Source organism: Streptomyces sp. NBC_01224 (assembly GCF_036002945.1).
GTDB lineage: Bacteria > Actinomycetota > Actinomycetes > Streptomycetales > Streptomycetaceae > Streptomyces.
Genome location: NZ_CP108529.1, coordinates 9,588,811 through 9,645,862, shown reverse-complemented (window position 1 = coordinate 9,645,862; position 57,052 = coordinate 9,588,811). Strand labels below are relative to the sequence as shown.

Genomic DNA, 57,052 nt, shown 5'->3' with positions numbered 1-57,052 from the left:
GGCGCTGCTGCACTTCTCCTCCCCCCGCGACGCGGCCACCATCGCGGCGTTCCTACGCATCCGGGTGTACCGGCCCGAATCACTGGTATGGCTCGAGGGCTACCAAGCCCTCATCCGCTGGCGGACCGACAACGGCATCGAGGGCCTGTATGCCGTGCCCTACGACGTCGAGACGACGGTGGGCGCCACGAAGGCATTCCCACTGGGGCGCTGGGTGCACCAGCAGCGCAAAGCGCTGCGGGCCGGAGAGCTAGACGACCACCGCAAGAAGCTGCTGGACGCGGACGACGCCGGCATGGTGTGGGAACCCGGAGAGGAAGCCTGGGAGGCCAAACTCGCGATGCTGCGCTCCTACCGGCACGCACACGGGCACCTCGCCCCCCGCCAGGACACGGTCTGGGGCGAAGGCGGGCAGGTAGCCATCGGACAACTGCTCGCCAACCTCCGCCGCACCGACGGCCTCGGCAAAATCCCCAAACGCGCCACCGCGCGGGCCGCGCAGCTCGCCGAAATCGACCCCGACTGGAACTGCCCCTGGCCACTGGACTGGCAACGCCACCACCGGGTGCTCGCCCACCTGGCCCAAGACGAACCCCACGGCCTCCTGCCCGACATCCAGCCCGGCGTTCTCTTCGAGGGCGACGACCTCGGACGATGGCTCACGCGGCAAAGGGAAGCGAGCACCTGGGCGCAGCTCTCCACCGAGCAGCGGGAACGGCTGTCCGCACTGGGCATCAAACCCTCTGAGCGCCCCACTGCAGCCCCAGCCTCCAAGGCTGCGGCGAAGGGCCAGAGCAAGGCGTCAGCGGCCTTCCAGCGCGGCGTCGCGGCCCTCGCCCAGTACATCGCCCGCGAGGGCACCACTGCGGTCAAACGGCCCCACCGCGAGACGATCGTCCTCGACGGCCAGGAGCACGAGCTGGCGCTCGGAATCTGGTACGCCAACCAGAAACAACGCCGCGACAAACTCACCGCCGAACAGCGCACCGCCCTCACCGAACTCGGAGTGGAATGGGCGGCATGAGTTTTCGGGATGAGGGACACGAAGCGCAGCTCGCGGCACCTGAGGTCAATGTCGAGCCCGACGGGCGCCTGACCGTTCCCGCGGAACACGTCACCGCGCTCCTGCGGTCCATCGCCCGCTCCTGGCAAGTCGGCGCGCACGACGGCATCCCCGTACTGGCCACGGAAAACGGACCAGGAATCAGCCTTGAGCCCGTGACCGTCCGCTCCCTCGCCGACGTCCTCGACAACATCGCCAACCAACTCGACGTCCAGTACATCCACATCACCACCCACACGTCACATACCGAATAACAGCACCGGCAGGACAATCAACCGGCGGGCGCGGGCCGCAGCCGACGAGTAAGAACTCTCGCTTCCGTGCCAGCGCCCGACCCGCACATCCACCGCCCGGTGACAGCAGGCACGCACACCATCTCTCCCTTCCAAAACAGCGAACCCCATCCCGAAACCGCCGCCGCCCAGAGACAACACACCACTGCCGACTGCCTCTCACCACCACTGCCCCAAAACCGAGAGATCGCAACATCGTCCCCCGAGCCGGGCACTGAAAACCGTACGAAGACACGCTGCCGAGCGCACCCTCAACAGCGCGCAGGAGCGGCCTTCGATACCGCGTATGCCAGTGCGAAGCCAGCGACCGCCGGAACGGTTCTGGTCGCAACCGCGTTGAAGTCGGCGGGCGACCGTGATCGTGGTGGCCCGGGTCGGAGGGGGAGGGCCTGTGCACACCAGCACGGTGCTGGACAACCCGGCGCAGCGGCGCGTCGAGGAAGTCCTGGCGGAGCTGACGGGATTGGGCGTGGAGGCCGGGGTGCAGGTGGCGGCCTGGTGCGAAGGCGAGTTGGTGGTCGACGCGTGGGCGGGGACGGCCGACGTCTCCGAGGGGCGGCCGATGGGGCCGGAAACCTTGGTGCCTGCCTGATCGACCGGCAAGGGCGTGGCGGCGACCCTGGTCGCGGTGCTGGTGGACCAGGGGGTGCTGGCGTACGACGCGCCGGTGGCGCGGTACTGGCCGCGGTTCGGCGCGGCGGGGAAGGAGCGGATCACCCTGGGGCAGGTGCTCGGTCATATGGCCGGGTTGCCCGGGCTGTCGGCGGACGTGACCCCGGAGCGGCCGCTCGACCTGCCCGCCATGGCCGACTGGATCGCCGGGCAGCAGCCGCGGTGGGAGCCCGGTAGCGCGTTCGGTTACCACGCCTGGACCTACGGGGTGCTGCTGGCCGAGATCCTGCGCCGCGCTACCGGCCGGACCTGCGACCAGCTGCTGCGCGAAGAGCTGGCCGGTCCGCTCGGGATCGGTGACGAGCTGCTCTTCCACGTCCCTGAGCACCTGGCGTCGCGGGTGGCCACCTGTTACGACGGCGGCTGGGCAGCGCGGCTGGAGCGGATACCACCCGAGGCGCCGTTCTTCGACTGCGTCCCCCACGGGGTGCTGCCGGTGGCGGAGTTGGGTAACCGCGACGATTTCCGGCGTACGGCACTGCCTGCAAACGGAATTCATGACCGCGCGCGCAGCCGCCCGTCTGTACGCGGTGCTGGCCTGCGGCGGTGAGCTGGAGGGTGTACGGCTGCTGTCGGCGGCGACCTGAAGGAGGCGACCACGGGGTGGGCGAGCGGGGTGGACAGTGGGCGCTGGGAGGTTCAGCTCTCATGGCACCCCCAGGCGGCCCAGAGCGGGCCGGACGGAGTACGGGAGCTGGTCGTGCGCTGGACCGGCGAGGAGTTCTCCGTCACCGAGCCCGGGACACGACCCTGAGCGCGCAGGAGGCCTGCCTGGAGAGCCGGCGGTCCCTGTCGGCGCGAGCGGATCGCGCGGGATGAGTACGCCGTGTCCGCCAGGACCACGTCCGGCCTGGCGCGCAACGGCGATCTCCCGGTTCTTCTCCCTATTGCCGAAGCAGGCCATGGCCTGGAGCCGGACCAGCTCCCCCGCAGCCCTCTCGGCGTCCGTCCATCCCCCACCCTGCGAATATCTCACCGCACCAGGACTACCGAAGCCATCTGCACGCTGTCCGAGGTATAGCCCGACATCGCCCGATGAGGTTCAGTAGTCGGCCAGTGGCCTCGTGGTGGTGAGGGCCGCCTCGACCACTGACTCAACTCGGGCACGTTGCTGCGCGGGAGTGGCCAGGGCGTCGGGCCGCAGGGTGTAGACCGTCCGGAGGCGGTGTTCGGTGCTCACGAAGACGCCGCTGGTCCAGCCGCCGCTGGAACCGGTCTTGCCCCAGACCTTGGTGCCGTTCAGTTCGATTCTCATCAGGCCGCCGGCACTGAAGCATGCCGCGGACGTGAGGCAGCTGGTGTTCTCGCCGGCGCTGGATACCGCAGGTACCTCGAAGAGGTGCTTCTGCTGTGCCGGCGGGAGGATCCGTCCGTCCAGCAGGGCCTTCAGGAACGCGTCGAGATCGGCCGCGGTGGACGACAGCCCGCCCTCCGCCCAGGCCCAGGCGATCGTCGGGTCCTCGGAGAGCCCGGTGTGGCGGAGGGCCAGTGGCCACAGGATCCGCCGGTCGAGCTCATGGACGAAGGGCCGGCCGGTCACCTCTTCCACGAGCAGCCCGGCAACGAAGCTGTTCAGCCCGTTGTACTGCTGGGCGTCTCCGGGGGCCGGGATATGGCCCGGGCGGGCCGAGGCGTCCGCTTCGAAGGAGGCGGCCACCACTCCGTGCGGATCGAGCGGAACCTGGACCGGTCGGGGCAGGTCGCTGGTGTGGTCCAGGAGTTGGCGTACGGTCACGTCGCCGTAGGCGGCGGGGATCAGTCCGGGCAGGTGGGGGCGGACGTGCTCATCGATGCCGATCCTGTGCTCGGCGACCAGCTGCAGCACCACGGCGTCGGTGAAGATCTTGGTCACGCTGCCCACTGGGAACCGGGCGTCCGTCGCCACTGGTCCGGCCGTCCCCGTGAACGGGGTGCGCATGCCCCGGCCGGCAACGCGTACGAGAGCCGCGTCCGTCACTCCGTCGGGGAGAGTGGCCAGCAGCATTCTCACGGCAGCAGGGTCGCGGGTGCCGGTCGAGTTGGGGGAGGAATTGTGGGCCGTGACCGCGCGAGGCATGGCCGTGGCCGCAGGCGCAGCCGCCAGACCGGACGTGAGTGCGGCCAGAGCCACGGTGGTGACGGCGCGACGACGGAGGGCGCGGGGACGTGTGGTCATCGACAGCTCCAGGGGCGGCGAAGGCGACTCGGATCGGCGCGGTGTTCGCGCTGGACCAACTCTCCACCCGACAGCCCCCGGTGATCATCGGTGACCACCCTGAGCCACCCCGGAGCCACCCCCGATCTGCCCTAGGGGTTACGCCCGCGTAGGCCCGGTCAGTCGAACGCGCGCAGCGCCAGCCGCACAACTCCCATGGTCCCTCGCCCGACCCACCCGAGCAGCCCTGTCTCCACGGCCAGCTCGGCGACATCCCCGGCCGCTTCCGCCCGGTCCGGCCCGGAACGGCACTGGGAACAGGAACGAGGCCAACGACGCTTCCGCACGCCACACTTCTTGCACACCGCCATTACCCCATTCTCCCTCCCCGCCTCACCCCGAACCGCCCGATCCGCACAGCCAGATGACTCCAAACCACGCACCCAGAGCCGGAACGGCGTCAAGCCAGTCCGGCAGCCGTTCGCCCTGGCGGCCGGTGAGCAGGGCAGCGAAGGACCGGACATGGCCGGTCAGAGCGTCGAGCTAGGGGCAGTGACTCCGGACGGCCTTGAGCTGGAGTTGCTCGGCTTCGGTAAAGGTGTCCGGGTGCCGGAGAATCCACCCCGCGACGGCCCGGGGCGAGGGCGGCCGGGCGATCACCGGCCGCGGTTAAGGTGCGCTTGTCTGCAAGTAGGCGCGAACGCGCTGTTAGCTGCCCTTGTAACCGAGCGGCACAACCGCGTACTCGCCGTCCTGCTCCTCGACATCCCCGCCGTCCGCGCACTCGCCACCACCCACGCCCTCAAACACATCGCAGGACACGCCGCCTACGAACAATTCCACACAGCCTGGGACCACAGCCGGAATGCACTGACCATCACCGCGCCCCGCCCGGCCGCCAACAACGGTCCACGTAGGAGGCTGGATGCCGGGACGTCTGGGCGCGGGCCCGAGTCACGGACGATGCGGCCCGTGACTGCGCGGCCGCGAAGTCGAGCCGGCCGTTCCGCCAGATCACGGCCTCGCCGTCCAGGGCCGTGATCTGGCCTGCAGGCCCACGCCACTGCAGAGGCGTGGTGGGCGCTGTTATCTCGCCCGCAGGTTGAGGAGCTGTTCAGAGCTGTTGTCAACGCAGCGTGGAGGCGCGAACAGGTTCGGGTTCGGATTCCCGAGGGCGGCGGCGCGGCGAACTTCGCCTACGGAATTCCGGTGCATGCCTTCAACCGACTGTACGGAATCGTGCGTCCCTGCCCGGAGTTGCTTCCCTCTCCCCCCAGCTGATCTATCAGCAGGTCTTCGCCCGTGACGCGGAGGAGGCCCGGGCTTTGAAGGCGGGCGGCCTGCGTGTCACGCACATCGCCCACTTCGACCTTGGCAGCCACGAGCCATGCCTGTCCTCCCGCGCCCAGTAAGAAGTCATCTCATTTGGCGAATCTGCGGTAGCAGATGAGGGTGCAGGCGATGCTGGTGAACGCCAGGAAGTGCTCGGCCTTGCGTTCGTAGCGGCGGTGGAGTCGGCGGCAGCCTGCGAGCCAGGCCATGGTGCGTTCGATGGTCCACCGGTGCCGTCCGAGCCGCTGGGAAGTCTCGATGCCCCTGCGGGCAATCCGGTGCCGGATTCCGCGTCGCGAGAGCCATTACCGAAGGTGGCGGTAGTCGTAGCCCTTGTCGGCGTGGAGCTTGCAGGGTCGGCGCTGGCGAGGGCCTCGGCGGGAGCGGATCGGAGGTATGCCCTTCACGAGTGGGATCAGGGCCTGGCTGTCGTGGACGTTGGCGCCGGAGATTGCGACAGACAGGGGCAGACCAGTCCGCTCGGTGATCAGATGGATCTTCGACCCGTACTTGCCCCGGTCGACAGGATTCGGACCCGACAGGTCCCCCTTTCAGAGCCCGCATGTTCACCGAGTCGATCGCGCACCTCAACCAGTCCAGCTCACCGCGGGAGCCGAGTTCGTCGAGGACCAGACGATGTAGCTTCGCCCATACTCTGGCCTTCGACCACTCAGTGAACCGGCGGTGCGCCGTAGCCCCGGACGGCCCGATCGATGCGGCGGGCAGCTGCTGCCACGTGCACCCAGAGGTTGCTACGAACACGATCGCCGCCAGCACCTCACGGTCGCCATGCCGACGCCGACCGCCACCCTGAGGCCGCGAAGGTGCCTCCGGCACCACACGCTGGAACAACTCCCACAACTCATCCGGTACCAGCCGCTGAACAATCCCCACGCCGGCAGGCTACCGACCCCAAGGAGGAGGCCCGCAGTCAGTGACCTCTACGGCGCTGTGCGTCGAACCGACGCAGCGCCCGCACCAGACGCCATACTCCGGCCGCCGCTCCGAGCAGCGCACCCCCCACCAACGCGCCCTTCCCCGCTGGACTAGAGACGCCAAAAGCTAGTAGACCGTCGCAGCTAATTTTTGGGATAGAGGTGGCGCAGTTTGATGCGTGCGTCGTGGGTGGTGAACTGCCAGTCCACGTGGCGTTGTTCGGTGTTGGTGGCGTTCTGCCAGGCCGAGAGTTCAGTGTTGAGGATGTCGAGGTCGCCGATCCGGCGGTCGAGACATTGCCGGGTCAGCGCGGAGAGTTCGATCTCGGCGATGTTGAGCCATGACCCGTGTTTGGGCGTGTGGTGGATCTCGAGGCGTTGGGCCAGGGCGAAGGCCTCTTCTGGTTCGAATGCCTCGTACAGTGAGGCGATGCCGTGGGTGTTGAGGTTGTCCATCACCAGCACCACGGCCTCGGCGTCGGGGTAATCCACGCTCAGCAGCTGCTTGACCTGGCCGGCCCAGTCGATCCGGGTCCGCTGGGACAGTGCCTGAACTCGACGCCACCCGCGCAGGGGTTCGACCCACACGAAGATCGAGCACGTGCCGCAGCGGATGTACTCGCTGTCCTGGCACGCGTCGTGACCAGGGCGGGCCGGGAGCGGGTCGCGGGCATGGTCGAGGAGCTGGTAGGGCTTCTCGTCCATGCACACCACCGGACGTGCCGGGTCATAGGGCCGGGCGTAGACGGCCAGCACGTCTTCCATCCGGGCCGCGAACTCCGCGTTCGCTCGTGGTGGGATGGTCCAGCACTTCTTCAGGTGAGGACGCAGTTCCGTTTTTTAAGACCCGCCCGATGGTGGAGTGGTCCAGATCGGGGATGTCCTCGACCAGCGCGACGTGCTTCTCCAGCAGCCGCAGTGACCACCGGGCATGGCCTTGGGGTGGCTGTGAGCACGCCATCGCAATCAGCCGGGCTTCGACCTCACCAGTCACTGGCGAGGGCACCGGTGGGAGGTCGCGCTTCTTCCGCGCGATCGTGGCGTGAACATCGCCACCGGTCTCGGCGAAACGCTTGGCGACCAGCCGCAACGTCTCACCGGAGACGCCGAGCCGGGCCGCGATCACCTCCTTGGGATCCGCCTCACCCGCCGAGGTATCCAGCGCAAGCAGCACCCGCGCACGCATGATCATCGAGGCCCCACGAACACCTGTCGTGGTCACCCGGACCAACTCCTCGCGATCCTGCGCGGTCAACCTGACCGGCCGCTTCTTCTGCGAACCCACAACAACAGTCCTATCTGGCAAAGGGGAAGGAATCTGCCAGACACCAACCTCCCAGTCAGGTGCACCATAACTAAGCGGCGACACGCTACTAGTTCCCTTCCTTCAGTCCGCTGTCGCGGTGCGGCCCGGGGTCGCCGGTTGGCGTGCCGGGGTACGAGGCCGCTGTGTGATCATGACACCCGATAACTACGCGAGCACCGTGCCGTCAAATCTCGTGGACATTCGCACACGCGTCAGGGCCCAGCCACTGCTGAAACCGGCTGACAAACGCTGTCACTTGAAGTGAACAGAGCCAGTCCGTGAGTCGCGGACAACCGGCCTGCCGGGGTGATCACGTCGGATAAGCCCTCTCTCGATATCCGGGGCGATGCGCCGGGGCGACGAAAACTCGGACAGGGCCCGCCGTGGTCATTCAGACTCCGTCCATGGATGCAGGACTGGCTGGCCTTCTCGGCGGCGTCATCGGTGCAGCGGTGGGAGCTCTCGGTGCGGTCGGCTCCGCCTACATCACGGGTCGAAAGGTTCAGCAACAGGCACGACTGCACGTTCAAGCCCAACTGCCGCAGGCTCAGTGGCAGCTGCGCCTGGAGCATCTGAACCAGCGTCGCGAGCCCCGAGCCCAGGCGTACGCGGCGGTTCTGGCTCTGGCTAACGCGGTTCACCAACTCGCGGAGCAAGCCCTTGAGCGCCAGGAGGCCCTGGACGAGGACGGGTTCCGTGTCCTTGCCCAGCGGATCCAGGAGACGGAGGAGGGGTTCGATCCGCTGTACACGCGCGTGCTTCTGGAGGGGCCGGAGGCGATGGTCGAGCCGACCCGGGGAATGGAGATCGCCCTCCACCACATCCCTGGGGACCTTGGTGCCTTTCCTGATTACGAGGACTTCGACGGGGTCTGCGAGTACCGGAACCGAGTCACGGTGGCAGTAAGGCAGTTCGTCGAGGCCGCGCGCACCGTACTCAACGATGACGACCTCGACGTCCCTTCGCCCGCGTAGTGATGCTCAGCTGTGGTGTCCCACGCGCGCGCAAGGTGGGCAGGCCGGGGGTGGCGGGGCACTTTCTCGGTCAGCCGCTCGCGTGCCGCCCAGGGACGGCGTGTGCGCGCTTCGGCGACGACCGTGACGGTTGGGGGCTCACCTGCGGGCGGCCCGCCGCCGGGTCATCCGCCCCTTCGCCGAGTGGTCCGTGAGGCACGTCGGGAGGCCGCGCAAGGCCGATACAGCGCCAACTCGGCTTCCGCCAACCGCAACGACGTCCGACCGGGCGCAGTGACCGCTCCTGTCAGCCTCCGTTTCCGGTGCTGACTGTACCCACGGCATGGCTCAGCACGAAGTCGCGCGCCAGGCGTGCGGCCTGCTCACGGGCCTCGAAGGTGATGCCGTGCCGAGTACGCGGCAGGATCACCAGACGTGCGCCAGGGATCTCCGATGCCATGAGTTCGGCGACCTGAGCGCGGACGATGGGGTCCTCCGCGCCATGCAGCACGAGAGTAGGAGCCGTGATTTCATGCAGCCGGGCAGTGCAGTCGTGGTTCTGAATCGCTGTCATGCGGCGTGCGTCGGCGTCTACGGGACGCCCCCGCAGGGCGCGCTTGGTGTCGGCGACGAGCTGCGGGTCGTTCGCCTGCCCCTCGGGTGTGAGGAGCAGGTCCAGCACGAACTGCGCCCGCGCGTCCGGCCCCATGGCGACGATGCGGTCACCAAGGCTCTCGGTCATGGTCCAGCTCGGGGTGGCGCCTGACAGTATGAGAGACGCGACCCGCTGGGGGTAGTGGATCGCCAGGTGCATGGCGATCGCTCCGCCGTACGACACTCCCATAACATGCGCGCGCTCAAATCCCAGTGCGGCAAGGAAGTCGGCGCAGTCAGCAGCTTGTCGAACGATGTCGTACGGCTCGGGCCCGTTGAGTGTGTCGCCGGTGTCACGCTGGTCGAAGCTGATGGCCAGGATTCCAGCGCCTAACAGGGGGCGGAAGGCATCAAACTGCCCCCTATGGCTCTCCCCGCCATGCAACAGAACCAGCGGTTCACCCTGGCCGGACTCAACGTAGGCAATATCGATGTCGCCGACTTTGACGTGCTGAAACCCCTCAGAACTCACGCGCTCACCTCCACAGGCGTGCATCCATCGCCTCGGCGAAGACGGGATCGGCACAGGACGGCGGGCTCGCTGCCACCGAGCGGTGGGAACGCTCGATCATCTGGTCGCTCACTCTCCGATCGCCTCAAAGCTGAGTACAGCATGGGAACCGGGTATCGCCCAGTCGCTGGTTCACCTCTGCCCCGACCACTACTCCACAAACGAACCATTGGCTCGTTGGCCGGTATAGCCGCACCCGTACGAGGGCATTGTCAACTTGTTCGGGGCGGGGGTGTTGAGGGCGTGGTGGGGCCGGGTGGAGGCCTGATGGTCAGGCTGCTGCGGGCAGGTCGGCGGTGCCGGTGACCTGGTTCCAGACGGTGAAGCGGGTGGTCATCTCGGCGCGGTACTCGGGCGCGGCCATCAGATGTCGGCGGGGTCGGAAGTGGGGCGAGATCTGGCTGAAGGCGGCGAGGAACTTCTGGGCGGCGCGGCGTGAGCGGAAGTACTTCATCGCGCGTTCGCGCTGCCTCGTTGGCTGGTGGGAGTTCTCGGCCCGGTTGTTCAGGCCCTTGTGGGAGCGGTGCTCGACCGAGCGCATCAGCTCGCGGTGCACGACGCCGTAGGAGCGGAGCTTGTCGGTCACCAGCACCCGCGGGACCCGGCGCTGCTTCTTCATGAGCTTGGCCAGGAACTGCTTCGCGGCCTTCGCATCCCGCTTCGACTGCACGAGGAGGTCCAGGATGTTGCCGTCCTGATCGACGGCACGCCACAGGTAGTACCGCATCCCGTCGATCTTGATGAACACCTCATCGAGGTGCCATTTGTCCCCGGCCCGCGGCCGGCGGCGACGCAGCCCCGCCGCGTACTGGGGTCCAAAGTGCGCGCACCACTGGCGGATCGTCTCGTAGGAGACGGTGACCCCGCGGGCGAGCAGCAGTTCCTCAACCTCGCGGTAGCTGAGGGGGAAGCGGTGGTACAGCCACACCGCATGCGCGATGACCTCCGCCGGGAACCGGAACCCCTTGTACGACGGCGCCGCTCCGGTCTCCACGCTGCCCCTCCTGGGCTTGATCCGCTTTGACGGACATCCGAGATCAGGGGTTCTGCCCCGGATGGATGTCCATCATGGGGAGCATGGGGAAGAAGCCTCGGCCTCGCCGTTCGTTCACGCCGGAGTTCAAGGCTGAGATCGTCGATCTGTGCCGTCGCGGTGACCGCTCGGTCGGCCAGGTTGCCAAGGACTTCGACCTGACCGAGACCGCAGTGCGGCTGTGGATCAGCCAGGCCGAGGCCGACGCGGGCGAGCGAGCCGGCCTGACCAGCAGTGAACGCGAAGAGCTGGCCGCGTTGCGGCGGGAGAATCGCCGGCTTCGTGAGGACGTCACGGCAGGTCGTAAGGCCGGCCGTGCTCGGGCAGGGGCAGCAACTGACGGCCTGCCGAACAGGCCTGAGCGGCGGTCATCGCCTCCAGCTCGTCCCCGCCGCCGTCCCAGGTGACCGCGTCGGCTACGCGTTCGACCAGGTCAAAGGTGTCCCAGGCGGCGGCCAGGACACCGGAGAGCTCGGCCGACTCCAGAGCCGCCCCGAGAGCGGCCTCCAGATCCTCGATCGGTGTGGGTGTCGTCATGCGCCCTGCCCCCCGTAGTGGTCTCGCAGTGATCGCTCCACCACGTACCGAAGCGGACCAAATGTGCTGTGGACATGAGTTGACCTGTGGACAGCCGACGCTGTCGGCGGTACCTGTGCATGCACCCGGCTTCGCGCCGTTCCCGCTCCATCGCCGCCGGCCACGAGGACGCCCCGGCCCCGGAGCGGCCCGTCTGTATTGGCCCGTAGCGCCATTTGAAGTGGTGGACGCAGGCCAGAGTGTCCGGTCGGCCAGGCCACGGAAGTGTGGGACGAAGCGGAAGCCAAGCATCTTGTACAGGCCGAAGGCCATGTCGAGTACGAGGCGTTGTCAGTCGCCACCATCTCCGGCTTCACCCCGCCGTCGACATTGAGCAGGGTGTAGAGGCTGTCGCACCCAGTGCCGCGCACGACCATCGAGCCGATCCCGGCGGCCTGGTCGTTCACTGGCGGAGATCACTTACTCCTGGCATGTCCTATTCCTCGCCTCAATCGCGCTTCATGCGCGTCGTCGGGGGCCCGGCCAGGGGTAGCCGAGCTGATCAGCAAGCTCCTTCGAACCGCCGCAAACCTCGGCGACCTCGCGGGGGTCCTCGGCCGTGAGATGCGCATCAAGGCGCTCTACTTGGTCCGCCGGGTCGTCTCCCGAGATCGGAAGGGTCATTCTGAACTGAAGCCAGGGACGGCCTTCCCTGATCGCGGAACGGCCGGGGTGGAACAGGAAGACGTTGATCTGGTCAGGTTCCCAGTGCCAAGCTGAGACGGCTCCCAGTTCACATTCCCAGGTCGTCAGCCGGCCGACGTGCTCCCGGAGCCTTTCCTCCAGAAGCCTGGCGACTGTTTGGGCCGGCCACTCCCAACTGCGATCCGTCGAAGCCCGGCGGACCTCCACTTCGTACTGGTTGACGTCGAATCGGATCTCTGGGAGCTCGACATCCTCTTCATACGGGTTGCGCCAGCCGCTCCAGATCACGTGTTGCCCTTCGCGCCTGACGGTCACGTAGACAGCGCCGCAGCATCCTTCCGTGCACTCGGCCTCGGCAAGCCGAACCTCACGGGGGGTGTCTGTCGCGTGAAGCAACGTATCCGGCCCCAAGAGATACCGAGGGTCATCTGCTGGGCCCTCATCAAACACTTCGGCCAGGATGTCTCGTCCGTTGATGATCGGTCGGCATTCCACGGCGCCCTGTCGGCTTCCCAGTGGTGGCACGACGATGCGGAGGGACAGTAGATGCGGTTCTGTGGTCATTGGCTGATGGTCCCGGAGTCAGTGGCAGTTGTCCTGCGTGTTTCTGCTTGGGAAGAGACGGGGGCCTTCGTCTTGGACATCCTTGCCCGGGTGCGTCCGCACGCCGTGGGCTCGGGCGGCGAGGCAGTCGGCCCAGGAGGTTTTGTGGCGAACCCGGCCCAGCGGACGGCGGTGTTGGGGTGGAGGCCGAGGAGGCTGGCGAGGACGGGTGCGGGCAGAACGCCAGCGAGCGCGACCAGGGCCGCGTTCCGGGCCAGCCTGAAGTTCCCCCCTGGTCTTGGACAGCGGTTGCTTACGCTGCGGGGGTGAAGTCGTGCTGCAGCCTGGCTCGGGTTTCGAGTGGGGTGAGGTACCCGAACTCGGGGTGCTTGCGGAGCCTGGTGCGGTTGTACTCGACCTCGATGAAGCGGAAGATGTCAGCGCGGGCCGCCTCGCGGCTCTCCCAGACGGCGGTGCCGATCTCCGCTTTCAGCAGTCCGAAGAAGCTCTCGGCTGCGGCGTTATCGTAGCATATGCCGGTTCTTCCCATGCTCTGCCTCAGGTTCAACTCCTGTAGTTCGCGGCGGAATTCGCCACTCGTGTACTCGCTTCCGCGATCGGTGTGCATGATGCAGCCACCCTGAAGGTCACCGCGGCCGGCGGCCATCCGCAGCGCGTCGGTGACCAGCTCGGCACGATGGTGTTCGGCCATCGCGTAACCGATCACCTCGCGCGTCGCCAGGTCGATGACGGTCGCGAGATACCACCAGCCGTCGATCGTCGGCAGATAGGTGATGTCACCGACGAGCTTCATGCCGGGCCGGTTAGCGGTGAAGTCGCGGCCGACCAGGTCCGGAGCCGGTGCGGCCTTGGTGTCCTGTTGCGTCAGGTGGCGGCGTCTGCGGCGGGTGATGCCGCGGATGTCGCGCTCGCGCATGATCCGCTCGACCTTCTTCCGGTTGATCGCATGTCCCTTGCGCCGCAGCGCGGCGTGCACGCGCGGGGCGCCGTAGGCACCCCGCGAGGAGGCGTGGATCTCACGGATCTCCTCGCTCAACTCGTCCTCGGCGCACTGTCGTTCGGCCGCTGTCGGCCGGGCCGCCAGCCAGGAGTAGAAGGTGGAGCGGTTGATCCCCGTGACACGGCACAGCAAAGCCACGCTGTAGCCGCCAGGGTTGGCCTCGGCGGCCTTCTCCGCGTCGATGAAACGGCACAGCGTGCCTACTTCATCGTCTCCTTCGCGAAGAAGGCCGCTGCTTTTTTCAAGATCTCGATCGTCTGCTGCTGTTCCCGGTTCTCCCTGCGCAGCCGCTGGAGCTCATCCTTCTCCGCCGTGGTCAGCGCGCCGGGCGCCCCCTCGCCGCAGTCGACCTTCGCCTGCTTCACCCAGCCGCGAAGCCCCTCCGCACTCACACCGAGTTCCCGGGCGACCTCGGTGACGTTCCGCCCTGACGACCGGACCAGTGCCACCGCGTCCCGCTTGAACTCCGACGTGTACCGCTTGCTCATGTTGCTCTTGCCACTCAACCTGGACTGCTTCCTCCGGGACTGATCCGTCCCAGTATCAGGCTGTCCACTTCAGAGGGGGAACTTCAGCCTGGTGTAGGTGTTGATCCGGGTGTAGGCCCAGCGAATGCGGTGCCTCCGACCCGCGGGTCGCGGGTCCGCGCGGCGGGCGCGGGGCAGGAGCGACCAGCGGACGTAAGGGGAGAGGAGCAGGGCGTGCTCGGGGTGGCGCTTCACGGTCCGGGTGAGGTGGCGCTCGATGCGGGCCGCGAGTTCGTCCCGCTCGGGCAGCACCTGGTAGGTGACCAGGATGCCGCGCAGGTAGGCGGCACGGCGCCCTGTCCACAGGTCGGGGTGCTGGTCCACGAGCGCCTTGTCCCGAACGGCCTCTGCCTGCTCACGGCCGCCATGGGCCTGGGAATCAGCCGTGGTGGCGAAGGGTGACTGAGCGCGCTACTTGGCCAGGCTGGCCAAGTAGCGCGCTCAGAGTTCTGCGCTGCGCACATCGCCCGCAGGGAGCGGACTTCAGAGCGGCGTTAGGTCAGCCAGCCCAGGGGATCGGACCTTGCTTGAGTGCAGGGAGTTCCGGCTCCTGCGGGGCCGGCCACATGTCGACGAGGTACTGAAGTCCCCGGTCCGGCCGGTCCGGATGATGACGCTTCTGCAAGGGGGCGCACGTCGCCTACCGCACGGCGACGTGATCCCCGGTCGACGACTTCGCCCCGGAGGTGGAGTTCCCGTAGTACGTCCACCGCCATGTCCCCGACCCGGTGGCCTTCACCGTGGTCTTGAGCGCCCCCGTACTACTCGACGTCGCCTTCTTGACCGTCGTGTACGAGGAGGCGCCCGCCGCCTTGAACTGCAGGCTGACCGTGCGGCCCGCGTACCCCTGGTACGTGTGGGTGTCCCAGTTCGCGCGTGTGACCCGCCCGGTCACGGTGATCGTCTTCCCTTTCGCGACCGGCTCCGGCGAGGCGTTGACAGTGACGCGTGTGGCCCGCTTGACCTGCAACGGGAGGTCCTTGTCGTCAGTGTCGTGGGCGTCGCCGGCGAGAAAGACCCGAGCAGCAGTTCGCCAGGTGCCGGCGTCCTCGTTCCCGAAGTCACGGTTCTGCGGGTCGATGTACAGCCATTCCTCGAAGTCGCAGATTCCTTTCGCCCTGTCCACGACCTTGCAGTCGCTGGTGATGACGGAGCTGTGCACGGTGTCCCCAGCGTCGGGCTTCCCCCGGTAGGGGAACACCGTCGGCCCGAAGTCGTATCTGAGTTTGGTCGTCATCCGGAAGACCGCATGCACCTCGACCTCCTCCTTGACCCCGATCACGATCGGCTTCCCGCCGTTCACCGAGACCCGGCTGAAGGAGACCCCGCCCTCCGCCGCCCCGGACGGCACCGCCGCCACCCCTGTGAACATGACCGCCGCTCCACCGGCCACCACCGCTCTCCACATCGTCTTCCCCATCTTCGAGCTCGCCCTTTCCCCTGCAGCCTGGACCGAACGCGTAGGCGCACCGGCCGGAGGTTCCTCCTCACGGCTGACTGTGGGGGCGTATCGCCGGAGTAGTAGAAGCGGCAGCTGACGCCGGGGCCGGGCGTGCGAGGTTCACCGGGGCGCGGGTCGTACAGGGCGCGGCCGCCGGGCCACCGCCCGAGCTCGGTAATCAGGGCGACACCGTCGTCGACTTCCTCGGGCCGCCAGCCCGTGATGTCGAGCAGCAGTCCGTCCAACGGCCCGCCGACGAGCGCGGCGTACGTCTGGTACGGGAGCGGGCCGGGGTGGGGGGCGTCGTGGTCGTGGCCGTACACCCGGCCGCGCAGCAACTGCTCGTCACCGTTCATCCGACCAGCCTGCCAGCCTGCCAGCCACCACCGACAGCGCGGGCTCCGATCTCCGCAGGAGGCTGGAGCTGTGACTGGGCGAGATAGTTGCCACTTGGGCGCGACACCTGTCACTGAGCATCTGGGAGCCCGATATCGGTAGCAACGATGCCGGACGGAAGAGACGATGCGCAGGCGAGTCGTCGGTTTGGCCACCAGACTCCACACGTTGAACCGCTCTCTTGGCCAGAGGATGTCGGACCTCAACCAGGCTTGCGTGTGGTGGAGTTGTGTCGCAAGCGATGGCTCCCGTACGGCAGCCAAGCGTTGGAAATTCGGCGCATCTGGTGCCGGGTCAGACCCCCGCGGACGTCCGGGCGTCCTTGGCGGGTGTCACGGGCGCCGCCGCAGGGCCGCTGCCGTGCCCTTTCGGGGACCCGAACCAGGCTACTGCCACCGCGCCCGATACGGCGAGCGCGAACCCGGTGATCGCCGCCCAGGCGAAGCCGGGACGGGAGGCATCGCCGAGCCACAGCACGCCGATGATGCCCGGCAGGACGGTCTCGCCGACGACCAGCGCGGCGGTGGCGCCGTTGACCGAGCCGATCTGCAGGGCGACCGTGTGCAGGTACATGCCGCCGATGCCTGCCACCAGGATCGCGTAGAGCGCCGGGTCGCAGAGCAGCGCTCCCGGGTCGAAAGGGTCGATGCCGTTCAGCACACGGACCCCGACACCGAGGGCGCCGAAGCCCAGTCCGGACAGCAGGCCGGCCAGGATCGCGGCGCGCGCCCCCAGTAGGCGTACGACCACGGTGCCGCCCACGATCAGGAGCAGCGAGATCCCCAGCAGCCACCAGTGCGTGGAGATCGGGGTGTCGCCGCTGCCTTCCGGGCCCGCCGCCGTCGCCAGAAGCACCAGCGCGGAGCAGACCACAGCAATCGAGGTCCGCTCAGCGCGGTTGAGCCGGATGCCGAGGAGCTTGATGCTCAGCACCGCCGTGATCACCAAGTTGGCGCTGATCACGGTCTGCGACAGGAACAGCGGCAGGAGGCGCGCCGCCAGTGCGCCGAGCCCGAAGCCGACGAAGTCCAGGATGGTCCCGACGATGAACTCCCAGGTCATCGCCGCCTTCGCAGTGGACGACAGGCTCGGGCCACCGTGCTGGGTCACGCTGCCCTCGGCGGCCTCCCGGCGGGCTGACTTCTGTGATCCGACGGCCTGAAGGACGGAGCCCGTGCCGTAACAGATCGATGCTGCCGCGGCGGTGAGCAGTCCTATGAGCACCGAAAGCTCCGTTCATGTATGGGTCGGTGGGGTTCGGTCCCGTTCCCACTGGCAGACGTGGGTTTCGGCGCGAAAGTTGCTTCCGGCGAGTCAGCTACCGGCGTATCTCCCTCCACAGGCCAACTATGGTCAGCCACATTGCCCATAGCACACTGCAACAGGTCTTAGCGCAGCGTCACGAAGTATCCCCTTTCGCGCGTATCTCCTCCGCGCCCCAAAAAGGAGCCCGCCCCCAGAAGCCGCATCACGGAGATCACCGTCGCAGCCCCGGTCCAGCGAAGTTGGTGACAACTAGAGCGAAAAACCCCAGGTGGTGACAACTGGAATGCCCAAACAGTGACAGGTACCGCGCTCAAGTCCACACTCGGTGCCAGCTCACCGACCCACCTTGGTGTCACCTAGCTCGCCCAGTCACAGCGGGAGAGCCAGGTTCCGCCAGCCTTCTGTTCGGGCAGGGGCTGACCCTGCTCTTGATGCCGGTGCTCGTCCGGCCAGGCTTGCTGTACGTCGCGCCGGTCGCAGTCCTCGCACAGAGACGGGCGCGGCTCTGGGGAAGCGCCCCAGCCGACGCGCTCGATCGCCTTCCACCGTTCGTCGGTGAACGTGGCACCGCAGTCGGTGCAGACATGGCTTTATTCGGCACAGTAGTGAAGTCAGTTGTCGATGGGTTTGGGAGGCACCCCGTTCCGCGGAAGGGCGGTGTCGATGAGTTCGGGAGGCTCTGAGCCTCTTGCCAGGGCAGCGCTCAGGCATGAGGCGGGGAGCCGACGAATGCCGGCTGACAGCTGCCGCTACCTACATCGACGACCAGCCGCTCTGGGACGGGGCCCCAGACGTCCGACATGCGACCTGAGGTTGACGGCACCTACGTCGCAAGGCGTGAGCGAACGCCGGAATGTCCAGCCTGGAAGCCGATGGCCGGGACAGCGCGAACGCACAGGATGGATCCCGTCGAACACCGACTCCTCAGGAGAGCAGGAGATCACCATGACATCTCTTTTACTGCGCAGGACCGTGGCGGGCCTGACCGTACTCGCCACAGGTCTCACCCTGTCCAGCGCCGCCGTCGCTGCCACCGGACACCGGGAGGAGAAGCAGGTCAGCGCGAGCGTCGTCGGAAGCGCCGAGTTCGTGCTGCCCTACTACAAGGACAACGACACCCGCTCGTTCACCTTCGACGCTCACGGCGCCCCGTACAGCCGCCCGCTGCCCACGATCCCCACGGGTCTGCCCACCGACGCTCAGGGGACGATCACCATCTCCCACTACTCGGCCGAGCGGAACATCACGTACACGTCAAAGGGGAGTGTGGACTGCTTGGTCACCGGACCACGAACCGCGACGTTGACAGCGGTCATCACCGAGGTGAGCCCTGGCGGACCGCCCATCGTCGGGCACCGGATCGGATTGAGCGTCTACGACGGGGGCAGGGACAAGGGTCGCTCCGCCGACCGCGTGGGCTTCTCCTGGAACGGCGTGAACCTGCTGCCGGACGGAGACGCCTACCCCGAGGAGGCCCCGGTCGGCACCTGCATGGCCCCCGCTCCGTACGCCCCGGTGACCAGGGGCGGGTACACGGTCACGCACGCCGAGCTGCCGCCGCTGCCGCCGACGCCTGACCAACACCAACCTATGCGCCTCCCCACCAGCACAGCGGACCTCGATCCGTCATAGCGGATAACACACGGGTATTGATGGCAGTTGGCTGTCGCGCCTCACAGCCACCGCAGTGCCATCACTTCTCCTCGACATTCACAAGCCGGTCGATCGACGACTGCCTCCGCGATCCGTCGACAAACGCTGCTCCTAGAGACCAACGAAGCCAGTGCAGACAGGACGGCGGGCCTCACGTTGGAAGTTCTGCTGCTCTGCCCCGCCACGCTCCTGCTCCTAGTGCTCCTGCTTGCCAGCGGCTTGGCCTCCACCGGCGGCGACGACCCTCTGCTTGCAGGCGTCGCGCAGGTGTGGGTGGGAGTCCTTCGGGGTGCCCCAGTCCGTCACCTGCGCCGCCTCCCACCGTTCGTCGGTGAACCGGGTTCCGCAGCTAGCGCACACGGGACGGCGGGCCTCCCGCTCGGCCTTCTGCTGCGCGGCGGCGCGGCGTAGCTGCTCCTTGTACTCCCGCTCGCGGGCTGCGTACTCGGCCTGTCGGCGGACGTCGTACGCTTCCCGGCGAGGGTTGCCGATCGCTTCCAGGAGCGCCTGGTTGTGCGGGCGGCCGAAGCGTCGGAGACCGCCCCGGCCGGGCCGTGCTCTTGGAGCTGCTTCATGCCGGTGACCACGATGGGGAGCTTGCCGTCGTACATGTGGAAGCCGTCGTCGTATGCGGTTCCCTGCCAGTGCCGCTGGGTCAGCTCGGCCAGCTGTGCGATGACGGTGTTGGGGTTGCGCGGGCCGACGCGGTTGAAGACGAGCAGCAGCGGAGGGTGCGGCTGATCGCCGTGTCGGCCGTCGGGCACCCACCAGCGGGTGCGCCACATCGGCCGCTCCTTGCCGTCGGCGTCCTTCACCTTCCGCTGGCCAAACCGCACGTACTTGTCGATCTTCCCGGCGAGTACCTGCGCGGACTCGTAGCAGTTGTCGATCTCCACGAACAACAGCGGCACCCCGTCCTCGGGCGAGGTGATGACGATGTCCGCCTGGGCGCCGCCCCTGCCGGGATTGGACCAGGTGCCCGTCGCGGGCAGCGCCACCTCGGTCGCGTAGGAGGCGATGGTGCCCAGCCCGTCCGGCGCGTCGACTGCGGCCTGCGCGGCGGCGAGGACTTCGGCCGGCTCGTCAACGAGTTGGGCCAGGTCCGGCTTCGGGCGCAGCAGGGCGAGCACGGCGTCGTTGACCACCATCGGGTGGAAGGCACCGGTGCGGCCCGCGCCACGGGCCGGGTTGCCCATCTCCCCCACCGGCCGTCCCAGCTCGTAGGAGGCGGCCTTCAGGCCCATGGGCGTCAGGTTGCGCAGCGTGTCGCCACCCGAGATCTGCCCGCCGTTCTCCGCCAGGCCGTGCTTGCGCAGATCGGAGAGCACCCCGAGGTGCGAGGCGGTGCGGGCCTGCTTCCGCTTCGAGGGCTCGTCCTTGTCGGTGTGCCGGTAGCTCAGGTGCGGGGCTGAGATCTGCTGGATCTGTTCGACCGTCGCGACCTTCAGCACTCCGAGCACACGCAGCACGTCGCCGCGCAGGTTGTTCGATGACCCCGCCGGGTTCTCCTCCCGCTTCCCCGCCATCAGCTCCGCTCCCTTCCCGTCTTCTGTCCCGCGCGGCCACCTGCCGGGCGCCGGCCGCGCCCGGCCGCAGAGGGCATCCGGCCCCCAGACCCGATGATCTCCTCCTCCACGGACATCACACAGAAGTTCAGGAGGAGAGAAGAGGGTAGTGACAACGCGGCGCGCGGCCGCTTCTGTGTGGTGACCTGCGGTTTTTCCGTCCTGCTCGGTGCCGGGCACCAAAGTGGGTTCCACGGTGGCGTCCCAAGTGCGTACCGCAGGAGGCCGGGTCGGCTTGCCCGGCCGGTGGTGGGTGCGCACCGATGCCTCGAACGTCGGCCGCCTGGACGTGACGATCGTCGGCTACTCGGTCTGGCGTGACATCCCCGGCCATCGCCTGAAGCGGGCGCTGTGGCGGCTGCGGGCCATTCAGCGCGTGGGCTGGAAGAGGGCACGGCGTACCCAGATGCTGTTCAACCCGTCGGTGCACTTCGCGGCGCCGGTGCAGGTCGGCAACGAGGCTGAGCGCATCGAGCTGCCGTTGGTCCTCAAGGCCGGCTCCATGGTGCCGCTGCCGCTCATTGGGTTGGAGGTGCCCAACCGAATAGGCCGGCAGCTTCGGGGCTCACTGCGCCTGGGCACCGTGAAGTTCCCCCTCTGAAGTGGACAGCCTGATACTGGGACGGATCAGTCCCGGAGGAAGCAGTCCAGGTTGAGTGGCAAGAGCAACATGAGCAAGCGGTACACGTCGGAGTTCAAGCGGGACGCGGTGGCACTGGTCCGGTCGTCAGGGCGGAACGTCACCGAGGTCGCCCGGGAACTCGGTGTGAGTGCGGAGGGGCTTCGCGGCTGGGTGAAGCAGGCGAAGGTCGACTGCGGCGAGGGGGCGCCCGGCGCGCTGACCACGGCGGAGAAGGATGAGCTCCAGCGGCTGCGCAGGGAGAACCGGGAACAGCAGCAGACGATCGAGATCTTGAAAAAAGCAGCGGCCTTCTTCGCGAAGGAGACGATGAAGTAGGCACGCTGTGCCGTTTCATCGACGCGGAGAAGGCCGCCGAGGCCAACCCTGGCGGCTACAGCGTGGCTTTGCTGTGCCGTGTCACGGGGATCAACCGCTCCACCTTCTACTCCTGGCTGGCGGCCCGGCCGACAGCGGCCGAACGACAGTGCGCCGAGGACGAGTTGAGCGAGGAGATCCGTGAGATCCACGCCTCCTCGCGGGGTGCCTACGGCGCCCCGCGCGTGCACGCCGCGCTGCGGCGCAAGGGACATGCGATCAACCGGAAGAAGGTCGAGCGGATCATGCGCGAGCGCGACATCCGCGGCATCACCCGCCGCAGACGCCGCCACCTGACGCAACAGGACACCAAGGCCGCACCGGCTCCGGACCTGGTCGGCCGCGACTTCACCGCTAACCGGCCCGGCATGAAGCTCGTCGGTGACATCACCTATCTGCCGACGATCGACGGCTGGTGGTATCTCGCGACCGTCATCGACCTGGCGACGCGCGAGGTGATCGGTTACGCGATGGCCGAACACCATCGTGCCGAGCTGGTCACCGACGCGCTGCGGATGGCCGCCGGCCGCGGTGACCTTCAGGGTGGCTGCATCATGCACACCGATCGCGGAAGCGAGTACACGAGTGGCGAATTCCGCCGCGAACTACAGGAGTTGAACCTGAGGCAGAGCATGGGAAGAACCGGCATATGCTACGATAACGCCGCAGCCGAGAGCTTCTTCGGACTGCTGAAAGCGGAGATCGGCACCGCCGTCTGGGAGAGCCGCGAGGCGGCCCGCGCTGACATCTTCCGCTTCATCGAGGTCGAGTACAACCGCACCAGGCTCCGCAAGCACCCCGAGTTCGGGTACCTCACCCCACTCGAAACCCGAGCCAGGCTGCAGCACGACTTCACCCCCGCAGCGTAAGCAACCGCTGTCCAAGACCAGGGGGGAACTTCACCGGCCGCATCATCCGGGCCGATGTCCACGACACCGACACCTTGGAGCCCCTGCGGATCAACTTGGACGAATACACCGGCGACTGGTCCTTGCACACGGCCCGCCCCCGACCGACTGACCGGACACGAAGCCGGGCCCTCAGGGCAGCTCACATCGACCTCGCCGCTCTGCGAGTGTCTCCCGTAGCTGTGAACAACTGCTGCGCGCGTCGTGTGCAAAGCCACCCTGCCGGAATACGCGGTCTGACAGAATGGCCTCCGAAAACTCAGGCGACGCGCGTCAGGAAACCGGTGTGAATCCGGTACGGTCCCGCCACTGTGACCGGGCTGCAGCAGCCCGGAAGCCAGATACTGGCCGCGCCGCCTTCTCGTACGACCCAGGGGACGAGGACATCCCCCGGAAAGGCTCGGCCATGCCCCCGATACGCCGTGTACCACTCGCGCTCATACCCCTGCTTCTGCTGCCGCTCACCGGCTGCGGCTCCGGAACGGGCGGTGTGGGCAAGGCAGAGGCCGCACCGGCCGTCGACGGTTTTCCCTACACGGTCACCAACTGCGGTACGAAGGCGACCTTCGACGCCCCGCCGAAGCGGGTCGTCACCATGAACCAGCACGTCACCGAGATCATGCTGGCCCTCGGGCTTCAGGACCGGCTGGCCGGGACGGCCTACCTGGACGACAGAATCCTGCCGAAGTACCGGTCCGCATATGCCAGGACCAAGGTGCTCGCGAAGGAGTACCCCTCCAAGGAAGTGCTGCTCGGCGCCAACCCCGACTTCGTCTACGGCGGGTACAACAGCGCTTTCGACATGACCAAGGGCCAGGACCGGGCGGGGCTCCAGAAGGACGGCATCAACACCCGGCTGAACATCGAGAACTGCACCAAGGGCAAGGTCGGTATCGATCAGCTCGCCACCGAGATCACCCAAGTCGCCAGGATCTTCGGCGTACCGGAGCGCGGCAAGAAGCTGCTTGCCGAGGAGCGACAGAAGATCGCGGCGGTCGAGGCAGATCTCAAGGGCTCCTCGCGTCCCTCGGTGTTCGTGTACGACTCCGGCGACAGCTCTGCGTTCACCGCTGGCGGTAAGGGCATCGGCAACGAGATCGTCCGGCTCGCCGGGGGCAGGAACGTCTTCGCGGATCTCGACGCCACCTTCGGCGACGTCTCCTGGGAGCAGGTCATCAAGCGCAAGCCCGAGGTGGTCGTGATCTACGACTACGGAGGCACCACGGTGGCGGCCAAGAAAAAGCGGCTGCTGAACGATCCGGCGCTCGCGGACGTGCCGGCGGTCAAGAACAAGAAGTTCGCGGTACTCCCGCTGTCCTCGGCCGTGCTCGGTGTCCGGGTCGCCGACGCCGTGCAGGACCTGGCCGGGCAGCTGCACCCCGGCACTCCGTGAGCGCGGAGTCCGCCCGCCCCGGTCCGAAGTCCGTCCTCCGCTCGACCCCCGTCGTGATCGGCGTTCTCACGGTGCTGCTGCTCGCGGCGGCGGTGGCCGGTCTGGCGCTCGGCCCCGTACGGATTCCGCCGGGCGAGGTACTGAGTACGGTCCTGGGTGGTGAACGCACTGGTGCGTACCCGACGATCGTGTGGGAGGTACGACTGCCCAGGGTGCTGCTCGGGGCCGTCGTCGGCGCCGGGCTGGCCCTGTCGGGAACGGTGCTCCAGGCGCTGGTGCGCAACCCGTTGGCCGATCCGTTTCTGCTGGGCGCCTCGTCCGGGGCATCAGCGGGCGCTGCCGTGGTCGTCGTGCTGGGGGTCGGCGCCGGGGCGGCCACCGACGTGGCCCTGCCCATTGCCGCGTTCGCCGGGTCCATGGCTGCGCTGGTCGCCGTCTACGCGATGGCCCGGCGCGGCGGCACCATGACTACGGGCCGGCTGATTCTGGCCGGGGTGGCGATCCAGTACGTGCTGTCCGCGTTCACCAGCCTGATCCTGGTGCTGTCCTCGCGGGCCGAGCATGTGCGGGCGATTCTGTTCTGGACGCTGGGCGGCCTGGGTGGCGCCCGTTGGGACCAACTGGCGCTGCCTGCCTCGGTATTGGGCTTCGGGGCCGTACTCCTGATCAGCCTGGCCCGTCCGCTGGATCTGCTGCTGACCGGGGAGGATGGGGCCCGCAGCCTCGGCCTGGACCCCGGGCGCTTCCGGGGCGGGGTCTTCGTGCTGGTGTCACTGATCATCGGCGTGCTGGTCGCCTACAGCGGGGCGATCGGCTTCGTCGGCCTGATGATTCCGCACGCCGCCCGAATGATCGTCGGCGCGTCCCACCGCAGACTGCTGCCCGTGGCCGCGCTCGGCGGGGCCGCCTTCCTGCTGCTGGCCGATCTGCTGGCGCGGACCGTGGCAGCCCCCGAAGAGATTCCCGCCGGGGTGATCACTGCCCTGGTGGGCGGCCCGTTCTTCCTCTGGCTGCTGCGCCGCTCCAGCCGTACCGAAGGGATCACCGGATGAGCCCGGCACCGTCCCCGACGGCGCTCGCCGCCGATGGAATCAGCTACGAGGTGGCCGGCCGTACCCTACTCGACGCGGTCACGCTGGACGCCGCCCCCGGCGAGACGGTCGGCCTGGTCGGGCCGAACGGCAGCGGCAAGACCACCTTCCTGCGCTGCGTCTACGGTGCCCTGCGCCCCGCAGCGGGTCGAATCCTGCTGGACGGAGCGGACGCCGCGGCCCTCGGTGTGAAGGAACGGGCCCGCCGCGTGGCCGTCGTACCGCAGGACAGCCCCGGCACCTTCGGCCTGACCGTACGCCAGGTCGTGGCGATGGGCCGAAGCCCACACAAACGGTTCTGGGAGCAGGACGACGCCGACGACGCCCGCCACATCGACGAGTCGCTGCGGCGCGTCGGCGCGGCGCCCCTGGCCGACCGACGGTTCGAAGAGCTGTCCGGCGGGGAACGGCAACGGGCCCTGATCGCCCGCGCCCTGGTCCAGGAACCGGGGCTGATGGCGCTCGACGAACCCACGAACCATCTGGACATCCGCTACCAGCTGGAGATCCTCGGCCTGGTGAGAACGCTGGGCACCACCAATCTTCTGGTGCTGCACGACCTCAACCTGGCCGCTTCCTACTGCGACCGGCTGTTCGTCCTCAGCGCCGGACGACTGGTGGCATCCGGCTCCCCGCACGCGGTACTGACGGAAGAACTGCTGGCCGAGGTCTACGGGATACGATCCCGGGTCGGCGTCCACCCGGTCACCGGCTCCCCCAATGTCGTCTACCTCCCGCTGTCATGAGCGGCAAGACTTCCCCCGTCTGGACACCCTTGCCGCACGGACCACGCTGGCAGGTCACCGAAGGCGAACCGCCTGCGAGCGAAGCAGGGCTGTGGCTGGCAGCCGACCGGCTGGCCGATCCGGCGGGCGTGGAGTTGTCCAGTCTGCTGGAGAGCGAGCGCACCGGCAGCGGCCACCGCACCGGTCATGCGACCGCGCTGACCCTGATGGCGGTGTACGCGGGCTGGGTCACTGCCGCCGCCGTGCTCCATTGGGCGCTGTACGACGAGGTCCCGGACATGCGGTCCGGCAATGTCCTGGTGCGCCCGGCCACGCACGGGATCGGCGGAGTCCGGGTGCGCAGGGCCCGGCTGCTGCCCCGGGCCGGGGAGGACGCCGTACGGCTGCTGCACCGCACCGTGCTCGACGGGCATCTGCTGCCCATCGCCGATGCGCTGCACCGTCGTACCCGCGCCGGGGCCAGACAGTTGAGCGGAGGGATTGCCCATGGCTGCGCCACGGCGCTGTGCGCGTACGGCACCCAGGTGGATCTGCTGGCCGCCCGCTGGCGGCATTTCGTGGACACCGCATCCGGCGGACTCGAAACGCTGGGCGAGGTAGTACGGGTCCGACGGGTGCCGGACGGCCCGGAACGGCTGGTCTATCTGCGCAACACCTGCTGTCTGTACTACACGAGCGCGGAGGCGGTCCGCTGTGCGAGCTGTTGTCTGACAAGCCGCGAGGAACGGCTACGGGCTTACACGAGGCCGAAGTAAAAATGCGCCGGCTGTAACACCTGCCTCTCAGGGCTACGAAGCACTCGCTGAGACTGAACACAAGGACTTGACAGACATCCCATGAGCTGGAGAGTCAAACGGCGAGCCCGTGAGCCCAGGGAGACCAGGCAGTTCCCCTCCCATCGGGAGCCCGTCGGCGTCGTCCTGACCCCGGCGCGGCTCCCCTTCTGGTGAACGAGTACGCCGCACTGACCTCACAGGAGCTGTACACGACGGCCGGGTGACGTGGATGCCCCTCAGAGGTTCGTAGAGGTGCCATCGCGGCGCATCACGAACACGAAAGGCGTAGGGTCGGGGCGGCGGGTGGCGAGGAACGGGAAGAGCTCCAGCCAGTCGCGGCGGGCGTCGAGGTCGGCAACAACGATGGCGCGCTGGTCGGGCACGTCTACCAAATGCGATGCACGTGGTATGCCATCGGCCTTTCCGAGAGGCATGCGACCAGTCACACCAGCCGCGCGTCAGCAGCGGCCCGACTCGTAGCGCTGATTGACATGCGGGCTGCTGCTGAAGCCGACGTGGCGCGCAATATGCGGCGGCGCACCGAGGCGCCCCCGGGATGGCGCTTCACCACGTGGGACGCTGTCGGTCCGGGCGACATCGTCCGAACTCCGGTTCGGTGCCAGCCCGTGCGGGGAGCGTCTTCGGACGCCGGTCCGTTGTATCCGGAATCGTGGGGCGCCCCGGTGGCCTTGACCGGCGTCGACTATCTGCCCAACGGATCCGTTGTGGCGCGTGGACAGGAGGAGAGCGCGCCCGCATGGTCCGGAATGGGTGTCCTCCTGTCCACCCCAGAGTTCGCTGAAGTTGGCCTCCTGGTGCCGGAGACGACGCCGGCGGAGACAACCCCGGCGGAAGCGACCCGGGAGCGGGCACCGCCGCGGGGTGAGCCGGCGCCCCGGCCGGGGGAAAGGGGAAAGGCACTCTTCCCCTTTGAGGGAAGAGGTGTCGGCGGCTGCGTCACACTGACCCACCCCCCTGACCTGCAGAAAGGCGCTCCAGCAGATCCACCGTTGGCAACCCGTTACGCAACCCGCTAAGCAACCAGTCAAGCAACCCGTTACGCAACCTGTTAGGCAACCTGCGGATCCGCTGGGACCTTTCGACTAGGTAGTTGTGCCGAGCCACGATAGTTGGCACCTGGCCACGCGGGTTGGCATCGCCCTCGCTCATCTATGCCAAGATTCGAGGGTGGATATGACCGACGTCACGCGTGCGATCGCGGCTGCGACTTCGGTCGCCGCATCGCTCGACCTGCCAGCCAACGATGCAATCGTTCTCCACAACTCGAACAAGCTGGCACTGCGGCTGACGCCATGCGACGTCTTTGCCCGGGTCGCCCCTGTGGGACAAGAGGTTGCACAGTTCGAAGTCGATCTCGCTCAGCGCCTCACCGAGGTCGGATGCCCGGTGTGTCCCTTGGAGCCTCGGGCGGACCCGCGTGTGTACACGCGCGATGGCTTCGCAGTGACGCTGTGGACCTACTACGAGCCCGTGACACCTCACACCTCACCAGTCGACTACGCCAAGGCGCTGGAGCAGCTGCACGCCGGCATGCGCGAGGTCGATGTGCCGAGCCCGAGGTTCACGGACCGGAACACGGAGGCGGAAGAAGTTGTCGCCGACCCGAATCGCTCGCCGGAGCTCACCGACGCGGACCGCGTGTTCCTCAGCGGCAGGCTAGCAAGCCTGCGGCGAGCGATCGACGACCGCGGCGCCGTGGAGCAGCTGCTCCACGGCGAGCCGCATCCAGGCAATGTGCTCAGCACGAAGAACGGCCCGTTGTTCATCGACCTTGAGACGTGCTGCCGTGGACCCGTCGAGTTCGATCTCGCCCATGTTCCCGAGGCGGTCTGCGAGCACTACCCAAGCGTTGACCAAGGGCTGCTGGACGAGTGTCGGCAGCTCGTTATCGCGATGGTCGCCGCGTGGCGTTGGGAGCTTGGCGACCAGTTTCCGAATGGGAGGCGATTCGGAGAGGAATTCCTGCGCTTGCTGCGCGAGGGTCCTCCTTGGCCGACACTCGACACAGTGACCAGGCGACTGGATGGTCTGTAGAAATCGCCGAAGGTCACATGAAAGCGGCAAGGAACCAAGCGACGAGACTGTCGCCGTTGCAACCCCACGCGCGCCGGCCTCGCTGCCACGCTGAACCATGGCGCCGGGGCAAGGCCGGCCAGGTAGGCGGTGCGGGCGGTGTCGGTGAGGTGGGCCAGGCATGCGGTGTGGCCGGGGACGTGAACGCCGCGGCAGCCGACCGGGTCGCTGGCTGGGTCCGCGCCGTGCCCACAGGGCTGCCAGGACGGTGGTAGGGGTGTACTCATGGTGCGGCGGCTCAAAGGCGTGTGTCGGGTGCCGGTCGAGCAGGGCTGGCAGGTTCCGGCGGCGCGCCAACGCGGCCACCTGGTCCGGGTGGCGTCGGGAAACTCCGTGTCCCCGCCGAGCGGGACCAGCAGGCCAGCACGGGCAAAGTGGCCGACCGCCCACCGCCACGCCCCACGCACAGGCACCCGCAGCTGCCATCAACGAGTCGCTGTGACCAGCACTTTCACAATACGCCCTAGGCGCCTACAGCTGGTGGGCATCGACCTCCCCTGCGGTGATCAGGGCAGCGCGCAATTCCTGTGCGGGATGGTCGAGTTCCGGGCCGGGCGGGCGCTGGCCGATCACGGCCAGGAGGCTGCGGGCGTGCTGACGGACGTTGGCGTCCCGCCACGGGTCGGTGCTGGGGCGGGCGACGAGCAGGGCGGCGATCTGTGCGGCTGCGGGCTTGTCGGGGTGGTGCGCTGCTCGTTCGGCGATGTGATCGGTATCGCGCAGGGCGGGGGTGTGGCGGGCGGAGGCGAGGGTGAGGTCAAGCCAGGTCGTGTCGTCGACGCCGGTGAGTGCGAAGGTGCCTGCGTCGGCCAGGGCGCCTTCAGGGAGACCGGCGGCCAGGGCGGCACGCCACAGTTCTACCGCGGCCTGGGTGACGGGGGCGGTGGCGGCGCGGGCGGCGCGATGGGCGAGGAGTTCCAGCAGGCGGGAGGCGGCGGCTGTTCCTCCTTCTGCGGCGGCGAGTTCGGCGAAGAGCGTGGCGGGGTCGCCGAGGAAGCGCGGGTCGCCCAGGAGTGCGGCTGCTATGTGGGATACGGCTTCCGGCGGGGCGCAGGTGCGCAGTCGGTTCAGGAGTTCGGCGCGGTCGAGGTCGGCGAGCAGCGGTGGGTGGGAGGGGCCCCAGCGCAGCCATGCGGAGGCGGCGTAGGGGGTGTTGTCGGCCGGTAGGGACAGCAGGACGGCGCGGTGGCCTTGGAGTCAGTCGGGGGCGAGGTCGTGTAGCAGGGGCAGGTAGGGCCCGAGGGCGGCAGCGGTCCTGGGCTGGTTGCCGGTGGCTTCGGTGAGTTGAGGAGCATGGTGGGCAGGCCCGCGCCGGTTGTGCGGTGGTGGTGCCGGGCGTGTTCCAGGAGGCAGTGCACAGCGCGGCCGGCCGGGCCGGTGCCGACGAAGTCGGCCGGGAGCGTGCCGGGCGGGGTGTCGTCGGGTGTGCCACCGGAGGGGGTGGTCAGGGGTGCGGTCAGGTCGTACAGGTGGTCCAGGGCGGTTGGGAGGTTCTCGCCGAGGTCGCTGTCGGCACGCCAGGCGGCAATCAGCAGGTCGAGCAGGGCCTGTTCGGCCAGGCGAGCCGTAGGGGTATCGTCATCGGTGTCGGTGTCGGTGTCGGTGTGCGTGTCTTCGTCCGTGACCGGGGCTGCGAAGGTGGCGTCGCGGTGCGCGGCGAGGGCCTCGGCGACGGCTTCGGCCAGTGCGTGACCGGGGAAGGCGTCGCGGCGCTGGGTCTGCTCGGCGCGATGACCAGGTAGAAGGCGCGCAGTTGGGGCAGGGCGAGGCATGCGGTGATGTCGGCCAGGGCCGTGGTCCAGGCAGCCGGGTCGGTTTCGATCAGGGTGCGCAGCACCATCAGGTAGCGCGGGTCGCCCGCGTCGGGCGCGGCGGCCAGAGCGGCGGCGGTCGCGGCGGGGCCATGTTCGGCGGCGATGGCCTGCACCTGTGTTTCGTTGAGGGCGGGTGGCGGCTGGTTGGTGATCTCGACGAGGGGGCCAGCAGCGCGCGGGGCAGCCGGGCCGGACGGCTTGGCGCGGCGCAACAGGGACAACACCGGCTCCCAGAGGGCGAGGAGTGGTTCGGGCAGCACAGGGGACCAGTGCCACACGCGAATCCACACCCGTGGTGGCCGGGCGGCCGAGGGGGGCGTAGCCCGCGAGGTCCTCGGGGCCGGGCGGGGCGCCGAACGCGGCGGCCATCTGCGTGTGCAGGTGCGTGGTTGTCCCGGGTAGGCAGGTGCTGCGCAGGTGGTCGGCCAGACGGGCGCCCTCCGGCGTCGGGCGGTGGGCCAGCAGCGCGGGAAGCAGTCCGGTTGCCTGCTCCCACCAGGCGTTGGCGTCCAGAGCGCCAGGCAGGGCCGCGTCGGGCAACAGGTGTTGGAGGTGGGCGGCCAGCAGCCGGTCGCGCAGCCGTCCGTCCGCCTTCCCCACGTGACGGACCAGAGCTTCGGTGCGCTCCGCGAGCGGTACGCCGGCGCAGGCATCGGCGGCCGTCAGGTCGAGGACCGCGCGCGCCAGCAGCGGGCCGAAGAACGCCTCCGAATGCTCCAGCGCGACCTCGTCCAGGTCCCGGTGGAAGACGGCGGCGTGCCGGACGGCCGGGTCGGTGCGTTGCACGTCGGCTTGCAGCAGGGCCGCGAGCACCGTCCGGATCACCGGCAGCAGCAGATGCGCCGGCCCTTCCCCGGGGTGGTGGGGTGCGGGGTAGGCGGTGCGCAGCAGGGCGACGAGCAGCAGGGCGGCTTCATAGGCTGGCCGCCGGCAGGCGGACAGCCGTGCCAGGCGCTCCTCGACGTCGGCTCGGCGTCGGGGACCCCTGCCTCGGCGGCGGCCCTGATCTCCTGGTCGGTGTCGTGCTCGGCATGCACGACAGCGGCCAGCAGCATCTCCACGGTCCGGATCCAGTCCTCGTCGCGGTCCGCCAGCGGAATGTCGCGGGCCCAGTCGGCGGCCAGCCGCAGCAGCCAGCCGTCAGCCGCCCCGGGCTCCCGCCCCTCGCGGGTCAGCGCGTTCACCATGGTGCGCACCTGTGTGTTGAGGCCGATGCCGGGGCGGGCGGCCAGGCGCAGCAGCGCGCCAGCGGCCTCCGGTCCGGCTTCCGCCACCTGTTCGGCGTGCCCGGCCAGCCACACCCGCGCCTGCTGGGGGGCGACCTCGGTGACATGGTCGAGATAGGGAGCGGCGGTCCCTGCGGGCTGGTGGTGTCGGGCAGCAGCCAGACCTCATCCAGCAGGCCCAGCCACGCGGCGGCCGGGCGGGAGAGGAAGAAGTACCTCACCGCGCGCGGGTCCGCCCATCCGGAAAGCGTTTTGGCGTCCTCGGGCGTCGGGTTCTGGCGGCCGGTCAGCTCCAGCACCTGCGCGGCACGCCCGGGCAACGGAACGAACACCTCGCGGGCCAGGCGCACAACCTGCCGGTAGCGGGCACGGGCCTGGCTGGAGGGGCCGCCGTGCAGGACGTTCGACGTACCGCCGTAGAGCTCGCCCCACGCGTGGCTTCGTTGATTTCTAGGAACAGCGTTTGTCGACGGTCTTCGGAGGCGGTTGGCGATCATGAGGCTCCGAAATATAGAGCAGAAATGACGGCAGTGCGGTGGTGGGGTCTGAGGAACATCCACGTCAGGGGCGCGTGCCCCGGGCGGATGTCGGTGGTCACCCCGTTCGATGCGGTGGCTTGTAGAGGTCGTCAAGGCGGAGTGGCGCGGGCTGGGGCAGGGGTGTGCCGTCCGTCGGCAGGCAGGACTGGAGGAAGTAGGCGAGCAGGCGGCGGGATGCGGCCATGGAGGCCGCCGGGGACTCTTGCACGACGCCGTTGTTGGCCAGGAGCAGGAGGGTAACGTCGCTGGGGTCGAAGTCCTTGCGCAGCTGTCCGGTGTCCTTCGCACGCTGTACCAGCTGGGCGAGGCATGTCTCGGCGCGGGCACGCTCATGATGGACGTCGGGCGCGTCGGGAAATTGGGAGAGGAACGCGGCGCTGAACCCGCGGTCCTGGGCTTGCATCGTGCACACCTTGGTGAGGACGTTGCGAAGTCCGTGCCAGGGATCGTCGTCCTGAAGGGCCTCGTCGAGGGCTGCGACGCACTGGCTGAGTTGTTCGGAGAACGCAGCGGCGATCAGCGAGCCGCGTGTCGGGAAGTGCCGGTAGAGGGTGGCGGCACCCACGCCCGCTCTGCGGGCGATTGCGCTGGAAGATACGTCGGTGCCGTTGAGGGCGTACGCCTCGCGGGCGGCCTGGAGGAGCCGGGCGCGGTTGTGCCGGGCGTCGGCTCTCTGCCCCGGGGCGGGGGGGCCGGAGGCGGAGGGCGGCGGGTTCCGAGACAGTTGGGCAGGCATGTCTCCCACTTAATCACAAACGGAAGAGGCCGACCGTTTAGCGGGTTAGCGTGACCTGGTGCCGCGGTGCCCCGCGGTCAGCTCTCTGCCGCAGAGGTGAGCGGCTGCGAGTTCCCCTGCTGAACGACATGCCATGTGTACGGAGGTTGTCCGTGTTTGCTGTGCAGTACCACCGCTATGGCGGTTCCGAGGTCCTTTGCGTCGAGGAGGTCGAAGAGCCGCACGCCGGGCCAGGTCAGGTCCGCATCGCGGTGCGTGCCACCGGCGTCACCCCTGCTGACTGGTACCTGCGCTCAGGGATGCTGCGGGACATCGCCACCGTGGACTTCCCCCATATACCCGGCATGGATGCCGCGGGAATCGTCGACGAGGTGGGAGAGGGGGTGACCGGCACCGCCGTGGGAGATGCGGTCTTCGGCCTCGTCCCCTTCGTGGATCAGGGAGGCGCCGCGGCCCAGTACGCCGTGCTGGAGGCGTGGGCGTCCAAGCCTCAGTCATGGTCTTTCGAGGAAGCGGGTGGCGCCGCGGGCAATATCGACACAGCCACACGTGTACTGGACGCGCTGGAAGCCGCCGAAGGCATGACCTTGTTGATCGATGGTGCCGCCGGAGGCGTCGGCACCATCGCCGCGCAACTCGCCCAGGCCCGCGGCCTCACCGTGATCGGCACCGCGAGCGAAGGCAACCACGGCTTCCTCGACCAGCTCGACGTCGTACCGGTCACCTACGGGGCGGGGCTGGCCGATCGCCTTGCCCCACTGGCTCCGCTCGGTGTCGATGTGGTTCTGGACGCGGCTGGTAAGGGCTCTCTTGCCGAACTGGTGGCCATCGCCGGCGACCCGCACCGCGTGGTGACCATCGCGGACTTCGACGCCAGCCGGCACGGAGTGCGGTTCTCCCGCTCCGAAGCTGGAGAGTCGCCGGGCTGGGCAGGACTACCGCTGGCGGCCGACCTCGCCGACCACGGCCGCCTCACCGTCCCGCTGCACGCCGTGTTCCCGCTGAAGGAGGCCGCCACAGCTCATGACGTCAGCGCCACCGGCCACGCGCGCGGCAAGATCGTAATCACCGTGCCCTGACACGGCGGACGCTTCGGCTCGCAACCGGCGGCCCGCAGCAGGGCGGCCACGGCTACGGTGGCCTTCGCCAGCGCGACCTGGGCCGGACCGCACGCTGGCGCTGGCCACCACGGCTGTACCGACCCGAACTGCCATAGCCCGCACTGACCGGTGCCCGCCATCGGCCACTGATTCGTCGTCGGCGGCGTCCTTGTCGCGCGGGGGGCCGCAGGCCGCCGGGCAGGTCGGGAAGCGGGAAGGAGCAGCGGCCTAGACCCTGGCGAAGTCCCGCCAGCCCCCCGTCATAACGGTCGCCCCGCGGAGTGAACACCCGGCCCGTCTCAAACGGCTCGTCAGGCAACGGCATGAGCAGTGGCTGTTCGAACGCGAAGTACTTCGATCACCGGCTTGTACGGATCCAGCCTGGTGACCCGGGCGGCAGATTCTTGCGCGGCTCTGGCCAGGACGAGTCCAACGCCTTCCGCACCGTCCGCCACTTACCGGCTGGATCCTGCCGCAGCACGCGATACCGCGACCAGGGAGGATGGCCCCATGCCCACCGTGCCGGAGTCGACCAAGTCCTCACTCGCCCAGAAGCTGACCGCGCGAGCCCACACCGCTTGGCCCAAGTTGGCCGCCGTGAACGTCCGCCACCGCGGTCAGTTCGCCTACGTGGACGGCGAACTGACCGACGGCGAGAGCATCAAGCTGATGCGCCTGCGCTACGGCGGCTCCGCCAGCATCTGGGGCTTCGCGCTCTACCTCGCCAGCAGTGACAAGTACGAGGACACCATCCTGCCCACCGGCAGCTTCGCCGGCACCCCCGAGGACTCCTTGGACTGCGCCTGCGGCCTCTACCTCGCCACCCCGGACATCTGACCAAACGCCAGACACAACACCGGCCCCGTAAATCCTTCGGGTGTTGATCACACTGCCGGCGCGGCGGAGGATTCTTCGTGGTGATCGGCGGTGTGCCGGTCGAGCCTGGCCGGCAGGTCGTCCAGGTCGGAGGTGGTGAACTTCCACTGGAACGGCTGTGCCGTGGCGTTGTAGCGGTCGGGAGGCGGGTGACATGCGCATTCCGGGCAGCGACTGCGCGCATTCGAGGGTCTCGTCGTGATCCGCGCCTCGTCCTCGACGGATACCAGGTAGTACGCCCTACTTCGGTGCCTGGAAGCCGCCGATCTTCTGTTCGAGCAGTTCGGCCAGCCGCAGCGGGGTACGATCCTCGAACATCGGACCGATGAGCTGCACTCCCACCGGCAGGCCCTCGGGGGACCGGCCCGCTGGTATGGCGGTGGCGGGCAGGCCGGGCATGGTGGCCAGACCGGCCCAGACGAGCTGGTCGAAGTACGGGTACTCGGTGCCGTCGATGTCGAGCCGGCGTTGCATCAGATCGGGGTTGTGGTCGTGCCGGAACGCGGGAGTGGGCGTGATGGGACACACCACGGCGTCGAACTCGGCGAAGAGCTGCCGCCAGCCGTGGCGGTGGAGCTCACGACGACTGTTCGCCTCGATCCAGTCGCGGTGGCTGAACACCATGCCGCGCAGCCGCGCCGCATCGAGACTCCGGTCGTCCGCGCTCAGTCCGGCGGCGCGGGTCTGCAACCGCTCGTACGCTTCGACGGGAAAACGTGCAACGGAGCTCGAGAACAGCAACTGCGTGTAGAGCATCGCGGCTTCGGCCAGATCGGGCAGCAACCGGCTGTGCCGTTCGACACGGGCGCCGCCGTCGGCAAGCGCGTCGGCCACCCGGTCCACGCCCGCCCGCACAGCGGGCCCGGTCGCAATGAGCGGATGCTCGTCGACGACCAAGACCCGGAAGTCGCCGAGCCGCTCGTGGCGCGCGGGCGGCAGCGTCAAGTCGTGCGCCTTGCCGAGCGTCAGCGGGTCCGGTCCGGCCATGACGTCGAGCAGGAGCGTGAGGTCGCGGGCAGTGCGCGCCATCGGACCGACGACGGCGAGGTCGAGGTCGACCGGCAATGGCGGTGCCGGCGGCACGACCATGCCGCGGGTTGCCGCCAGTCCGAGTGTCGGCTTGTGCGCATAGATGCCGCAGAAATGCGCGGGGGTGCGCAGTGAACCGGCGAGGTCGGAGCCGATGGACAGCGCGCAGAATCCGGACGCCAAGGCCGCCGCTGATCCGCCGGAGGATCCGCCCGGCGTGCGATCGTGATCCCACGGATTGTTAGTGGTGCCGTAGATCTCGTTGAAGCTCTGGATATCTTGCAGCCCCAAGGGCACATTGGTCTTACCCAGCACCACCGCGCCCGCGGCCTTGAGTCGCGACACCTGTACCGCGTCCTCGGCCGGCACATAGTCCCGGTGTTGCGGCATGCCCCAGGTCGTGGGCAGCCCAGCCATATTGTAGGACTCTTTGACCGTCACCGGAATACCGAGCAGGGGCCGGACCTCGCCGCGGGCGCGCGCCTGGTCGGCACCGCGCGCGGCGGCCCGTGCACGGTCGAAGTCCGGCACACAGATCGCGTTGATCTCCTTGTCGTCCCGCTCGATACGGACGATCGCCTCGTCGGTCAGTTCAGCCGAGGTCACTTCACCGGCACGCAAGGCAGCCACGAGTTCTTCGGCCGTCTGAAAATTCCACTCCATGAAACCGACCGTATTGGCCTCTGGAGCAGGGCACGAAATGCCGCTTGGCGCAACGGTATGGATGTCTCCATACTCATCATGTTCTTCTCCGGCCACAAACACTCCGCCCGGTCGCCGGCGATGGCGACACGCGGCCGGATCGGTGTCGGCCTGGGAGTTCAGGAGACCATCATTGGACACCTGCACGTACTTCGCGAGGCTGCGGACCGACGTATGCCCGGACAGCTTCATCAGCACCGGCGTGGACGCGCCCTTCTCCGCAGCATGGGTCAACCGCGAGTGGCCGAACTGGCTGACGGCGAACGGGGCAGGCTGATGCGCCTACGCTGCACCGGCATCGCAGCCAGGTGGGGCTTCGCGCTCCACCTCGCCGACAGCGACCGCTACCAGGACTCCCTGCTATGCCAACCGCAGCACCGCCTTCGGAGTCAGCCTCCGAAGGACTTACGAACTCGACCACTTAGACTCGCGATTTCTGGCGCATCACACTAGTGTCCTGCACCGGAGATCCATCGTTAGCCTCGATCTTTCGTGATTGGTCGTCAGCTTCGGCTGGCGGCCAATGCGTCGTTGTGGAGCGTGTGCGGGCATACGGGTGGCCCGATCGTCGCATCGGGTGGGCGCCGGATTCCACGGTTCCGGTCGGTGGCTCTTCTGCTCGTCGGGACGGGTTGTTACTGGTCAGCGTGGGTTCGGGAGGGTGTCGAGCCGTCTGATCGCGTCTGTGATCACGTCGGTCCATGGCCAGTGGTGGGCGAATCGCAGGTGCCGTTGGCGGGCGGTGGTGATGAGTTGGGCAGCGGCGGAGAACAGCCGCAACCGCAGGCGGCGGGGCTCCCAGAGGCGGGGTTTGCCGGTCAGAGCGAGCATCGGCATCCAGGCGAGCAGGTCGAGGGCGAGCTGGACGATCTCCAGCCAGATCCGGTTCTGTGCGGTCTCGTGCAGGGGCAGGTTCCGCAGGCCGGTGGCCCGTGCGTTCCGAATGCGGTCCTCTGCCCTCGCCCGTCGGCGGTGCCTCAGTTCCAGGTCCGTGATCTTCCCGCCCGTCGTGTTGGTGGCGAAGCAGGTGAGCCGCAGGCCGTCGGCGTCGGTGAAGCGCAACTGGGCGCCGGGGTGGGGCCGTTCCTTGCGGACGATCAGCCGCATTCCCTTCGGCCAGCCCTTGAGTGTGTCGCCGTCGAGTTCGGCGGTCCAGGCGCCGTCGCGGATCTCGCCGCCCGGCTCGACCGCTGGGGTCCAGGCGGAGGCCGGGACCTTCAACACGGCCTGATGAATCTGCTCAGTGATGGTCATCCCGACCGAGTACGACAGCCACCGGCCCCGTTTCGTGAGCCAGGCGAGGAACTCATGGGTGCCGCCCGCGGAGTCGGTACGGATCAGTGTGGACCGGCCGCGCCGGTGACGCTTGGGGAGCTGGGCCAAAGCGAGTTGAGTGGCGGTGATGTGGTCGGCGGCGGTGTTGGATCCCGCGTTCCCCGGCCGCAACAGTGCTGCCACCGGCTCCCCGGTGCCACCGCTTCCGTGGTCGACGAAGCCCATCAGGGGGTGATGTCCAAACGACTTCTTCCAGGTCGCGGCCGCGTCCTGCTTGTCGGAGTGGGCCAGGACCAGCACTCCGTCCAGGTCCACAATCACCTGGCCGCCCCTATCCGGCGCCGCATCTTTGGCCAACGTCCAGACGTACTCGCGCACTTCGGCGCGCGCCGAGCGGATCGCGGTCAGGGCCTTGTCCCCGGCCGCGGCGAGGGTGTCGATCAGCCGGGAGACCGTTGGGTCGGAGGCCACCGGCCCGAACACGGCCGGCTCGGCCCGCAGCAGTCCCGCATCGGCCAGGCAGTCCCCGCCCAGCGCGACCGCGAGAGCCACATCCAGCAGGATCTTGCCCGGATCGTGCACCGCCCGAGGCCGCCGCCACGGCGTCAGCGCCGCCGATATCTCGGTATCCAGGCCGGTCTTACGGGCAGTCTCGACCAGCAGTACTCCGCCAGCCTGCGAGACCACCCCGCTCCCGCCGCCCTCGATGCGGACACGCGGATAGGACCCGATACGCTTCTTCACCTGAGGAGTGCTTCTTTCATGCGCCGACCTGGACCCTAGACAAGTCCCATCGTTGCAGGTCAGGAGCACTCTTCGCGTTTCCGATCACGCATCGGACACCCAGCCACGTGAAAGCCCGAGGTTAGTTCCTGTATGAGTGTTTCTGCGGGTGTGCCCGCACCGCGTCGTGGTCCGAAGCTGGAACCGTTGTTGTTGTCCGTTGACGAGCGTGCGGTGCTGGAGCGTTGGGCCCGGCGGGCGACGTCTGCGCAGGCGGTGGCGTTACGGGCGCGGATCGTGCTGGCGTGTGCAGGCCCTGACGTTCCGCCGATTGTTGTGGTGGCGCGGGATCTTCGGGTAGCGGCGGATACGGTCCGCAAGTGGCGTCGGCGGTTCCTGGCCGCCCGGCTGGACGGGTTGATGGACGAGCCCCGGCCGGGTCGACCGCCCACCATCAGCGTCGACCAGGTAGAGGCCGTCGTGGTCAGCACGTTGGAGGAGATGCCGAAGAACGCCACGCACTGGTCGCGCAAGTCGATGGCCGACCGCAGCGGGCTGTCGAAGTCGACCGTGGGCCGAATCTGGCGCAAGTTCCATCTCAAGCCTCATCTGACGGACACCTTCAAACTGTCGGCGGACCCCTTGTTCGTGGAGAAGGTCCACGACGTGGTCGGGCTGTACTTCAATCCGCCCGAAGGGGCGGTGGTGCTGTCGGTGGACGAGAAGTCGCAGATCCAGGCGCTGGACCGGTCTCAGCCGGTGCTGCCGATGATGCCGGGCATGCCCGAGCGTCGCACCCACGACTACGTCCGCAACGGTCTGACCACCCTCTTCGCGGCCTTCGACGTCGCGACCGGCGAAGTCATCACCTCGCTGCACCGTCGGCACCGGGCAGCGGAGTTCAAGAAGTTCCTCATCAAGATCGAAAAGGAGGTTCCCGGGCACCTCCAGGTCCACCTGATCTGCGATAACTACGGCACCCACAAGACGCCCGCCATCAAGGCATGGCTGGCCAAACACCCCCGATTCCACCTGCACTTCACCCCTACCAGTTCGTCCTGGATCAACCAGGTGGAGAGGTGGTTCGGCTTCCTCGCCGACCAGAAGATCCGCCGCGGCTCCCACAAAAGCGTGCGTTCCCTGGAAGCCGACATCCGTGCGTGGGTAAAGGAGTGGAACGAAAACCCAACACCATTCATCTGGACCAAGACGGCCGACGAGATCCTCGACTCCCTCGCCCGCTTCTGCCGACGGATCTCCGGCGCAGGACACTAGCGCGCGGGCTGCTGCTGCCCGAGGAGCGCGTCGCCCTCCGCGCTGCGGCGGTAGCGGACGACCTGTCGGTCACGCTGGCGCAGTACCAGGCCGGAGCAGTGCAGGACTCCCAGGTGGTACGAGACGGTGGCGGGGGGCAGGTTGTTGCGTGCCGTGAGCTTGCTGGTTGTGCGTGCGGTCTCCAGGTCGGTCAGGAGAGTGGCGTGGCTGCGTCCGAGTAGCCGTCCCATCGCGGAGGTACGGGGCCGGTCGAGTGCGGCCCCCAGGCCGTCCGCGGGGTAGAACAGGACGAAGTCGCCCGTGGCTGCAGGCGAGTTGGAGCAGACCGAGATGGAGGTCGACGCGTATCTCGTAGCGGATCCGAAGGCGCTTGAACTGGTGCAGCCGGGCGAAGGTCCGCTCGACGACCCAGTGGGTCTTGCCCAGGGCGGAGCCGTGCGGGGTGCCGCGACGGGCGATCTTCGGTGTGATCCCACGAGCTCGGACGAGACGGCGGTACTTGTCGAAGTCGTAGCCGCGGTCGGCGAAAAGCCGCCGGGACCGGTGGCGGGGCCGGCCCCGCAGGCCGCGGATGTGCGGTATGGCGTCCAGCAGTGGCATGAGCTGGGTGACGTCGTGGCGGTTCCCGCTGGTCAGAGCGACGGCGAGCGGGGTTCCGTGCCGGTCGACGATGATGTGGTGGTTACTGCCGGGGCGTGCCCGGTCGACCGGCGAAGGTCCGGTGTGAGCCACCCCTTTGAGGGCCCTGACGTGCGAGCCGTCGATCGCAGCGTCGTCCATCTCCAGCAAGCCCTCTTTACGTAGTTCCGCCAGCAGGACTTCGTGCAGGCGGGGCCAACTCCGGCTGCCGTCTCGTCCGAGCTCGTGGGATCACACCGAAGATCGCCCGTCGCGGCACCCCGCACGGCTCCGGTCTGGGCAAGACCCACTGGGTCGTCGAGCGGACCTTCGCCTGGCTGCACCAGTTCAAACGCCTTCGGATTACGAGATACGCGCCGACCTCCATCTCGGTCTGCTCCAACTCACCTGCAGCATCACCTGCTTGAGACGACTCCGAACTGCATTCTGAAACGATCAGTGACTCCCCTGACCCTCCTGCGAGGGTGCGGGATGCATGGACGGCAGGGCGGAGGCGTGCGCATCCGGACAACTTCTCCGTTTCCCGCTACGCGACGAACACCGCTGCATACGCTGGGCGAAGGCGTCCCGGCGGTCTCTCCCGTACCGCTGGAACGGCTTGTCGCAGAGGCAGCCTTCCTCGGGGCCGGCCGGCAGGGCGTAGGCGCAGGATCTCTCGCTCGTCGTTCTCGGGACACCACTGTCCACCCGTCAGCATCGGTCCGTTCGGCGGCTGTTCACGACTGCGGGAGGCACCTGCCATGCCGGGATGTCCCGCAAAACCCAGGCCGCCGCACCCGGCAGAGTCCTTTCGCGTCGCCGTGCCCGCGGGTGCAGGTCCGCTGGCCGGCCGCCCGCCGCTTGGCTTTTGGCGGGCTGCCGGCCATGTGCTGGGGCTACGTATGTGACGGAGCCCACCTATCACCCAGCAGTTCGGTAACGGACGTATAGTTCGCGCCATGCCCGACCCCAGTCGCCCCTCCCCGCTGAGCTCACTCATCGGGGTCGATGTCGACGCGACGGCCGAGCGGGTCTATCGGGCGTTGGTCTCCGGCGGACCAGCGCTCGGGCCGGATCTCGCCGGCCTGCTGGGGATCTCGGTCAAGGACATCGAAACGGCGATCGGTGCGTTGCGGCAGGTGGGCCTGGTTGACATGGCCGCCGGCGGAGGAATCTCGGCGGTGTCGCCGTCGCTGGCGCTCGAGGGGATGGTCGCGCAGCGCGAGCAGCAGGTCAGGGCCGCCCGAACGGCACTCGACGAGCTCGCGGAGGAGTACCGGAGGGCGCGCGAGGTGCAGCTGTCGAACGGCATCGAGATCGTTCGGGGCCGCAGCGAGATCGGCAGCTGGCTCAATGGCCTGTTGCTGTCCGCCAAGGACCAGCTCCGGATGTTCGCGAAACCACCGTTCGCGGTTTTCGGGATCTCCGAATCTGACACCGAACGCGAGGTCGCCGGCCGTGGTCTGCGTGAGCGGATCATCATCGAACGGACCGTGCTGGATGAGCCCGCCGCGGAGAAGGACCTGGTCGCCTCGCTGGATCGGGGACAGGAGATCCGCATGGTGCAGTCGTTACCGGCGAAGCTGCTGATCGTCGACGATTCGATTGCGATCGTGCAGCTCGACGAGGGTGGGCACGCGCACTCGGAGATCGCGGTGGTGCGCCCCGGGGGGCTGCTGGACTGTCTGATGTTCAGCTTCGAGAGCCTGTGGCGGTCGGCCATGCAATTGCGGGAGGCCCCCGGCCGTACGGTCGATCCGAACTTGGCATCGCCGAAGGATCTCGCCGACCCGGCAGACCGGAAGGTCCTGATGCTGTTGCTGGCTGGGTACACCGATGCCGCGGTCGCTGCCCGACTGGGGATCAGCCTGCGGACCATGCAGCGCAGGGTCCGCAGGCTGATGGATCTGGCCGGCACCGAATCCCGGGTGTTGCTTGGCTGGCACGCGCGGGACCGGGGCTGGCTTTGAACGCCTTCGTCCCGTCGAGCCACCGGCTGCGGTGGCTCGACGGGACGAGGTGGCGCCGGGGCCTAGTTGCCCAGACCTGCCGGGATCCTCAGCATCACCGAGCTGGACCAGGCGGCGTTCGGGCCGCCCTCGCCGTAGACCATTAGCTGGTGGTGATCGTTGATGTCGAAGCTGTAGGTCGGCGTGAATCGATCACCGGCAGAGAGCGGCACCATGCCGGACAGATCCCAGAGCCGTCCCTGCGGGTCCCACATCGCCGACACCGCAACGTCCGGGGAAAGTTCGACAGTTCCGAGGATCCACCCGTCGTCGGTGACTTTGTCGCCGGTCGCGTTGTATCCGTAGTCGGCAAGGCGCTGCATTCCGCCGGCCTTGGTCCACACGAACGCGTCGTCACCGCTGGTCCCCACGATAGTCCCGGAGGCGTTCACATCGTTCGCCTGGGCCGAATACTGTCCCGGAAGCGTGCCGAGATCCTGAGTAACACCTGACGTCGCATCCCAGGTGACCGCGTGCGGCACATGGCCATCGGTGTGCGAGGCACCGACGATCATTCCGGCATCGTTGATGGCGCGCGGCTGGGTTCCCGTCAGATCCGAGGACAGGTGGGCCAGCTTGCTGAACGTCCCATCCGGCGTCCGCACGAACCCGTCACTGTAGCTGTGGTTCTTACCGTCAGACTCCTTGACGATTGCTTCGGAGAATCCGGTGACCACCCCCTTGTTATTCACGGCGGTCGCGTAGCCGCTGGAATAGGGCCGCCAATCCGGGACGCCGAGCACTGTGAGCGATCCGTCCTTGGCCCATTGGACGGGAAGAGTACGCAATGCACTGTCCGTCGCGATACCGACGGCGGTCTGGCCGTCATTCAGGTCCAGAGCCGATCCGTACCTGCCCCCGGCGAGATCCAGGTTGGTGAACCCGTCGGCGGCCGTCCAGATGGTCGGCGTCATCCTGGAGTTGTACTGGCGATCCCCCGCGACTATGCCGCTCTCATTGAGAGCCGCGCCGACGAATGGCGGGGCCCACGCGACCAGATCGAGTTTGGGGACATCGACAGTGGCGATCGTGACGTCCGCCGCCCCGATGATCGTGCCGTGCTCGTTGGCCACTCGGACCCGGCCGACCATGGGATCCTTGGTCAACTGCCGAGCGCTGACGATCATTGCCCCGTCGACCGGCATCGACTGGCCCGTGGCAACCGTGTACTTCGCGTCGGATTTCGGCGTGATCGTGCCGAGGCCCTTCGAGTACATCTCTTGGTGGTAGTCGAACGTGACGTTGTCTCCGGGCACGGCGACTCCCGCGACCACGATGAAGTACGTACCCGGCTGTGGATCATCGATGACGATGTGCTCGGGCGAGTCCCCGGTCGTGGTGCTCTGGTCTATCGGCCTGCCGTTGAAATACACATAGAAGTCCAGATCGGCAGCGTCTCTGGGCGTCAGAGTCACGTCGAGCCGGGTCGTCCGACGCGGAACATAGAGCATGTTGGACGTGATTTCGCCTTGCGAGACCGTCGAGAACAAATTGCGGACATCGCCGATCTCGCCAGTTGCGACGTGGGCGGTCGCGGGGCCAAAGGTGTTCTTCCCCGTCGAGCCGACATTCGTCGGCGAGTTCATCGTCACCTTGTCGACTGTGACGGTCCCCGGATCGAACGACATGCCCTGCAGCGAAACCGTCGCTGTGTACGGGTTCTGTTCGACCGGAGACGTCCTGCGAGACTCGATCACGAACTCCCAGATGCCGGGTTTGGGTCGGTACACCGGTCGTGCGGTGGCGTTGCAGTTCGCCGGGTCGGTGTAGTTGGTGTAGCAGCGGTAACTGGCGTTGGAGTCTGCGGGCATGCCGTCGGGGTCGATGGGCAATGCGCGGACCTGGCTGCCGTCGGCGAGCCCGCCCAGGGTCATCTGCAGTGCTTCGACGCCCTTGGGAACGGGCACCAGCAGCGAGGTGGTTCCGGTTCGGTTGAGCGTGCCGGAACTGGTGACCGCGTAGTCGGGCTTGGCCAGCGGCTTGGTCGCCAGCACGGTGACGGCGACGAACTGGTCGATGCCGCCTGTCGCCGGGTCATCAATGGTCAGGATCGCGCTATGCATGCCGGAGGTCGTCGCGGTCGCGGTGACCGTGATATCGGCCGCCTTTCCGAGCTGCAGGGGCATTGCCGCGCGGGCGCTGAACGTGCCGTCGTTGCCGATCCAACCGATCCGGTGCACGACGTTCCCGGCGGCACCGCTGGTCCGGGTGACGCTGACCTTGTAGGTCTTCTGCGCACCGATCACCTGGCCGCCTTCTGTTGGCAGACAACGGTTGTAGATGCCGACGCCGGTGTTCGGAGTCGCGAGCAGGCCGGACAGCGAACTACAAACGGGAGCCGACACAGTGAGCTCATTGGTGTTGATGCCAGCGCTGAGCTGCTTCCAGGCCGCGACGGTGTCGATGATGCCGGCGCCCTGCGCGATGGTCGGGACGCCGGGGATCGGGTCGGCGGTGCCGGTCAGGGCGGTCTTCAGCGCCGCCGGGCTGACCGTCAGCGAATGGGCCTTGGCGGCCGATAGCAGCAGCGCCGCCGCTCCGGCGACCTGCGGGGCCGCCATGGAGGTGCCGTTGGCCATGCCGTACCCGGCCGGCAGCGAATACCCGGCCTCGGGGACGGCTTCACCAGACAGCCACATCGGGATCGAGGAGATGGCGGCGCCGGGCGCGGACACCTGCGGCGCCAGCGCCCCGTTCTCAGCGGGGCCGCGGGAGGAGAAGCCGAAGATGCCCTGCTTGGTGGCGACCTTCGACCCGTAGCCGGCCCACCAGGTGTCGGAGCTGACGGACGCGGCGACCGAGATGGCCCTGCCCGCCACGGACGGCGAGCTGACGGTGTTGGTGCCGAGGCCGTCGTTGCCGGCGGCGATGATAATCTGGGCGCCGTAGTTGTCGATCAGCTTGTCGTAGAGCGCGGCGATCACGTCGGAGCCGTCGTTCAATGCGGGAAGCCCACCGATGGACAGGTTGACGACGTCGACATGGCGATTGGTGACCAGGTCGATCATGCCCTCGGTCAGTGCCGCCTGGGTGCAGCCACCGCCCCAAGTGCAGGCGCGGGCGGACACGATCTGCGCGCCCGGTGCGGCGCCGTGCATCTGGCCGCCGAACAACGACGTGCCGGCGGTGATCCCCGCGACATGGGTGCCGTGCGAGGCGACCGGCAACCCGATAGACACGTAGTTCGCGGTCTTGCCGACGTTGCTGCCGCCGAGCGGGGAGAGATCGACGTTGTCGCGGTACTCGACGACGAACGGGATGCGCTCGTTCTGCGGTGTTGCGGGGTCGTCGCTCCCGAGGTGGCCGACCTGGCGGTCGACCGCGAACGGGGCCATCGGTGTCTCGTCGGTGAGGTCCTGGTTGTTGTTGCTGTCGACCCAGATCCTGTGTGTGGTCGGGTCGTACAGAACCCCGTAGAAGTCCAGGGTGTCGCCGTCCCGGTTGAGGTCGCCCTCGAAGTCGCTGCCGGCCGTCGCACTCTCGTAGAACACGCCGAATTGGAACGTGCCCTCCGGGATCGTCCAGCTCTTGCCCAGGTAGCTGAACGTCGGACCCGTCTTGGTGGTGGACATCCGTACCCAGCTGCCGTCGCGGTCGGTGACCGGATCGGTCTCGGTTACCCAATCGACAATCTTGGGCTTGCCGTCGCTGGTCGTCTGTAGCGCGGGATGCTCGACGTCGACGCCGGTGTCTAGCACGCCGACGACCGTGCCGCGCCCGTCCCAGGCCGGGTTGTCCTTGACGAAGGCCTCGGCGCCGGTCTCGTTGATCGGTAGGTACGGGTTGTCGGCGGGCGTGTTCGCGCCGGGCGCGGTCGGACCCGCGGCCTTCGTTGCCGCCGTCCTCGCACCCGCGGCGCCCAGATCCGGGCCCGGGATCTTGTACGTCCGGTTCAGGTCGATCGCCGCGACCGACCGAAGGCCGGCCAAGGTGGTCACGCTGTCGGTCGGGACGGTCGCCCGGACGTAGCCGACCTTTCCGGTCACCGACCCGACGGTCCCGCCGGTCTTCTCCACCGCGGCGACGACGTCCTCGGTCGCGCCCTTCCGGGCCAGCATCAACACCGTGACAGACTTCTTCTTCGACGCCTGCGCCTGCTGCAGCAGCCTGGTGTCGGCGTTGCCCAGCTTCTCGGCCGCAGTATCCGACAGCGAATCGTCGGTCAGCGGCTGGAACCCATCGGTCTTCCCCGCCCTGTAGATCGAATCCGGGTTGTCGCGCCCGGCCCGGTCGTCGAGCCCAGCAACGGGCGATCGACCCGGCCCCTGTGGCCCGTCGGGATCAGCGGGTTCGACCTTGCTCGCGCCAGCACTCTCGGAGCCAGTCGGGCTGGTCGGGTCGGCGGCTGCGGCCGCAGGCGCAATCAGCGCCGCGGCGATCAACACGGCCGACGCCGCGGCAATCACACCTGTTCTTCTTCGTCGCGCCATCGTGCTCCTAACCAAGGAGTGAAACATCACCGTGCGGCCAAGCCCGCAGACACGAGAACACCTGAGCCGCCTGGCCAATCTCGCAGTTGGGTCCGGGCAGGATCAACGGACCGAGTGGGGCGGATGTCGGCCATGGCGGAATGCCGCCACACTCGGCGCAGACCCACCGCTCCCAGTCGGTCGACCAGGCCGGCGAGGTCCCTCAGCACCCGCCATCGGTGTGGATTGCTCGCCCAGAATCCAGCAGTTCATCCACGCATTCCGCGCATCCACATGTCTGGTGGAGCGCACCGGCCGCTAGCTGAGCTTGTTCTTTATGGTCTGACCTCGAACGATGCTCCGAACGTGCTCGCTCGTACGAGGATTCTGGGGACGTGAACACGGCCTCCGTCTGATCCTGTGCTCCGACGAAAGAAGCACTTGACCAGTACGAAGGCCGTGGGGGAATGAGTCTGCTGCATCACGATGTCCGGCGGGAAGCGTTCGCGGTGGCGTCACGCTTCCGGTACGACTTCTTCGACTGCCTGACCGTGCGTGGGGACACGTTGTTCGAGCTGACGGACGCATTGCTGTGCGCGGACGGGCCGGTGACCACGCCGGTGGACCTGACGCTGACGGCCGAGCACCGGCGCGGGCACGACGCGCTGAACAGCGGAAAGGTCGACGTGCTGCGACTGCGGCAGGCGCTGGCCGGGCTACCGCAGCCCGAGGCCGCCGACGGGCGCCTCGTCCTGGCCATCGACGTCACCCACTGGCTCCGCCCCGACGCGCCGACCAGCCCGGACCGCTTGTTCTGTCACGTATACGGCCGTAGCGGACGCTCGTCGGACCAGTTCGTGCCCGGCTGGCCCTACTCGTTCGTCGCCGCGCTGGAGTCGGGTCGGACCTCGTGGTGCCAGATCCTGGACGCGCTGCGGCTGGGGCCGGCCGACGATGTCGCCGAGGTCACCGCGGCCCAGGTCCGCCACGTGGTCGAGGACCTCATCGACATGGGGCGGTGGCAACAGGGCGACCGCGACATCCTGATCGTCTTCGACGCCGGCTACGACGCCCCGCGCATGGCCTACCTGCTGGAAGGGCTGCCAGTGGAGGTCCTCGGACGGATGCGCACGGACCGCGTCATGCGCAAGCCCGTCCCGGTCCCCTGGATCTCCCCGCCACAGGGCGGACGCCCGCCCAAGCACGGCAAAGAGTTCCGCTTCGCCAAGCCCGACACCTGGGGCGAGCCCGATGCCGCAACCGTGCAGGTCACCGACCGCTACGGCACCGCCCGCGCGATCGCCTGGGACCGCGTCCACCCGCGGCTGACCACCCGCTCGGCGTGGATCGACCACACCGGCGAACTCCCCGTCATCGAGGGCATGTTGATCCGCCTGGAGGTCGACCGTCTGCCCGGCGGTCACGACCCGCACCCCGTCTGGCTGTGGTCCTCGGCCACCGGCCTGTCGGGCGAGGACGTCGATCTGCGCTGGCAGGCGTGCCGTTCCCGGCCCCTCCGACAACACCGCCGCGCCCTTCACCTTCGGGATGGCCTGGCTGACCCACATCGCACTGAGGCGCGCTCGGGGATACGGGCTCCGCTCCTCCTGATGGAATGATCAACTCTGCGGATCAACTCCGCGGAGCACGGAGGCCGCCTCCTACGAGCTGCGCGCCCGGTGACGGATATGGGCTCCACCGCCCGCGGCGCGGGCCGCCGTCGGGTCACCTGCCACCGGCAGCCTCGCGCAGGCCGCCACCGTGCGCTGCGACTCCGTCAAGGGGATCACGACCAAGGCAGGCGGGTGTGTTCACCCCGCCGCTCGCACCGCCTCGCACACCGGCGCGCTCTCCGACATGCGCAAGCACGGTTCGCCGGTGGTGGTCCGGCGTCCCTTGCCGGTGGGCAGGCCGTCCCAGTGAGCCTCCTCGACGACGCGGACCCGGGCGGTCATCATGATGAGCCGGGGAGGCCTGGCGTTCTGGGGTCCGCCGGAGGTGAGAGAGGAAGGCGAGGGCTGCCGGACCCCGCTCCCCCGCCCCGGGTCCCAGGTGGCGTCCCGCCCGTCCCGGGATCACCGCAGGCGTATTCCGCCCCACGCCCTCATCTGCGTGCTTGTTGCGAGAGGATGAGGTGGTGATCCGCCACGACCCTGAGATACAGGCTCTGTTCCGCCGCTATTGCGCCCCCGCGCGCCGCTACCTGAAGCTCGGCGGAGCGGTACTTCGTATGTCGCGCGAGGAGTACGAGCCGTTCGTTCATGCCCTGGCCGCTGATGCGAATGCTGTCTCCGACGCCGAGCTCACCATCCTCTTCGAAGGCAGCTGGCGCGAGCGGCGGACCGCGGCATGGCTCGCCGCCGTCTCGCGCCGTGACCACTTCCGCGAGCGTCTGGGAGCACTGTTGCTGGAGAGCGAGGTCTGCTGCGCGGGCGGGGCCTACTGCGTGGCGCTGGCGAGTTTCGGCACCGCACGGGACGCCGACCTGCTCGCCGCTTACCTGGATCGCTACCTGCGTCTGCCCGACCTCGCCTACGACCAGCCCACAGCCATGAGCGCCCTCGCGTACACCGACTCCGTCCTGCAGGGCGACCGGGCCAGCCACTTCCTCCAGGAAGGCGGCCTGTGGCCGCAGTGGTTCCAGGGCGCGCCCCACATGCACGGCGATGACGGCATCTCCACCTACCTGGGCGGCATCCGCCTCGCCTGCGCCGTCATCGACGAATGCGCCAACACCTGACCCCCATTGGCTTTGTTCACTTCAAAGGCTCTGGCTCAACGTCTGTGACGCGGCCACCCTCCGTCACGCCAGTAGGACGCGTTTGCGGAGAAGTTGGAAGCCTGCCCGCCCGAACATCTGACGCTTGAGCATCTTGATCCGGTTGACATGCCCTTCGACCGCGCCCGAGCTCCAGGGCAGGCTCAATCCGGCGATGACGGCGTCGAGGTCGCGGTCGATGCCGGCGGCGAGAGTGTGGAGGCTGGGCAGGTCGTCCTGTCGAACGGCATCGAGCCACTCCGGGAGACGCTCGCCCTGGCGGTCAGTGAGCATGGTCGCGAAGGACCGGACGTGACGGGTAAGGGCGTCGAGCTCGGGGCACTGGTTGCGGACGGTCTTGAGCTGGAGCTGTTCGGGCTCGGTGAGGGTTTCCGGGCGTCTGAGGATCCATCCGGAGACCGTGCGGGGCGATGGCGGCCGGGCGGTCACAGGTCGTGGTGAGGTGCGCTTCTTGTGCAGATAGGCACGGACGCGCTGGTAGTTGCCCTTGTAGCCGAGCGGCACGATCTCCTCCCACAGCTTCCACGCGTTGCTGAAGCCCTCGTTCCAGCGGTCGTCCAGGCAGGGCTTGTAGTCGTCGAGGACCGAGAGCCGGTTCTGCCACTGGCCAGTGAACAGGCCCTCCGGCGTCGAGGCGTCGACGAACCGTTTGACCGTGTGCCAGGCCATGCCGAGCTGCCGCTGAACCGAACGCAGGCTGTGTCCTGCCTGCAGGAGTGCGTGGACGGCGGCGTGCCGGGCCCGAGTCCGGTCTGCGAACCGGTGCCCGGTCGGCCACGGTGAACCGGACGGTTCTTCTTGCGGCGCCGACTCAGGCCCGGATACGGAGGTCGCAGGAACAAGGGCTCGAAGGCACTGGCGGTGCTGGACGACTGCCCGCTCGGCGGCCTCGCTCAGGTTGTGCCAGAGGTGCCACCGGTCCGCGACCTGAACGGCCTGCGGGGCACCGGCGGCGGCGCCTTCGGCGAAGAACGGCGCCCGGTCGCGGCAGACGACCTCAATGCCTGGCCGGTCGGCGAGCCAGGCCGCCAGGCTGGACCCTTCCCGGTCCGGCAGCAGGTCGATGGGGCGGCGGCTCTCGATGTCGACGAGGACGGTGCCGTAGTGGCGGCCCTTGCGGGTGGCGAACTCGTCGACGCCGACCACTCGCGGCGCGGGGACCTCGGGATCGGGGAGTGCGTCGACCAGCCGGAGCACCGTGCTGCGGCTGACGGGTACCCCGAGAACGCGGGCGATGCGGGCTCCGGCCCGACCCGCGAGGGCCAGCCCGACCGCGGCCAGGGTGGAGCGCAACCGCTCGGTCCGCTGACCGTGCCGGCGTGTCAGGCCGGGTATCTGCTCGACGAAGGAACGGCGCGCACACCCCGAGTTCCCGCACATGAACCGACGGACCCTCAGCTGGAGAGCAACGCTTCGACCACCGCTCGGCACATCAGCGGGAAACCGCAGGTAGGAACCATGCACCCGGTTCGACCAGACTCCGCAGACCGGGCACACAGCGCCGTCCGCGATGCATTGCGCATCCACGCGCACTGTCTCGATGCTCACACGTACCGACAGCACCGCGACGTCCGCGATCGCCGGGAACAACAGCTCCTTCAGCCGGAGCACGACTTCTTCCATGGCCCCGAACTGTCCTGCCCAACTGTCCTGCCCACGGACCATTTTCGGGCGACTTTGCGTACGGCTCGGAGGAGCCTGGCTGTCACTCAGAGTGGCCGCATCACAGAAGTTGAGCCAGAGCCCGAGTTGGTTCTGGCACACATTTCGTGAAAGATCTAGCCAGCAGGACGCGCGCGTCACGTGACCTGCGGGGACCACGCGTCACCGGGTTCCGGTGACGCCGGGCTCAAGGTCGCTCACGGAATGTGTGCCAGAGCCATTTCCCGTGAACATCTGCGAGTGCGTTGATCGCCAACTGCTGTCGAAACTCATCGACAAACGCTGCTGCTGGACGTGAACGAAGCCGCCCCGACGACGTGCGGCCGATCCGCACACGCGCACGCGGGTACTGCTGGCCGCTGAAAGCCTGACCTACTGGTTGGCAGAGCCTCGCTGGTTCAGCGCCCTGGTCAACTCACGGTTGGCCGCGCGCGCGGCCTCCAACTCCAGCCTCTTTCTCCTCCAGCGTCGCCGACAGCTCGGTGTTCGTCTGCTCCAGACGGGTTACCTGGCGCTGGAGTTCATCGTGGTCGGCGGGGGCGCCGAGCCCCGGCTCTCACCACACCTGCTCGCCCGTGAGTTCCGAAAGCCGGCGCTCCAGACGCCGGATCTGTGTGACCAGCCGGGTGTTGCGGGCGTGCGCGTTGGCGAGGTCGACCTGAAGCGAGGCCAGGCTGACCGGCGGTCCGGCCGCGAGGTCCGACGCAGATGGCTGCAGTTCGGCGGCGTGGATGAGGGCGAGCAGGTCGCGGTGGCGGTAGAGGAAAGTGCGGTCCACCCCGGCTTGCCGGGCGATGCCGCTCACGCTGATCGCCGTGCCGGTGCGGGTGGCGTGCTGGATGGCGCTCTTTACCCGCTGGCGGCGGCGTGCGCCGTCGGCGCGGCGGCCGTCGGTCATGGCTGTGCTCATGCGGACCTCGTGGTGTGGATGTCGGGCAGGGGCTGGCCGATGCGGGGCATGCCTAGCATCACGCTCCGGCTGCGGCGTACGACGGCGACGCGGCCTCGCCGATCTGGGCCTGTTCCTCGACCGTGAGGTCGTCGAGATCGGCCTCGACCCGCTCGATCAGCCGGCGCACACGGCGGATCTCCTCCTGGGAGGGCATCGCCTCGCTGCGCGCCCAGTCGTCGGCGGCGAACGCCGACATCAGCCGCTCCCGGCTACGCAGTAGGTCAGCCAGGTACGCCTGGAGGTCGGGCAGGTAGGAGACGTCGGTGCGGAAGTGGTCGCAGCCCACGCAGCGGAATCGGATGGGGCAGCTCTTCTCCAGGGCCGCGGCCGAGTCGTAGCTCTTGGGCAGGAAATCCCCGGTCTGGTTCTGGGTGACGCGGCCGATCAGTGTCGGGGCCAGGGCGCTCAGCACGACACCCAGCACCGCCCAGAGGGCGATGACTTTCCACGGGTGTCTGGTGGAGTATCCGGTCAGGGCGCGGATCACGATGTCCTCCGGCGGACGGACTTGCATGCGGACGTCTGCCGGGGGCTCCCGGCCGGTATCCAGACCATCACCCCGAGGGGCCGGGAAGCGTCCTGGCAGCGGATGATCCGGGCCGGGGCCCTGGGTCCTGCCCCGGCCGGGGACCAGGACCCAGGTCCTGGTCCCCATCCTGGTCGCGGGCCGCGAGCTGCCGCCGACGGTGCTGCCGCTGCAGCTGCTGTGCAACTCTGTACCGGAGGCCGTAAGGCCGGACACAGGGAGAACAGACATGCGCAGGCGCCGACACATCGGGCCCGGCGATGCCCGGGAGCCGCTGCGCATCGACAGCGCCGGGCCGCCGTGGTCCCGCAACGACGCACTCGTGACCGGCGGGGCCTGCGCGATGAACCTGCTCAGCTACGTGTTCTTCGACGACCCCGACGGCCGATACGCCGTGAGCGTGGCCGGGTTCCTCCTCGTCGCGCTGGCAGCCCTGCCGCTGCTCGTCCGGCGCAGCCACCCGGTGGTGGCGCTCGCTGCCGTACTGGCACTCGATACGACAGCCACCCTGACCGCGCCGCTGCCCAGACACTTCGGTGCCGTCCTGCTGGTCGCCCTGTACACAGTCGCCAGGGCCTGCACCGGCCGGGTGACAGCGGTCGCGGCCGTCGCGACGGTGTCGCTGACGTTGCTGAGCCAGAGCCACGGCCGGATTCCGCCCTGGCAGGACGCCGCTGTCACGCCCCTCTCCGCCCTGATCGTCGTCGGCACCGCCATGGCGGTCAACCGCTGGCAGCGGGAGGTGGCGGCGAACCGCAGACTTCTCGCCGACCGTGCGGTGGCCGACGAACGCCGCCGCATCGCACGGGAGCTGCACGACATCGTGGCCCACCACATCACCACCATGCAGCTGATGGCCGGCGGAGCCCGGGCCAACCTCGCCCGACCGGAGGTGGTCCGGGACGCCCTGGTCACCCTGGAATCCTCCGGGCGACTCGCCCTGCGCGAGATGCGCCAGCTCCTCGATGTGCTGCGGGCCGGTGACGAACCGGAGTCCGCGCCGTCGCAGCCCCAGCCGGGCGTCGACGACCTCGACCGTCTGGTGGCCGAATCCCGCCTTGCCGGACTGCCGACCGAGTTCAGCGTCCACGGGCCGCAGCGCCCGCTGCCGCCGACCGTCGGCCTCACGGTGTTCAGGATCACCCAGGAAGCCCTCACCAACGCCCGCAAGTACGCGGGGCCCGCCCGCGCGTCCGTACGGCTGACGTATCGCCAGGATCGGGTCACCGTCGAAGTGCGGGACGACGGTGGGAGCACACCGCCGCAGGAGGGGGCGTCGTCGGTGGGCTCGGGCGGTTACGGCCTGATCGGCATGCGCGAGCGCGTCGCCCTGCACGGCGGCACCCTCGCCGTCGGCCCGCAGGCCGACGGTGGGTTCGCGGTGGTGGCCGACCTGCCGCTGACCACGGACGAGGCGGCCGAAGCAGCCGTCCAGCACGAGGGGGCACACCGATGACCGGGACCCGGCCGAACACACCGAGGATCAGAGTGCTGATCGCGGACGACCAGCCGCTGGTCCGGCGCGGCCTGTCGCTGATCCTCTCCCCCGACCCGTCCTTCGAGGTCGTGGGAGAGGCCGAGGACGGCGCACAGGCTGTCGCCCTCGCCCGCCGGCTGCGCCCCGACGTCGTGGTGATGGACATCCGGATGCCCGTCCTCGACGGTGTCGGCGCGACCGGGGAACTCGCCGCCACCGTGCCCGGCTGCCGGGTCCTGGCCCTCAGCACCTTCGACATGGACGAGTACGTCGTGGGTGCCCTGCGCGCCGGAGCCTGCGGGTTCCTGCCCAAGGACAGCTCGCCGGAGGACCTGAGCGCGGCGATCCGCACCGTCCACGCAGGCGAGGCCGTCGTCGCGCCGCGTCTGCTCACCCGGCTGATCTCCACCTACGTACGGGCCCCTCACAGCGCGTCGCAGCCACTCCCCACCGACCTGGGCGAACTCACACCCCGGGAGGTCGAGGTGTGGCGCCTGATGGCCACCGGTCTCGACAACGCCGAGATCGCCCACGACCTGCACATCAGCGTCTCCACGGTCAAGAACTACATCACCAGCATCTTCGGCAAGCTCGACGTCCGTGACCGCGCCCAGGCGGTCATCGCAGCCTACGAATCGGGGCTGGTCACCGCCCGCGCGGCAACCGGCAACCCGCGCGGCGACGGAAACACCGCATAGCCGGGCCGACCGGTGCGCTCACTGCCTGCACAGGGTGGTGTCGAGGAGGGCCGGGCCATCGGCAGGGCCTCCCGAAACTCCTACGCGGCCGATTTCTCCCGCCGCGAGGGCGGGTAACTCCCCAAGTTCCCATAGCCGGGCCTGCCCCGGGGTGGGGAGGCGTCCAGAGCATGGACTGCCCCGGACGGACGCTGGTTCAGCGGCACAGGCAGGCCGGGTCAGGCCACCTGATGTCGCGTCAGCCCGCGACCCCGGGCACGACCAGGCCGGTTTCGTACGCGATCACCACCGCGTGGGTCCGGTTCTGCGCGCCGAGCTTGGTCAGCACGTTCCCGACGTGGGTCTTCACCGTCTCCAGACTCACCGTGAGCGACTCCGCGGTCTCCGGGTTGGACAGGCCGGTGGCCATCAAGCGCAGCACCTCCTCCTCCCGGCCCGTCAGCGCCGCCTGCGGCAGCGCCTCGGCGCCACCCTCCTCGACAAGGACGAGCACCACCGTGGAAAGAGAAACACCCGCAGAGCCCCCCTACTCGCCGCCGGCCTCGCGGCGGCCGCCCTTTCGGCGCTGACCTTCGCCGCGTTCAAGGCATCCGACGCCTCCACCGCCAAGGACCCCCTGCGGCAGTACACGGCAGAAGCCCCAGTGGAAACGCTGCGACGCGAAGGGCCCCGACACCTTTCAGTGCGCGACGCTCAAGGTGCCGCTGGACTACAGCGACCCCGGCGGCAAGACGATCGGCCTCGCGATATCCCGGCTGAAGGCGGGCAGCACGAAGGAACGTCCGTCGCGGCGTTCTGCTGCTCAACCCGGGCGGCCCCGGCGCAGCGGGACTGCATCTTCCTGTCGACCCGCTCATGAAGTTCCCCGCGGAAGTGAAGCGGCGGTACGACCTCGTCGGCTTCGACCCGAGGGGCGCCGGGCAGAGCTCTCCCGTCAGCTGCGGGCTGCCGCCGAGGAACAGTCCGACCAGCCGTACAAGGCCGAGACCTTCGCGAAGGACGCGCACCGGGTACGTACGGTCGCCGGGAAGTGCCGGACCAAGGCCGGTGACAAGCTGCCGCACCTCACCACCCGCAACAGCGCCCGTGACATGGACGTCATCCGCGCCGCGCTGGGCGAGAAGAGGATCTCCTACCTGGGGATCTCCTACGGCACCTACCTCGGCGCCGTCTACATGCAGCTGTTCCCCAGCGCGCCGACCGGATCGTCCTGGACAGTGCGACCGACCCCACGCGGATCTACTGGGGGATGTTCCAGGACATGGCGAAGGCGGCCGAGCAGGCTTTCACGCGATGGACCGAATGGACCGTCCGGCGGCACACGACGTACGGACTGGGCGACACCCCGGCCAAGGTCCGCGAGACCTTCTGGAATCTGATCGCGCGGGCGGACCGCGAGCCCATTCCTTTCGAGGGGCAGACCCTCCTCCCGGTGACGGCATCCGAGCCGACAACCGCACGTTCTTCCACGTCCAGAAGCCCGCCGAACGGATCGCCGGGCTGAAGAAGGCGGCCGAGGGCAAGAACCCGGCTCCGTCCGGCACACCCGGTCAGGCCGAGCAGCCCGACGACAACTACGCCTCCATCGCCTGGTCCGTCATGTGCGCCGACACCCGCACCTGGTCGCACGAGCCCGAGCGGTACCGCCGCGAGGCGATCCGCGACAAGGCCCGGTATCCGCTGTACGGCGACTTCGCGGCCACCATCACACCATGCGCCTTCTGGAAGCAGGGCAGTGAGCCGCAGACCAAGATTGACAACAAGGTCGGTGCGCTGATCACACAGAACGAGTGGGACTCCCAGACGCCCCTCTTCGCCGGCCAGGCCATGCACCGGACCCTGCGAGGCTCCCGGATGCTCACCGTCGCCGGCGGCGAGGGACACGGCGTCCTCTACGCGCCCGACGGCAATTCCTGCGCAGACAAGGCCGCCACGGTCTACCTGACCACGGGCAGGCTCCCCGTCAAGGACCTGACCTGCCGGGCTTCGGCCGGGCAGAAGTAGCAACCCCGCACGCAACACCCCCGGGCTCTCCGGGAACGCACGACCGCGTCTGACCCTGAACGGTCCAGGGCGCGGGTGCGTCCACGGACGTGATGTACG

47 protein-coding genes, 11 pseudogenes and 1 riboswitch (1 of these 59 cut by a window edge) are annotated in these 57,052 nt (G+C 68.4%); of the genes and pseudogenes, 26 read left to right on the top strand and 32 right to left on the bottom strand.

The features are described from left to right. From OG609_RS44300 to OG609_RS44285, 4 genes and pseudogenes are all read left to right on the top strand, one after another. A pseudogene (locus tag OG609_RS44300) lies at positions 1 to 1,024 on the top strand (helicase associated domain-containing protein) (its annotated part extends 164 nt beyond the left edge of the window); the annotation flags it as partial. Then, positions 1,021 to 1,317 (top strand): hypothetical protein, encoded by a 297-nt coding sequence (locus OG609_RS44295; RefSeq protein ID WP_327277891.1) that lies wholly within the window; start codon positions 1,021 to 1,023, stop codon positions 1,315 to 1,317. The pseudogene OG609_RS44300 and the gene OG609_RS44295, both read left to right, overlap by 4 nt. A 430-nt stretch (positions 1,318 to 1,747) precedes the next feature. After that, positions 1,748 to 1,948, top strand: coding sequence for a hypothetical protein (locus OG609_RS44290; protein ID WP_327277890.1), 201 nt, complete (start codon positions 1,748 to 1,750; stop codon positions 1,946 to 1,948). 12 nt (positions 1,949 to 1,960) lie between these two features. Next, positions 1,961 to 2,578 (top strand): annotated as a pseudogene (locus tag OG609_RS44285) (serine hydrolase domain-containing protein); the annotation flags it as partial. A 213-nt stretch (positions 2,579 to 2,791) separates the two neighbouring features. On the opposite strand, the pseudogene OG609_RS46640 reads toward OG609_RS44285, so the two are convergent. The 7 genes and pseudogenes from OG609_RS46640 to OG609_RS44260 all read right to left on the bottom strand — a co-directional run. After that, a pseudogene (locus OG609_RS46640) lies at positions 2,792 to 3,004 on the bottom strand (hypothetical protein); the annotation flags it as partial. 66 nt (positions 3,005 to 3,070) lie between these two features. Further along, positions 3,071 to 4,183: a serine hydrolase domain-containing protein gene (locus OG609_RS44280; RefSeq protein ID WP_327277889.1), complete on the bottom strand. Its 1,113-nt coding sequence runs from the start codon at positions 4,181 to 4,183 to the stop codon at positions 3,071 to 3,073. Between the two features lie 687 nt (positions 4,184 to 4,870). Then, on the bottom strand, positions 4,871 to 5,005 hold the full coding sequence (locus tag OG609_RS44275; RefSeq protein WP_327277888.1) for a hypothetical protein: 135 nt from the start codon (positions 5,003 to 5,005) through the stop codon (positions 4,871 to 4,873). Positions 5,006 to 5,583: 578 nt separating this feature from the next. Further along, positions 5,584 to 6,382: pseudogene (locus OG609_RS44270) on the bottom strand (IS5 family transposase). 43 nt (positions 6,383 to 6,425) lie between these two features. Beyond that, positions 6,426 to 6,527: pseudogene (locus tag OG609_RS46635) on the bottom strand (DUF6332 family protein); the annotation flags it as partial. A 46-nt stretch (positions 6,528 to 6,573) separates the two neighbouring features. Next, positions 6,574 to 7,230 (bottom strand): IS630 family transposase, encoded by a 657-nt coding sequence (locus OG609_RS44265; RefSeq protein ID WP_327277960.1) that lies wholly within the window; start codon positions 7,228 to 7,230, stop codon positions 6,574 to 6,576. Continuing rightward, complete coding sequence (locus OG609_RS44260) at positions 7,157 to 7,684, bottom strand: helix-turn-helix domain-containing protein (RefSeq protein ID WP_327271978.1); 528 nt, start codon at positions 7,682 to 7,684, stop codon at positions 7,157 to 7,159. Before OG609_RS44260 ends, OG609_RS44265 begins: the two co-directional genes overlap by 74 nt. A 455-nt stretch (positions 7,685 to 8,139) precedes the next feature. On the opposite strand from OG609_RS44260, the gene OG609_RS44255 reads away from it, so the two are divergent. Beyond that, on the top strand, positions 8,140 to 8,709 hold the full coding sequence (locus OG609_RS44255) for a hypothetical protein (protein ID WP_327277887.1): 570 nt from the start codon (positions 8,140 to 8,142) through the stop codon (positions 8,707 to 8,709). A gap of 286 nt (positions 8,710 to 8,995) precedes the next feature. Here OG609_RS44255 and OG609_RS44250 read toward each other — a convergent pair whose 3' ends face one another. Both OG609_RS44250 and OG609_RS44245 read right to left on the bottom strand, forming a co-directional pair. Continuing rightward, positions 8,996 to 9,814 carry an alpha/beta fold hydrolase gene (locus OG609_RS44250; RefSeq protein WP_327277886.1) on the bottom strand — a complete coding sequence of 273 codons (819 nt, stop codon included), beginning with the start codon at positions 9,812 to 9,814 and terminating at the stop codon, positions 8,996 to 8,998. A gap of 310 nt (positions 9,815 to 10,124) precedes the next feature. Continuing rightward, entirely contained in the window at positions 10,125 to 10,847 is a 723-nt protein-coding gene (locus tag OG609_RS44245) for an IS6 family transposase (protein ID WP_327277885.1), read from the bottom strand. A gap of 65 nt (positions 10,848 to 10,912) precedes the next feature. On the opposite strand from OG609_RS44245, the gene OG609_RS46630 reads away from it, so the two are divergent. Then, positions 10,913 to 11,293 carry a transposase gene (locus tag OG609_RS46630; RefSeq protein WP_442818051.1) on the top strand — a complete coding sequence of 127 codons (381 nt, stop codon included), beginning with the start codon at positions 10,913 to 10,915 and terminating at the stop codon, positions 11,291 to 11,293. Here the strand turns inward: OG609_RS46630 and OG609_RS44240 are convergent. The 9 genes and pseudogenes from OG609_RS44240 to OG609_RS44200 form a co-directional block, all read right to left on the bottom strand. Beyond that, on the bottom strand, positions 11,178 to 11,423 hold the full coding sequence (locus OG609_RS44240) for a hypothetical protein (protein ID WP_327278440.1): 246 nt from the start codon (positions 11,421 to 11,423) through the stop codon (positions 11,178 to 11,180). The genes OG609_RS46630 and OG609_RS44240 overlap by 116 nt on opposite strands. 234 nt (positions 11,424 to 11,657) lie before the next feature. After that, positions 11,658 to 11,869 (bottom strand): annotated as a pseudogene (locus tag OG609_RS44235) (Tn3 family transposase); the annotation flags it as partial. Positions 11,870 to 11,921: 52 nt separating this feature from the next. Continuing rightward, positions 11,922 to 12,671 carry a hypothetical protein gene (locus OG609_RS44230; RefSeq protein ID WP_327277884.1) on the bottom strand — a complete coding sequence of 250 codons (750 nt, stop codon included), beginning with the start codon at positions 12,669 to 12,671 and terminating at the stop codon, positions 11,922 to 11,924. A gap of 292 nt (positions 12,672 to 12,963) precedes the next feature. Then, positions 12,964 to 13,854: an IS3 family transposase gene (locus OG609_RS44225; RefSeq protein WP_327278357.1), complete on the bottom strand. Its 891-nt coding sequence runs from the start codon at positions 13,852 to 13,854 to the stop codon at positions 12,964 to 12,966. Between the two features lie 17 nt (positions 13,855 to 13,871). Beyond that, entirely contained in the window at positions 13,872 to 14,159 is a 288-nt protein-coding gene (locus OG609_RS44220) for a transposase (protein WP_327270990.1), read from the bottom strand. A gap of 69 nt (positions 14,160 to 14,228) precedes the next feature. Beyond that, entirely contained in the window at positions 14,229 to 14,522 is a 294-nt protein-coding gene (locus OG609_RS44215) for a hypothetical protein (RefSeq protein ID WP_327277883.1), read from the bottom strand. A 316-nt stretch (positions 14,523 to 14,838) separates the two neighbouring features. Continuing rightward, on the bottom strand, positions 14,839 to 15,618 hold the full coding sequence (locus tag OG609_RS44210) for a hypothetical protein (RefSeq protein ID WP_327271991.1): 780 nt from the start codon (positions 15,616 to 15,618) through the stop codon (positions 14,839 to 14,841). An 83-nt stretch (positions 15,619 to 15,701) separates the two neighbouring features. Further along, a pseudogene (locus OG609_RS44205) lies at positions 15,702 to 15,995 on the bottom strand (hypothetical protein); the annotation flags it as partial. Between the two features lie 334 nt (positions 15,996 to 16,329). Then, a complete protein-coding gene (locus tag OG609_RS44200) occupies positions 16,330 to 17,259 on the bottom strand; it encodes a hypothetical protein (protein WP_327277882.1) in 930 nt (309 codons plus the stop codon). 987 nt (positions 17,260 to 18,246) lie between these two features. Between OG609_RS44200 and OG609_RS44195 the strand changes: the two genes are divergently transcribed. Continuing rightward, positions 18,247 to 18,933, top strand: a complete 687-nt coding sequence (locus OG609_RS44195) for a hypothetical protein (RefSeq protein ID WP_327277881.1) — start codon at positions 18,247 to 18,249, stop codon at positions 18,931 to 18,933. A gap of 323 nt (positions 18,934 to 19,256) precedes the next feature. Here the strand turns inward: OG609_RS44195 and OG609_RS44190 are convergent, their stop codons facing one another. Then, positions 19,257 to 20,480 (bottom strand): replication-relaxation family protein, encoded by a 1,224-nt coding sequence (locus OG609_RS44190; protein ID WP_327277880.1) that lies wholly within the window; start codon positions 20,478 to 20,480, stop codon positions 19,257 to 19,259. 247 nt (positions 20,481 to 20,727) lie between these two features. Between OG609_RS44190 and OG609_RS44185 the strand changes: the two genes are divergently transcribed. The 7 genes from OG609_RS44185 to OG609_RS44155 all read left to right on the top strand — a co-directional run bounded on the left by OG609_RS44185 (position 20,728) and on the right by OG609_RS44155 (position 26,409). Further along, complete coding sequence (locus OG609_RS44185) at positions 20,728 to 21,120, top strand: hypothetical protein (RefSeq protein ID WP_327277879.1); 393 nt, start codon at positions 20,728 to 20,730, stop codon at positions 21,118 to 21,120. Between the two features lie 69 nt (positions 21,121 to 21,189). Next, positions 21,190 to 21,477, top strand: coding sequence for a transposase (locus tag OG609_RS44180; protein WP_327270990.1), 288 nt, complete (start codon positions 21,190 to 21,192; stop codon positions 21,475 to 21,477). A gap of 5 nt (positions 21,478 to 21,482) precedes the next feature. Beyond that, positions 21,483 to 22,385, top strand: coding sequence for an IS3 family transposase (locus tag OG609_RS44175; RefSeq protein ID WP_327277901.1), 903 nt, complete (start codon positions 21,483 to 21,485; stop codon positions 22,383 to 22,385). Positions 22,386 to 22,639: 254 nt separating this feature from the next. Continuing rightward, positions 22,640 to 22,791: riboswitch (cobalamin riboswitch) on the top strand. A 39-nt stretch (positions 22,792 to 22,830) separates the two neighbouring features. Next, positions 22,831 to 23,817, top strand: a complete 987-nt coding sequence (locus tag OG609_RS44170) for an ABC transporter substrate-binding protein (RefSeq protein ID WP_327277878.1) — start codon at positions 22,831 to 22,833, stop codon at positions 23,815 to 23,817. Continuing rightward, on the top strand, positions 23,814 to 24,869 hold the full coding sequence (locus OG609_RS44165) for a FecCD family ABC transporter permease (protein ID WP_327277877.1): 1,056 nt from the start codon (positions 23,814 to 23,816) through the stop codon (positions 24,867 to 24,869). Before OG609_RS44170 ends, OG609_RS44165 begins: the two co-directional genes overlap by 4 nt. Beyond that, positions 24,866 to 25,654 carry an ABC transporter ATP-binding protein gene (locus tag OG609_RS44160; RefSeq protein ID WP_327277876.1) on the top strand — a complete coding sequence of 263 codons (789 nt, stop codon included), beginning with the start codon at positions 24,866 to 24,868 and terminating at the stop codon, positions 25,652 to 25,654. Before OG609_RS44165 ends, OG609_RS44160 begins: the two co-directional genes overlap by 4 nt. Then, positions 25,651 to 26,409: a (2Fe-2S)-binding protein gene (locus OG609_RS44155; RefSeq protein WP_327277875.1), complete on the top strand. Its 759-nt coding sequence runs from the start codon at positions 25,651 to 25,653 to the stop codon at positions 26,407 to 26,409. Before OG609_RS44160 ends, OG609_RS44155 begins: the two co-directional genes overlap by 4 nt. A 257-nt stretch (positions 26,410 to 26,666) precedes the next feature. On the opposite strand, the gene OG609_RS44150 is transcribed toward OG609_RS44155, so the two are convergent. Beyond that, positions 26,667 to 26,813: a hypothetical protein gene (locus OG609_RS44150; protein ID WP_327278439.1), complete on the bottom strand. Its 147-nt coding sequence runs from the start codon at positions 26,811 to 26,813 to the stop codon at positions 26,667 to 26,669. Between the two features lie 811 nt (positions 26,814 to 27,624). Here OG609_RS44150 and OG609_RS44145 point away from each other — a divergent pair. Further along, positions 27,625 to 28,485, top strand: a complete 861-nt coding sequence (locus tag OG609_RS44145; protein WP_327278395.1) for an aminoglycoside phosphotransferase family protein — start codon at positions 27,625 to 27,627, stop codon at positions 28,483 to 28,485. A 519-nt stretch (positions 28,486 to 29,004) separates the two neighbouring features. Next, entirely contained in the window at positions 29,005 to 29,691 is a 687-nt protein-coding gene (locus OG609_RS44140) for a hypothetical protein (RefSeq protein WP_327277874.1), read from the top strand. Here OG609_RS44140 and OG609_RS44135 read toward each other — a convergent pair. From OG609_RS44135 to OG609_RS44125, 3 genes are all read right to left on the bottom strand, one after another. After that, complete coding sequence (locus OG609_RS44135; protein WP_327277873.1) at positions 29,592 to 31,163, bottom strand: hypothetical protein; 1,572 nt, start codon at positions 31,161 to 31,163, stop codon at positions 29,592 to 29,594. The genes OG609_RS44140 and OG609_RS44135 overlap by 100 nt on opposite strands. Beyond that, positions 31,160 to 31,639: a hypothetical protein gene (locus OG609_RS44130; protein ID WP_327277872.1), complete on the bottom strand. Its 480-nt coding sequence runs from the start codon at positions 31,637 to 31,639 to the stop codon at positions 31,160 to 31,162. The genes OG609_RS44135 and OG609_RS44130 overlap by 4 nt, the downstream gene beginning before the upstream one ends. Positions 31,640 to 32,158: 519 nt before the next feature. Beyond that, a complete protein-coding gene (locus OG609_RS44125; RefSeq protein ID WP_327277871.1) occupies positions 32,159 to 32,839 on the bottom strand; it encodes a TetR/AcrR family transcriptional regulator in 681 nt (226 codons plus the stop codon). Positions 32,840 to 32,991: 152 nt separating this feature from the next. Between OG609_RS44125 and OG609_RS44120 the strand changes: the two genes are divergently transcribed. Together OG609_RS44120 and OG609_RS44115 are read left to right on the top strand one after the other, a co-directional pair. After that, on the top strand, positions 32,992 to 33,918 hold the full coding sequence (locus OG609_RS44120; RefSeq protein ID WP_385655270.1) for an NADP-dependent oxidoreductase: 927 nt from the start codon (positions 32,992 to 32,994) through the stop codon (positions 33,916 to 33,918). Positions 33,919 to 34,449: 531 nt separating this feature from the next. After that, complete coding sequence (locus tag OG609_RS44115; protein WP_327277870.1) at positions 34,450 to 34,776, top strand: hypothetical protein; 327 nt, start codon at positions 34,450 to 34,452, stop codon at positions 34,774 to 34,776. 279 nt (positions 34,777 to 35,055) lie between these two features. On the opposite strand, the gene OG609_RS44110 is transcribed toward OG609_RS44115, so the two are convergent. Next, positions 35,056 to 36,507 carry an amidase gene (locus OG609_RS44110; protein WP_327278393.1) on the bottom strand — a complete coding sequence of 484 codons (1,452 nt, stop codon included), beginning with the start codon at positions 36,505 to 36,507 and terminating at the stop codon, positions 35,056 to 35,058. Between the two features lie 681 nt (positions 36,508 to 37,188). Further along, complete coding sequence (locus OG609_RS44105; RefSeq protein WP_327271204.1) at positions 37,189 to 38,565, bottom strand: IS1380 family transposase; 1,377 nt, start codon at positions 38,563 to 38,565, stop codon at positions 37,189 to 37,191. Positions 38,566 to 38,697: 132 nt separating this feature from the next. On the opposite strand from OG609_RS44105, the gene OG609_RS44100 reads away from it, so the two are divergent. After that, positions 38,698 to 39,819 (top strand): IS630 family transposase, encoded by a 1,122-nt coding sequence (locus OG609_RS44100; protein ID WP_327277869.1) that lies wholly within the window; start codon positions 38,698 to 38,700, stop codon positions 39,817 to 39,819. Here OG609_RS44100 and OG609_RS44095 read toward each other — a convergent pair. Then, entirely contained in the window at positions 39,816 to 40,049 is a 234-nt protein-coding gene (locus tag OG609_RS44095) for a hypothetical protein (protein WP_327277868.1), read from the bottom strand. The two genes, OG609_RS44100 and OG609_RS44095, sit on opposite strands and share 4 nt — an antisense overlap. A 58-nt stretch (positions 40,050 to 40,107) precedes the next feature. Further along, positions 40,108 to 40,650, bottom strand: a pseudogene (locus tag OG609_RS44090) (IS5 family transposase); the annotation flags it as partial. A 23-nt stretch (positions 40,651 to 40,673) separates the two neighbouring features. Here OG609_RS44090 and OG609_RS44085 point away from each other — a divergent pair. Together OG609_RS44085 and OG609_RS44080 are read left to right on the top strand one after the other, a co-directional pair. Next, positions 40,674 to 40,888: pseudogene (locus OG609_RS44085) on the top strand (transposase); the annotation flags it as partial. A gap of 508 nt (positions 40,889 to 41,396) precedes the next feature. After that, positions 41,397 to 42,407, top strand: coding sequence for a helix-turn-helix transcriptional regulator (locus OG609_RS44080; protein ID WP_327277867.1), 1,011 nt, complete (start codon positions 41,397 to 41,399; stop codon positions 42,405 to 42,407). A 62-nt stretch (positions 42,408 to 42,469) separates the two neighbouring features. Here OG609_RS44080 and OG609_RS44075 read toward each other — a convergent pair whose 3' ends face one another. Then, positions 42,470 to 46,852 (bottom strand): S8 family serine peptidase, encoded by a 4,383-nt coding sequence (locus tag OG609_RS44075; RefSeq protein ID WP_327277866.1) that lies wholly within the window; start codon positions 46,850 to 46,852, stop codon positions 42,470 to 42,472. Between the two features lie 470 nt (positions 46,853 to 47,322). Here OG609_RS44075 and OG609_RS44070 point away from each other — a divergent pair. Both OG609_RS44070 and OG609_RS44065 read left to right on the top strand, forming a co-directional pair. Then, a pseudogene (locus tag OG609_RS44070) lies at positions 47,323 to 48,354 on the top strand (transposase); the annotation flags it as partial. A 638-nt stretch (positions 48,355 to 48,992) separates the two neighbouring features. Beyond that, complete coding sequence (locus OG609_RS44065; RefSeq protein WP_327277865.1) at positions 48,993 to 49,595, top strand: DUF6000 family protein; 603 nt, start codon at positions 48,993 to 48,995, stop codon at positions 49,593 to 49,595. Positions 49,596 to 49,658: 63 nt separating this feature from the next. On the opposite strand, the gene OG609_RS44060 is transcribed toward OG609_RS44065, so the two are convergent. From OG609_RS44060 to OG609_RS44050, 3 genes are all read right to left on the bottom strand, one after another. Further along, positions 49,659 to 51,257: an ISL3 family transposase gene (locus OG609_RS44060; RefSeq protein ID WP_327277864.1), complete on the bottom strand. Its 1,599-nt coding sequence runs from the start codon at positions 51,255 to 51,257 to the stop codon at positions 49,659 to 49,661. Positions 51,258 to 51,852: 595 nt separating this feature from the next. Then, the gene (locus OG609_RS44055) at positions 51,853 to 52,206 is read right to left on the bottom strand and encodes a DUF6262 family protein (RefSeq protein WP_327277863.1); all 354 of its coding nucleotides are present in this window, start codon (positions 52,204 to 52,206) and stop codon (positions 51,853 to 51,855) included. Positions 52,207 to 52,264: 58 nt separating this feature from the next. Further along, positions 52,265 to 52,762: a hypothetical protein gene (locus OG609_RS44050; protein WP_327277862.1), complete on the bottom strand. Its 498-nt coding sequence runs from the start codon at positions 52,760 to 52,762 to the stop codon at positions 52,265 to 52,267. Positions 52,763 to 53,003: 241 nt separating this feature from the next. On the opposite strand from OG609_RS44050, the gene OG609_RS44045 reads away from it, so the two are divergent. Both OG609_RS44045 and OG609_RS44040 read left to right on the top strand, forming a co-directional pair. Next, entirely contained in the window at positions 53,004 to 54,230 is a 1,227-nt protein-coding gene (locus tag OG609_RS44045) for a sensor histidine kinase (protein WP_327277861.1), read from the top strand. Next, positions 54,227 to 54,949, top strand: a complete 723-nt coding sequence (locus tag OG609_RS44040; protein ID WP_327276841.1) for a response regulator transcription factor — start codon at positions 54,227 to 54,229, stop codon at positions 54,947 to 54,949. Before OG609_RS44045 ends, OG609_RS44040 begins: the two co-directional genes overlap by 4 nt. A gap of 238 nt (positions 54,950 to 55,187) precedes the next feature. Here the strand turns inward: OG609_RS44040 and OG609_RS44035 are convergent. Continuing rightward, positions 55,188 to 55,421, bottom strand: a pseudogene (locus OG609_RS44035) (response regulator transcription factor); the annotation flags it as partial. A gap of 821 nt (positions 55,422 to 56,242) precedes the next feature. Between OG609_RS44035 and OG609_RS44030 the strand changes: the two are divergent. After that, positions 56,243 to 56,953: an alpha/beta hydrolase gene (locus tag OG609_RS44030; RefSeq protein ID WP_327277859.1), complete on the top strand. Its 711-nt coding sequence runs from the start codon at positions 56,243 to 56,245 to the stop codon at positions 56,951 to 56,953. Positions 56,954 to 57,052 lie beyond the last annotated feature (99 nt).

Excerpts from the sequence above, each read along its gene's own strand:
- OG609_RS44295 (WP_327277891.1), top strand. The coding sequence starts at position 1,021 with ATGAGTTTTCGGGATGAGGGACACGAAGCGCAGCTCGCGGCACCTGAG.
- OG609_RS44280 (WP_327277889.1), bottom strand. The coding sequence starts at position 4,183 with ATGACCACACGTCCCCGCGCCCTCCGTCGTCGCGCCGTCACCACCGTG.
- OG609_RS44255 (WP_327277887.1), top strand. The coding sequence starts at position 8,140 with ATGGATGCAGGACTGGCTGGCCTTCTCGGCGGCGTCATCGGTGCAGCG.
- OG609_RS46630 (WP_442818051.1), top strand. The coding sequence starts at position 10,913 with ATGTCCATCATGGGGAGCATGGGGAAGAAGCCTCGGCCTCGCCGTTCG.
- OG609_RS44240 (WP_327278440.1), bottom strand. The coding sequence starts at position 11,423 with ATGACGACACCCACACCGATCGAGGATCTGGAGGCCGCTCTCGGGGCG.
- OG609_RS44230 (WP_327277884.1), bottom strand. The coding sequence starts at position 12,671 with ATGACCACAGAACCGCATCTACTGTCCCTCCGCATCGTCGTGCCACCA.
- OG609_RS44220 (WP_327270990.1), bottom strand. The coding sequence starts at position 14,159 with ATGAGCAAGCGGTACACGTCGGAGTTCAAGCGGGACGCGGTGGCACTG.
- OG609_RS44210 (WP_327271991.1), bottom strand. The coding sequence starts at position 15,618 with ATGGGGAAGACGATGTGGAGAGCGGTGGTGGCCGGTGGAGCGGCGGTC.
- OG609_RS44195 (WP_327277881.1), top strand. The coding sequence starts at position 18,247 with ATGACATCTCTTTTACTGCGCAGGACCGTGGCGGGCCTGACCGTACTC.
- OG609_RS44190 (WP_327277880.1), bottom strand. The coding sequence starts at position 20,480 with ATGGCGGGGAAGCGGGAGGAGAACCCGGCGGGGTCATCGAACAACCTG.
- OG609_RS44180 (WP_327270990.1), top strand. The coding sequence starts at position 21,190 with ATGAGCAAGCGGTACACGTCGGAGTTCAAGCGGGACGCGGTGGCACTG.
- OG609_RS44170 (WP_327277878.1), top strand. The coding sequence starts at position 22,831 with ATGCCCCCGATACGCCGTGTACCACTCGCGCTCATACCCCTGCTTCTG.
- OG609_RS44160 (WP_327277876.1), top strand. The coding sequence starts at position 24,866 with ATGAGCCCGGCACCGTCCCCGACGGCGCTCGCCGCCGATGGAATCAGC.
- OG609_RS44155 (WP_327277875.1), top strand. The coding sequence starts at position 25,651 with ATGAGCGGCAAGACTTCCCCCGTCTGGACACCCTTGCCGCACGGACCA.
- OG609_RS44145 (WP_327278395.1), top strand. The coding sequence starts at position 27,625 with ATGACCGACGTCACGCGTGCGATCGCGGCTGCGACTTCGGTCGCCGCA.
- OG609_RS44125 (WP_327277871.1), bottom strand. The coding sequence starts at position 32,839 with ATGCCTGCCCAACTGTCTCGGAACCCGCCGCCCTCCGCCTCCGGCCCC.
- OG609_RS44115 (WP_327277870.1), top strand. The coding sequence starts at position 34,450 with ATGCCCACCGTGCCGGAGTCGACCAAGTCCTCACTCGCCCAGAAGCTG.
- OG609_RS44110 (WP_327278393.1), bottom strand. The coding sequence starts at position 36,507 with ATGGAGTGGAATTTTCAGACGGCCGAAGAACTCGTGGCTGCCTTGCGT.
- OG609_RS44100 (WP_327277869.1), top strand. The coding sequence starts at position 38,698 with ATGAGTGTTTCTGCGGGTGTGCCCGCACCGCGTCGTGGTCCGAAGCTG.
- OG609_RS44095 (WP_327277868.1), bottom strand. The coding sequence starts at position 40,049 with ATGGGACGGCTACTCGGACGCAGCCACGCCACTCTCCTGACCGACCTG.
- OG609_RS44080 (WP_327277867.1), top strand. The coding sequence starts at position 41,397 with ATGCCCGACCCCAGTCGCCCCTCCCCGCTGAGCTCACTCATCGGGGTC.
- OG609_RS44060 (WP_327277864.1), bottom strand. The coding sequence starts at position 51,257 with ATGGAAGAAGTCGTGCTCCGGCTGAAGGAGCTGTTGTTCCCGGCGATC.
- OG609_RS44055 (WP_327277863.1), bottom strand. The coding sequence starts at position 52,206 with ATGAGCACAGCCATGACCGACGGCCGCCGCGCCGACGGCGCACGCCGC.
- OG609_RS44050 (WP_327277862.1), bottom strand. The coding sequence starts at position 52,762 with ATGCAAGTCCGTCCGCCGGAGGACATCGTGATCCGCGCCCTGACCGGA.
- OG609_RS44045 (WP_327277861.1), top strand. The coding sequence starts at position 53,004 with ATGCGCAGGCGCCGACACATCGGGCCCGGCGATGCCCGGGAGCCGCTG.
- OG609_RS44040 (WP_327276841.1), top strand. The coding sequence starts at position 54,227 with ATGACCGGGACCCGGCCGAACACACCGAGGATCAGAGTGCTGATCGCG.
- OG609_RS44030 (WP_327277859.1), top strand. The coding sequence starts at position 56,243 with ATGGACCGAATGGACCGTCCGGCGGCACACGACGTACGGACTGGGCGA.